At 73.6% G+C, this 57,450-nt stretch carries 48 protein-coding genes; 29 read left to right on the forward strand and 19 right to left on the reverse strand.

The annotated features are described in order from the left end of the window. Window positions 1–318: 318 nt before the first annotated feature. Window positions 319–1,485, reverse strand: a complete 1,167-nt coding sequence (locus ACIQGV_RS26135) for a thiolase C-terminal domain-containing protein (RefSeq protein ID WP_402498113.1) — start codon at window positions 1,483–1,485, stop codon at window positions 319–321. A 105-nt stretch (window positions 1,486–1,590) separates the two neighbouring features. Here ACIQGV_RS26135 and ACIQGV_RS26140 point away from each other — a divergent pair, with 105 nt between their 5' ends. Together ACIQGV_RS26140 and ACIQGV_RS26145 are read left to right on the forward strand one after the other, a co-directional pair. After that, a complete protein-coding gene (locus tag ACIQGV_RS26140; protein WP_402498114.1) occupies window positions 1,591–2,787 on the forward strand; it encodes an acyl-CoA dehydrogenase family protein in 1,197 nt (398 codons plus the stop codon). Then, a complete protein-coding gene (locus tag ACIQGV_RS26145) occupies window positions 2,784–3,269 on the forward strand; it encodes a nitroreductase family deazaflavin-dependent oxidoreductase (protein WP_402498117.1) in 486 nt (161 codons plus the stop codon). Before ACIQGV_RS26140 ends, ACIQGV_RS26145 begins: the two co-directional genes overlap by 4 nt. On the opposite strand, the gene ACIQGV_RS26150 is transcribed toward ACIQGV_RS26145, so the two are convergent. Then, window positions 3,264–3,881: a LysE family translocator gene (locus ACIQGV_RS26150; RefSeq protein ID WP_402498119.1), complete on the reverse strand. Its 618-nt coding sequence runs from the start codon at window positions 3,879–3,881 to the stop codon at window positions 3,264–3,266. The two genes, ACIQGV_RS26145 and ACIQGV_RS26150, sit on opposite strands and share 6 nt — an antisense overlap. 82 nt (window positions 3,882–3,963) lie before the next feature. Here ACIQGV_RS26150 and ACIQGV_RS26155 point away from each other — a divergent pair, with 82 nt between their 5' ends. Further along, on the forward strand, window positions 3,964–4,416 hold the full coding sequence (locus tag ACIQGV_RS26155) for an Lrp/AsnC family transcriptional regulator (RefSeq protein ID WP_402498121.1): 453 nt from the start codon (window positions 3,964–3,966) through the stop codon (window positions 4,414–4,416). A 108-nt stretch (window positions 4,417–4,524) separates the two neighbouring features. Here ACIQGV_RS26155 and ACIQGV_RS26160 read toward each other — a convergent pair whose 3' ends face one another. Then, window positions 4,525–5,160 (reverse strand): TetR family transcriptional regulator, encoded by a 636-nt coding sequence (locus ACIQGV_RS26160; RefSeq protein WP_402498245.1) that lies wholly within the window; start codon window positions 5,158–5,160, stop codon window positions 4,525–4,527. Between the two features lie 133 nt (window positions 5,161–5,293). Here ACIQGV_RS26160 and ACIQGV_RS26165 point away from each other — a divergent pair, with 133 nt between their 5' ends. Beyond that, window positions 5,294–6,016 carry a VOC family protein gene (locus ACIQGV_RS26165; RefSeq protein WP_402498123.1) on the forward strand — a complete coding sequence of 241 codons (723 nt, stop codon included), beginning with the start codon at window positions 5,294–5,296 and terminating at the stop codon, window positions 6,014–6,016. 199 nt (window positions 6,017–6,215) lie between these two features. Beyond that, window positions 6,216–8,555 (forward strand): PQQ-binding-like beta-propeller repeat protein, encoded by a 2,340-nt coding sequence (locus tag ACIQGV_RS26170; protein ID WP_402498125.1) that lies wholly within the window; start codon window positions 6,216–6,218, stop codon window positions 8,553–8,555. A 342-nt stretch (window positions 8,556–8,897) separates the two neighbouring features. Here the strand turns inward: ACIQGV_RS26170 and ACIQGV_RS26175 are convergent, their stop codons facing one another. Genes ACIQGV_RS26175 through ACIQGV_RS26185 form a run of 3 tightly spaced genes read right to left on the reverse strand, consistent with a single transcriptional unit; the run spans window position 8,898 to window position 11,231 of the window. Further along, window positions 8,898–9,671 carry an enoyl-CoA hydratase/isomerase family protein gene (locus tag ACIQGV_RS26175; protein ID WP_402498127.1) on the reverse strand — a complete coding sequence of 258 codons (774 nt, stop codon included), beginning with the start codon at window positions 9,669–9,671 and terminating at the stop codon, window positions 8,898–8,900. Continuing rightward, the gene (locus ACIQGV_RS26180; protein ID WP_402498129.1) at window positions 9,668–10,075 is read right to left on the reverse strand and encodes a Zn-ribbon domain-containing OB-fold protein; all 408 of its coding nucleotides are present in this window, start codon (window positions 10,073–10,075) and stop codon (window positions 9,668–9,670) included. The genes ACIQGV_RS26175 and ACIQGV_RS26180 overlap by 4 nt, the downstream gene beginning before the upstream one ends. A gap of 7 nt (window positions 10,076–10,082) precedes the next feature. Next, window positions 10,083–11,231 carry a lipid-transfer protein gene (locus ACIQGV_RS26185; protein WP_402498132.1) on the reverse strand — a complete coding sequence of 383 codons (1,149 nt, stop codon included), beginning with the start codon at window positions 11,229–11,231 and terminating at the stop codon, window positions 10,083–10,085. Window positions 11,232–11,323: 92 nt separating this feature from the next. Between ACIQGV_RS26185 and ACIQGV_RS26190 the strand changes: the two genes are divergently transcribed. Beyond that, window positions 11,324–12,916, forward strand: coding sequence for a FadD3 family acyl-CoA ligase (locus tag ACIQGV_RS26190; RefSeq protein WP_402498134.1), 1,593 nt, complete (start codon window positions 11,324–11,326; stop codon window positions 12,914–12,916). A gap of 72 nt (window positions 12,917–12,988) precedes the next feature. Here ACIQGV_RS26190 and ACIQGV_RS26195 read toward each other — a convergent pair whose 3' ends face one another. Next, window positions 12,989–13,180, reverse strand: a complete 192-nt coding sequence (locus ACIQGV_RS26195) for a sigma-like protein (RefSeq protein WP_402498136.1) — start codon at window positions 13,178–13,180, stop codon at window positions 12,989–12,991. 203 nt (window positions 13,181–13,383) lie between these two features. Then, a complete protein-coding gene (locus ACIQGV_RS26200) occupies window positions 13,384–16,329 on the reverse strand; it encodes a BTAD domain-containing putative transcriptional regulator (protein WP_402498138.1) in 2,946 nt (981 codons plus the stop codon). 187 nt (window positions 16,330–16,516) lie between these two features. Here ACIQGV_RS26200 and ACIQGV_RS26205 point away from each other — a divergent pair, with 187 nt between their 5' ends. The 9 genes from ACIQGV_RS26205 to ACIQGV_RS26245 all read left to right on the forward strand — a co-directional run bounded on the left by ACIQGV_RS26205 (window position 16,517) and on the right by ACIQGV_RS26245 (window position 28,406). After that, window positions 16,517–17,746, forward strand: coding sequence for an amidohydrolase family protein (locus tag ACIQGV_RS26205; protein ID WP_402498141.1), 1,230 nt, complete (start codon window positions 16,517–16,519; stop codon window positions 17,744–17,746). Further along, the gene (locus ACIQGV_RS26210; RefSeq protein ID WP_402498144.1) at window positions 17,743–18,657 is read left to right on the forward strand and encodes a TIGR03619 family F420-dependent LLM class oxidoreductase; all 915 of its coding nucleotides are present in this window, start codon (window positions 17,743–17,745) and stop codon (window positions 18,655–18,657) included. Before ACIQGV_RS26205 ends, ACIQGV_RS26210 begins: the two co-directional genes overlap by 4 nt. A 10-nt stretch (window positions 18,658–18,667) precedes the next feature. Beyond that, the gene (locus tag ACIQGV_RS26215) at window positions 18,668–19,429 is read left to right on the forward strand and encodes an SDR family NAD(P)-dependent oxidoreductase (protein WP_402498146.1); all 762 of its coding nucleotides are present in this window, start codon (window positions 18,668–18,670) and stop codon (window positions 19,427–19,429) included. Between the two features lie 105 nt (window positions 19,430–19,534). Beyond that, window positions 19,535–20,653 (forward strand): LLM class flavin-dependent oxidoreductase, encoded by a 1,119-nt coding sequence (locus ACIQGV_RS26220; protein ID WP_402498148.1) that lies wholly within the window; start codon window positions 19,535–19,537, stop codon window positions 20,651–20,653. A gap of 114 nt (window positions 20,654–20,767) precedes the next feature. After that, window positions 20,768–22,498, forward strand: a complete 1,731-nt coding sequence (locus ACIQGV_RS26225; protein WP_402498151.1) for an amidohydrolase family protein — start codon at window positions 20,768–20,770, stop codon at window positions 22,496–22,498. Further along, on the forward strand, window positions 22,495–23,946 hold the full coding sequence (locus ACIQGV_RS26230) for an aldehyde dehydrogenase family protein (protein ID WP_402498153.1): 1,452 nt from the start codon (window positions 22,495–22,497) through the stop codon (window positions 23,944–23,946). The genes ACIQGV_RS26225 and ACIQGV_RS26230 overlap by 4 nt, the downstream gene beginning before the upstream one ends. Window positions 23,947–24,274: 328 nt before the next feature. Continuing rightward, window positions 24,275–25,123: an LLM class F420-dependent oxidoreductase gene (locus tag ACIQGV_RS26235; RefSeq protein WP_402498156.1), complete on the forward strand. Its 849-nt coding sequence runs from the start codon at window positions 24,275–24,277 to the stop codon at window positions 25,121–25,123. Between the two features lie 48 nt (window positions 25,124–25,171). Next, complete coding sequence (locus ACIQGV_RS26240; protein WP_402498158.1) at window positions 25,172–27,757, forward strand: bifunctional FO biosynthesis protein CofGH; 2,586 nt, start codon at window positions 25,172–25,174, stop codon at window positions 27,755–27,757. Between the two features lie 85 nt (window positions 27,758–27,842). Then, window positions 27,843–28,406, forward strand: a complete 564-nt coding sequence (locus ACIQGV_RS26245; RefSeq protein WP_402498161.1) for a hypothetical protein — start codon at window positions 27,843–27,845, stop codon at window positions 28,404–28,406. Here ACIQGV_RS26245 and ACIQGV_RS26250 read toward each other — a convergent pair. After that, window positions 28,399–28,917, reverse strand: coding sequence for a DUF2165 domain-containing protein (locus ACIQGV_RS26250; protein WP_402498163.1), 519 nt, complete (start codon window positions 28,915–28,917; stop codon window positions 28,399–28,401). The two genes, ACIQGV_RS26245 and ACIQGV_RS26250, sit on opposite strands and share 8 nt — an antisense overlap. Window positions 28,918–29,252: 335 nt before the next feature. Here ACIQGV_RS26250 and ACIQGV_RS26255 point away from each other — a divergent pair, with 335 nt between their 5' ends. Further along, the gene (locus tag ACIQGV_RS26255; protein ID WP_402498166.1) at window positions 29,253–30,377 is read left to right on the forward strand and encodes an ADP-ribosylglycohydrolase family protein; all 1,125 of its coding nucleotides are present in this window, start codon (window positions 29,253–29,255) and stop codon (window positions 30,375–30,377) included. Window positions 30,378–30,387: 10 nt separating this feature from the next. On the opposite strand, the gene ACIQGV_RS26260 is transcribed toward ACIQGV_RS26255, so the two are convergent. Both ACIQGV_RS26260 and ACIQGV_RS26265 read right to left on the reverse strand, forming a co-directional pair. Continuing rightward, window positions 30,388–31,962, reverse strand: coding sequence for a sodium:solute symporter family protein (locus tag ACIQGV_RS26260; protein ID WP_402498168.1), 1,575 nt, complete (start codon window positions 31,960–31,962; stop codon window positions 30,388–30,390). A gap of 125 nt (window positions 31,963–32,087) precedes the next feature. Then, window positions 32,088–32,873 (reverse strand): SDR family oxidoreductase, encoded by a 786-nt coding sequence (locus tag ACIQGV_RS26265; RefSeq protein ID WP_402498171.1) that lies wholly within the window; start codon window positions 32,871–32,873, stop codon window positions 32,088–32,090. A gap of 76 nt (window positions 32,874–32,949) precedes the next feature. Between ACIQGV_RS26265 and ACIQGV_RS26270 the strand changes: the two genes are divergently transcribed. Next, window positions 32,950–33,789, forward strand: coding sequence for a hypothetical protein (locus ACIQGV_RS26270; protein WP_402498174.1), 840 nt, complete (start codon window positions 32,950–32,952; stop codon window positions 33,787–33,789). Here ACIQGV_RS26270 and ACIQGV_RS26275 read toward each other — a convergent pair whose 3' ends face one another. Both ACIQGV_RS26275 and ACIQGV_RS26280 read right to left on the reverse strand, forming a co-directional pair. Beyond that, window positions 33,790–35,619, reverse strand: a complete 1,830-nt coding sequence (locus tag ACIQGV_RS26275; RefSeq protein WP_402498176.1) for an MFS transporter — start codon at window positions 35,617–35,619, stop codon at window positions 33,790–33,792. Window positions 35,620–35,789: 170 nt separating this feature from the next. Then, entirely contained in the window at window positions 35,790–38,147 is a 2,358-nt protein-coding gene (locus tag ACIQGV_RS26280) for a D-alanyl-D-alanine carboxypeptidase (RefSeq protein WP_402498178.1), read from the reverse strand. A gap of 235 nt (window positions 38,148–38,382) precedes the next feature. Between ACIQGV_RS26280 and ACIQGV_RS26285 the strand changes: the two genes are divergently transcribed. The 3 genes from ACIQGV_RS26285 (at window position 38,383) to ACIQGV_RS26295 (ending at window position 40,674) form a co-directional block, all read left to right on the forward strand. Continuing rightward, window positions 38,383–39,132 (forward strand): GPP34 family phosphoprotein, encoded by a 750-nt coding sequence (locus tag ACIQGV_RS26285; protein ID WP_402498181.1) that lies wholly within the window; start codon window positions 38,383–38,385, stop codon window positions 39,130–39,132. Between the two features lie 289 nt (window positions 39,133–39,421). Continuing rightward, entirely contained in the window at window positions 39,422–40,279 is an 858-nt protein-coding gene (locus ACIQGV_RS26290) for a helix-turn-helix domain-containing protein (protein WP_402498184.1), read from the forward strand. Window positions 40,280–40,482: 203 nt separating this feature from the next. Continuing rightward, window positions 40,483–40,674, forward strand: coding sequence for a DUF397 domain-containing protein (locus ACIQGV_RS26295; protein ID WP_402498187.1), 192 nt, complete (start codon window positions 40,483–40,485; stop codon window positions 40,672–40,674). 155 nt (window positions 40,675–40,829) lie between these two features. On the opposite strand, the gene ACIQGV_RS26300 is transcribed toward ACIQGV_RS26295, so the two are convergent. The 3 genes from ACIQGV_RS26300 to ACIQGV_RS26310 form a co-directional block, all read right to left on the reverse strand. Continuing rightward, a complete protein-coding gene (locus tag ACIQGV_RS26300; protein WP_402498190.1) occupies window positions 40,830–41,693 on the reverse strand; it encodes a MerR family transcriptional regulator in 864 nt (287 codons plus the stop codon). Between the two features lie 91 nt (window positions 41,694–41,784). Then, window positions 41,785–42,291: a glutathione peroxidase gene (locus ACIQGV_RS26305; protein ID WP_402498193.1), complete on the reverse strand. Its 507-nt coding sequence runs from the start codon at window positions 42,289–42,291 to the stop codon at window positions 41,785–41,787. A 196-nt stretch (window positions 42,292–42,487) separates the two neighbouring features. Continuing rightward, on the reverse strand, window positions 42,488–43,456 hold the full coding sequence (locus tag ACIQGV_RS26310; RefSeq protein ID WP_402498196.1) for an ArsR/SmtB family transcription factor: 969 nt from the start codon (window positions 43,454–43,456) through the stop codon (window positions 42,488–42,490). Window positions 43,457–43,536: 80 nt separating this feature from the next. Between ACIQGV_RS26310 and ACIQGV_RS26315 the strand changes: the two genes are divergently transcribed. Continuing rightward, entirely contained in the window at window positions 43,537–44,703 is a 1,167-nt protein-coding gene (locus tag ACIQGV_RS26315) for an MFS transporter (protein WP_402498199.1), read from the forward strand. A 127-nt stretch (window positions 44,704–44,830) separates the two neighbouring features. Here ACIQGV_RS26315 and ACIQGV_RS26320 read toward each other — a convergent pair whose 3' ends face one another. Continuing rightward, a complete protein-coding gene (locus ACIQGV_RS26320; RefSeq protein ID WP_402498248.1) occupies window positions 44,831–45,265 on the reverse strand; it encodes a MarR family winged helix-turn-helix transcriptional regulator in 435 nt (144 codons plus the stop codon). A 491-nt stretch (window positions 45,266–45,756) separates the two neighbouring features. On the opposite strand from ACIQGV_RS26320, the gene ACIQGV_RS26325 reads away from it, so the two are divergent. The 4 genes from ACIQGV_RS26325 (at window position 45,757) to ACIQGV_RS26340 (ending at window position 49,756) form a co-directional block, all read left to right on the forward strand. Continuing rightward, window positions 45,757–45,948, forward strand: coding sequence for a hypothetical protein (locus ACIQGV_RS26325; RefSeq protein WP_402498202.1), 192 nt, complete (start codon window positions 45,757–45,759; stop codon window positions 45,946–45,948). 57 nt (window positions 45,949–46,005) lie between these two features. Further along, window positions 46,006–47,244 carry an MFS transporter gene (locus ACIQGV_RS26330; protein ID WP_402498205.1) on the forward strand — a complete coding sequence of 413 codons (1,239 nt, stop codon included), beginning with the start codon at window positions 46,006–46,008 and terminating at the stop codon, window positions 47,242–47,244. 188 nt (window positions 47,245–47,432) lie between these two features. Next, entirely contained in the window at window positions 47,433–48,569 is a 1,137-nt protein-coding gene (locus ACIQGV_RS26335) for a GNAT family N-acetyltransferase (RefSeq protein ID WP_402498207.1), read from the forward strand. Continuing rightward, a complete protein-coding gene (locus ACIQGV_RS26340; RefSeq protein WP_402498210.1) occupies window positions 48,566–49,756 on the forward strand; it encodes a DegT/DnrJ/EryC1/StrS family aminotransferase in 1,191 nt (396 codons plus the stop codon). Before ACIQGV_RS26335 ends, ACIQGV_RS26340 begins: the two co-directional genes overlap by 4 nt. Window positions 49,757–49,808: 52 nt before the next feature. Here ACIQGV_RS26340 and ACIQGV_RS26345 read toward each other — a convergent pair whose 3' ends face one another. Next, a complete protein-coding gene (locus ACIQGV_RS26345; protein WP_402498213.1) occupies window positions 49,809–50,504 on the reverse strand; it encodes a DUF4232 domain-containing protein in 696 nt (231 codons plus the stop codon). A gap of 260 nt (window positions 50,505–50,764) precedes the next feature. Between ACIQGV_RS26345 and ACIQGV_RS26350 the strand changes: the two genes are divergently transcribed. The 3 genes from ACIQGV_RS26350 (at window position 50,765) to ACIQGV_RS26360 (ending at window position 55,156) form a co-directional block, all read left to right on the forward strand. Then, complete coding sequence (locus ACIQGV_RS26350; protein ID WP_402498250.1) at window positions 50,765–52,417, forward strand: alkaline phosphatase D family protein; 1,653 nt, start codon at window positions 50,765–50,767, stop codon at window positions 52,415–52,417. A gap of 15 nt (window positions 52,418–52,432) precedes the next feature. Next, window positions 52,433–54,091, forward strand: a complete 1,659-nt coding sequence (locus ACIQGV_RS26355) for an FG-GAP repeat domain-containing protein (RefSeq protein ID WP_402498215.1) — start codon at window positions 52,433–52,435, stop codon at window positions 54,089–54,091. Window positions 54,092–54,394: 303 nt separating this feature from the next. Further along, entirely contained in the window at window positions 54,395–55,156 is a 762-nt protein-coding gene (locus ACIQGV_RS26360; RefSeq protein ID WP_402498217.1) for a maleylpyruvate isomerase family mycothiol-dependent enzyme, read from the forward strand. A gap of 37 nt (window positions 55,157–55,193) precedes the next feature. Here the strand turns inward: ACIQGV_RS26360 and ACIQGV_RS26365 are convergent, their stop codons facing one another. After that, entirely contained in the window at window positions 55,194–55,652 is a 459-nt protein-coding gene (locus ACIQGV_RS26365) for a hypothetical protein (RefSeq protein WP_402498219.1), read from the reverse strand. 321 nt (window positions 55,653–55,973) lie between these two features. Between ACIQGV_RS26365 and ACIQGV_RS26370 the strand changes: the two genes are divergently transcribed. After that, window positions 55,974–57,380, forward strand: a complete 1,407-nt coding sequence (locus tag ACIQGV_RS26370) for a helix-turn-helix domain-containing protein (RefSeq protein WP_402498221.1) — start codon at window positions 55,974–55,976, stop codon at window positions 57,378–57,380. Window positions 57,381–57,450: the final 70 nt, after the last annotated feature.

The following is a 57,450-nucleotide window of genomic DNA, read 5'->3' on the forward strand; positions in this document are numbered from 1 at the left end:
AGCGGCGTGCTCTTCCCCGGGCCCGGCCGGGTCCGCCCCCGGCGTGCTCCTCCGTCACGGGTGCAGTTCTTCTCCGCCGGGTCGCCGGGTCGCCGGGTCGCCGGGTCGCCGGGTCGCCGGGTCGCCGGGTCGCCGGGTCGCCGGGTCGCCGGGTCGTCGGGTCGCCGGGCCGCCGGGTCGCCAAGCCGTCGGGCTGACGGTTCGCCGGGCCGCCAAGCCGCCGGGTCGTCGGTTCGCCGGGCCGTCGGGCTGACGGTTCGCCGGGCCGTCGGGTCGTCGGGATCTTCGCTGTGGCCCGGTGGCGGTCGTGGGGACGGCTCATCCGCGGCCCAGCACCACCGTGCCCGACGAGCAGAACCAGCCTCCCGTCCCCGAGGCGACCGCCAGCTGCGGCGGGGATCCGTCCGGGCGCCGCACCTGGCGGCCCTCCGCCTCGCCGCGCAGTTGCCGTACGGCCTCGACCAGCAGGAACAGTCCGCGCATCCCGGGATGCTGGGCGGACAGGCCGCCGCCGTCGGTGTTCACCGGCAGTGCCCCGCCGGCCACCTTCAGCCGCCCCTTCGCCACGAAGTCCCCGCCCTCGCCCTTGGCGCAGAAGCCCAGGTCCTCCAGGGTCACCAGGGTCATGTAGGTGAAGGCGTCGTAGATCTCCGCCAGATCGATGTCCGAGGGGCGCACCCCGGCCCGGGCGAAGGCCAGGGGCCCGCTGACGGCGGCGGGGGACACCGTGAAGTCGGGCCACGAGCCGAGCGCCGAGTGCGAGACGTGCTCGCCGGTGCCGAGGATCCACACCGGGCGCGTGCGGCAGTCGCGGACGTACTCCCGGGAGGCCAGCAGCACGGCCGCGCCGCCGTCGGAACGCAGACAGCAGTGCGGCCGGGTGAAGGGGTCGGCGACCATCGGCGCGGACAGCACGTCGTCGACCGTCAGCGGGCTGCGGAACAGGGCGTCCGGGTTCAGGGCGGCGTTCTCCCGGGCCTGGACGGCCACCTCGGCGAGCTGCTCGATCGTCGTGCCGTACTCGGTCATGTGGCGGCGGGCGGCCATCGCGTACCTGGCGACGAGCGTCAGCCCGTACGGCGTCTCGAACTGCGCGGGACCGTGGCCGCCGAACGACAGGTCGCCGGTGCGGCGGCCCGCGCGGATGTCGGCTCGGGCGGTGGAGCCGTAGACCAGCAGGACCGCCCGCGCATGACCGGCGGCGATGGCGTCGGCGGCGTGGGCCGCCATCACCTCCCAGGTCGAGCCGCCCACGGAGGTGGAATCGACCCAGGTGGGGCGCAGGCCCAGATGGTCGGCGACCTCGACGGGCGCGAGCAGCCCCGTCCCGGCGGAGGCGAGCCCGTCGACGACGGAGCGGTCGAGCCCGGAGTCGGCCAGCGCCCGGCGGGCCGCCTCGGCGTGCAGGGCGTACGGGCCGGTGTCGTCCACCCGGCCGCAGGAGGAGAGGGCGACCCCCACGATCGCCGCGTCACGGTGACCCATGAGAACTGACGGTACGTCAGATCCGGCGGGCGGTCGAGGGTCCGTACCTCTTCGCATCGCCGCCCGGACACCCTAATATGACGCTCCGTCAGATCGGAGGTCGTCATGGACGCCGGCTTCACACCCGAGCAGGACGAGATCCGCCGCGCCCTGAGGGACCTGCTCCGCCGCCGCGGCGGACCGCACCGGACGAGGTCCGCCGCCGACACCCCCGCCGGCCACGACACCGGCCTGTGGACGGCCCTCGCCGGGCGGCTCGGACTCCCCGGCCTCGCCCTCCCCGAGACCTACGGCGGCATCGGCGCCACCTCCACCGAACTCGCCCTCGCCGCCGAGGAGACCGGCCGCTGCCTCACCCCCTCCCCGCTGCTCGCCACCTCCGTCCTGGCCGCCCCGGCGCTGCTCGCCCTCGGCACCGGGAGCCAGCGCGAACGGCTGCTCCCGCGGATCGCCGACGGCACCCTCACCGCGGCCCTCGCCGCACCCGGCACCGCCCTCGCCACCGCGCTCGCGCTCACCGGCGGCAACCGGGGGCCCTGGTCGGGCGGCGGCCGCGCGGGCGGTGTGCAGGCACGGCGCCGGCGCGGCGGATGGCAGCTGTACGGCGAGACCGGCCAGGTCCTCGACGGGCACAGCGCCGGGCTGCTGCTGGTCCCCGCGCACACCGGCGGGTACGCCCGCTCCCGCACCCTGCTCTTCCTCGTCCCCGGCGACGCGCCGGGCCTGACCCGCGTACGGCAGACCGCGCTGGACGCGACCCGGCCCCGGGCACGGCTGCAACTGCGCGAGACGGAGGGCGAACTGCTGGGCGGCGACGACGAGGCGGACGTGTGCGCCGCGCTCGCCGAGGTCGGCCGGGGGGCCGCCGCCTTCCTCGCCTGCGAGGCCGTCGGGGCCGCAGCGCGGGCACTGGAGCTCACCGTCGGACACGTGGGCCGCCGCGAGCAGTTCGGCCGCCCCATCGGCTCCTTCCAGGCCCTCCAGCACCGGCTGGCCGACGTCCATGTCGAGGTGGAGGCGGCCCGCTCGGCGGCGTACTGCGCGGCGTGGGCCTGCGCGCGGACCCCGTACGAGGACGGTGTGGGCCCGCTCGCCCTCGCGCAGGCCCTCCAGGCGCTGCGGTCCGCCGCCGCCGAGGCGATCCAGCTGCACGGCGGCATCGGCTTCACGTGGGAGCACGACGCCCACCTCTACTTCAAGCGCGCGGCCGGGGACGAGCTGCTCCTCGGTCCGGTCCATCTGCTGCGGGCCCGTGCCGCCGAGACGGCCGGGCTCCTCACCCGCGAGGAGGTGCCGGTGTGAGCGGCCTCGGTGTCCGTCTGGTGCAGAAGGTGTCCTCGACCCGGGGGTTCGCCCGGGCCGCCCCGCACGTCATTCCCGCCCTGGACCGTGCCGTGCACCGGCTGACCCGGGGGAAGGTGCTGCTCAGCGCCCAGCTGCTGCCAGGGGTCGTGCTCCTGTCCACCGGCGCCCGCAGCGGGCTGCCCCGGCGTACGCCGCTGGCCTGCATGCCGGAGGAGGACGGCCGCTCCTGGCTGCTCGTCGGCTCCAACTTCGGCCGCAGCGGACATCCCGCCTGGACGGCGAACCTCATGGCCCGCCCGGACGCCGAGATCAGCTGGAAGGGCCACGACATCCCCGTCACGGCCCGGCTGCTGGCCGGCCAGGAGCGGGCCGCGGCCTGGCGGGCGGTGCTGGCGTTCTGGCCGCCGTACGCCACGTACCAGGCGCGGGTGGAGCGCGAGATCCGGATCTTCAGGATCGTACGGAGGCGGCCGTCATAGCGCGTGCTGGACCAGCAGGAACGTGCCGATGCCCAGCATCGCCGCCCCCGAGGTGCGGGTGACCGCGCGGGCGGCCGCCGGACGGGCGCGCAGGACCGCGCGGGCCGCGACGCCGACGGTGAGATAGACGGCCGCGCAGCACGCCATGTGCAGCAGGCCGAGCGCGGCGGTCTGGGCCGGCACCGGCAGGTGTCCGCCGTCGGTCCGGAGGAACTGGGGCAGGACGGAGAGGTAGAGCAGCAGGCCCTTGGGGTTCAGGCCGCTGATCGTGGCCCCGCGCAGGAAGACGCCCGCGGCGCCGCTCCGCTCCGGCTCCTCGTCGGCGCCCGGCACGCCCGGGCGGCGCAGCACGCCCCAGCCGAGCCACACCAGGTAGCAGGCGCCCGCGACCGTGAGCGCGGTGAGCAGCACCGGGGAGCCCGCGACCAGCACCGCGAGGCCCGCCGCCGCGAGCAGCGTGTGCAGCGCGTAGCCCGCGACGAGGCCGCCGACCGCGGCGCCGACCGAGCGGCCGCGCAGTCCGGCGGCGATGGCGTACGCCCAGTCGGCGCCCGGCACGCACACCAGCAGCAGGTCGATCGCGAGGAAGGAAAGGAGGGCTCCGCTGTCCATGACGGGAACGCTATGCGCGAATGGCCCGAAAGTGTTCCCGAAATTTGCCCGCCCTCTCGCACAGTGAGGGAAGATCTACCTCATGGATGACGTGGACCGGAAAATTCTTGCCGAGCTCCAGCAGGACGGGCGGCTGACCGTGACCGAGCTGGCCGGGCGGGTGCGGCTGAGTGTCTCGCCGTGCCATCGGCGGCTGCGGGAGCTGGAGCGGTCGGGGGCGATCAGCGGATACCGCGCGGTGGTGGAGCCTGCGGCCGTCGGGCTGACCTTCGAGGCGCTGGTCTTCGTCTCGATGCGGCAGGAGGACCGGGAGACGGTCGTCGAGTTCGAGCGGGCCCTGACCGAGGTGGAGCACGTCCTGGAGGCGCAGCGGCTGTTCGGCGACCCGGACTATCTGCTGCGGGTGGCCACCGCCGATCTCGCGGCGTTCCAGCGGCTGTACGACGAGCGGCTGGCCACGCTGCCGGGGGTGCAGCGGCTGACGTCGACCCTGGTGATGAAGCATGTGGTGCGGGACCGGCCCCTGCCCGCCTGAGCGGTCGTCGCCGTCCTCGCCGGCCGTCGCTCCTCGCGCAGGTCCCCGCGCCCGCAGGTCCCCGCGCCCCTTTCGGGGCGCTGACAAGACGGTGGGGAGATCCTCGGGCTACTTCGTGGGCTTCTTGCCCGTGATGCCGAGGTGGACCAACAGGGAGAGACTGGGCCTCAGTTCGGCCTGCTTGACGCCCCAGGAGGTGAAGCCCTTCTGGTGCGAGGCCACGGCGGCGAGCATGGCGACGATCGAGCCCGCGATCGCGGCCGGGTTGACGTCCTTGTCGACCTTGCCCTTGGACTGGAGTTCGGTGACAGCTTCGACCAGGGAGTTGTTCACGGAGTTCAGGATCTTCATGCGGATCTTGTAGAAGCGCTTGTCGCCCTCGGCGGCCCCGAGGTCGATCACCCGCAGGATCGCGTCGTTCTTGCGCCAGAACTCCAGGAACCCGTCGACGAGTTCCTGCGCGGTCTGCCAGCCGGCCTTGCCGACCCAGCTGCGGCCCTCGACCAGCTCGGTCAACCCGGCGCCCTCGGCGGCCATTTGGTCGGCGATCTCCAGGACGGCGCCCTCGACGTCCGGGAAGTACTGGTAGAACGTCGCGGGCGAAGTGCCCGCCTTCCGGGCGACATCGATGACCTTGACGTCCCGGTACGGAGAGGAGCTGAGCATCTCGCTGAGGCAGTCCAGCAGCTTCTGCCGCGTCGCCTGCCCGCGCCGACCGGCCACGCGGCCGTCGACGGTACGCACTTGTCCTGTCATGCCGTCAGCTTACCGAGGGGTGATGGGAGCGCGATTCGGCCGACTGCAAATGGGGTGCTCGGGGGGCCGGGCGCCGCTGTGCTGGTCTGCGCGCTGCGTGAGCGGCCGTTACTTTTCTTGTATGGCCGAAAACAGGGCATCACGGTGCACGGAGGGCGTTCCCTGCTGGGTGGACGCCCAGCTTCCGGACCTGGAGGCGGGGAAACGGTTCTACGGTGAGCTCTTCGGGTGGACCTTCGAGGAGTGGTACGGCGGCTCCGCGCTGGCCCTGAAGGGCGGCGAGCCGGTGGCCGCGCTGGCCCACAAGGCGGACGGCCGGATGCCCACCGTCTGGACCGTGTACTTCGCCACCCCGGACGCCGGGACGCTGGCCCGGCGGATCCGGGAGGCGGGCGGACAGGTCGTCGCGGTGCCGATGCCGTTCGGCGGGCTGGGCACGGTCGCCCTGGTCGCCGACCCCGACGGGGCCGTCTTCGGCCTGTGGGAGCCCGGCGGGCATCCCGGCTTCGGGGTGCGCGACGAGCCCGGCACCTTCGCCTGGGCCCAGCTCTACGCCCGGGACACCGCCGCCGCCAACGCCTTCTACGGCGGCCTCTTCCACGACGCCCTGTTCGGCCCGGAGGCCGCGCCCGACTTCGGGCGGGCGCCCGTCACCGACGTGTTCCCGGCCGAGATGCCGCCGCACTTCCTGGTCCATTTCCTGGTCGAGGACTGCGGGGCGGCCCTGGCCGAGGTGAACCGGCTCGGGGGCCGGGTCCAGGCGGGGCCCTTCCCGGCGTCGTACGGCACGGTCGGGGTGGTCAGCGACGATCAGGGGGCGTCGTTCGCGGTGCTGGAACGCTGACGAGAGCTTCGGCACAGCCCTGACCGGCTTCTTTGATCTGGTATATCCACTGACATCCCAATTCTCACCGGGTTCGCAACCTGTGGTCCGGACAGGAAGAATCGGGGTGCGTGCCGCCATGGCGGTGCGGTGGTGAGACGCTGCACGGGGTCGCGTACATACGTGGGTGACGCGGCCCGTACGGGGAGGTGGCAGGCAAGTGGTGGATCAGCTGACACAGCACGATCCGCGGCGGATCGGGCCGTTCGAGGTGCTGGGACGGCTGGGGGCCGGCGGCATGGGGCTGGTCTATCTGGCGCGCTCGGCGTCCGGCCGGCGGGTGGCGATCAAGACGGTCCGCACGGAGCTCGCCGAGGACCAGCTCTTCCGGGTCCGCTTCACGCGCGAGGTGGAGGCGGCCCGCGCGGTCTCCGGCTTCTACACGGCCGCCGTCGTCGACGCCGATCCCCGTGCCGCCGTGCCGTGGCTGGCCACCGCGTACGTGCCCGCGCCCTCCCTCGAGGAGATAGTGAACGAGTGCGGGCCGCTCCCGGCCCAGGCCGTGCGCTGGCTCGCGGCGGGTGTCGCCGAGGCACTGCAGTCCATCCACGGCGCCGGGCTGGTCCACCGCGACCTGAAGCCCTCCAACGTCCTCGTCGTGGAGGACGGCCCCCGGGTGATCGACTTCGGTATCGCCTCCGGCGTGTCGAACACGCGTCTGACGATGACCAACGTGGCCGTCGGCACCCCCGCCTACATGTCCCCCGAGCAGGCCAAGGACTCCCGCAGCGTCACCGGCGCCAGCGACGTCTTCTCGCTCGGCTCCACCCTCGTCTTCGCGGCCACCGGTCACCCGCCCTTCCACGGCGCCAACCCGGTCGAGACCGTCTTCATGCTGCTGCGCGAGGGCCCCGACCTGGAGGGCCTGCCCGACGAGCTGCGGCCCCTGATCGAGTCCTGCATGCAGATGGAGGCCACGGCCAGACCCACCCCGGCCGACCTCCAGTCGCAGCTCGCCCCGCATCTGTTCGGCTCCGGCTCCGACGACAGCGGCACCGCCTCCGCCTGGCTGCCCGAGAAGGCCGTCGCCCTCATCGAGACCCGCCGCGGCGGCCGCCTCGCCCCCAAGCCCGCCCCCGCGGGCGGCGGCCGCAGCACGGGCGGACGCCACCCGGGCCATCTTCCGCCGCCGCCGTCGCACGCGCCCGCCGTGCCGCAGGCCCCCGCCCACGCCCCCGACACCGGTCCGGTCCACCTGGCCGGGGCCGCCGTGCCCATCGGCCCGGGCCCGCGCGTCGCCGACGCCCGCGCCGCCGCGGTCAAGGCGCCGCCGCCCGAGGCGGGCCTCGTCGCCGCATGGTCCAAGCCCCGCCCCGGCCTCAACGGCACCGACCCCGTGCCGGTCCAGCCGCCCGCCCCGGACGCCCCCGGCGCCTGGCGCCCGTGGCGCTTCCGCATGTCCAACGACGTCTGGGGCACCCCGGCCGTCGCCGGCGACCTCGTGTACGTCACCTCCTTCGAGGTGCACGCCCTCGACGTCGCCACCGGCCGGCGCCGCTTCAAGACCCGTGACGTCGCCTGGTCCATGGCGGTCGCCGACGGCCGGATCCACGCCTCCGACGGACCCACGCTGTTCGCCCTCGACGCCCGCGAGGGCGCCGACCTGTGGCGTCTGCAGACCGACGCCTGGGTGTACTCCCTCAAGGCCGACCGCGGCACCGTCGTCACCGGCACCCGCGGCGGCGGCGTCCAGGCATGGGAGGCCGCCGGCGGCCAGAAGCTGTGGGAGATCACCGGCGCCCAGACCGACTTCGAGTCCCCCGAGGCCGGCCCCGCCGTCCACGACGGCACCGTCTACGTCTGGCAGGACGCCCGGCTGCGCGCCCTCGACGCCCGCACCGGCGAGGAGCGCTGGTCCTACCCCATCGGCGACGCGGCCTCCTGCGGCGGCGTCCCCGTCCGGCTCACCCCCGCCCCCGACGGCTACGTCTACGTCAGCGCCGGCACCCGCGTCCTCGCCATCGACATCGCCGCCGGGCACGTCAAGTGGCACTTCGAGGCCCCGGCCGTGTTCCTCTGTCCGCCCACCTACGCCCCCGGCCCCGCCGTCACCGGCGGCGGCGTCTACCTCGCCGACTACCTCGGCACCGTCTACGCCCTCGACGCCACCGACGGCCGCGACCGCTGGCGCATCGCGACCGAGAGCCGCGCCTCGATCGAGCCGGTGCTGGTGGCCGGCGGCCACGTCCACGTCGGCAGCGGCAACGGCCTCTACACGCTCGACGCCGTCACCGGCACGCCCAAGTGGCGCTTCCAGGCCGGCGGCGACATCGTCGGCGCCCCCTCCGTCGCCGAGGGCCGCATCCACTTCGGCTCCACCGACCACCTCCTCTACACCCTCAAGGCCGACGACGGGCGCCTGCGCTGGAAGCTCGCCACGGGCGGGGAGATCACCGGCTCGCCCGTCGTCCGGGACGGCATCGTGTACGCGTGCAGCAAGGACCGCTGCGTGTACGCGCTGGACGCGGAGAAGGGCACGGGAACGGCCCGCACGGCCTGACCGGCCCGCACGGCCTGACCGGCCCGCACGGCCTGACCGGCCCGCACGGCCTGACCGGATGCCCGGGGCGGGGACGCGCCGGACTACCGGGAAGGGCCGTCACCCCGGCGGCCGGGGAGGCCCCGCCACGGGACCGGCTGTCGCGCCGAGGACGGGCGGCCGGGCCGCGGGGCGGTCGGCCGGGCCGTGGGACGGCCGTCGTACCGGGGCACGGAAGGGGATCCGGACGGCGGCCGTCGTCCGGGGAGCGGAGGAGCCCTCCGGCCCCCGCCGCTCACACGGCAGACGCTACGCCCGGCGGGACCCGCCCGCCACACAGCTCGGAGGGCCCTCCGGCAGGCCCTACCGGGTGCGGTACTCCCCGGGCCGCCCCCGGAACAGCTCCGCCTGCGCCCCGGCGTCCAGGTTCCCGAGCGCGATCAGGTGGGGTGCCTGCGCGAACCCCCGCGCCAGCGCCCCCTCCCGGGCCGCCCACAGTGCCCGCACGGTCCCCTGGACGGCCTCGGCGGGAGACCCGGCGACGACCCGCGCACACGCCACGGCGGCCTCCAGCGCCCCGCCCTCGGGCACGAGCTGGGACACCAGCCCGACGGCGTGCGCCCGCTGCGCCCCGATCCGTTCCTTCACCCCCATCAGGGCCATCCGCGCGACCTCCCCGTACGGCATCCGCTGGGCCATCAGCAGCGACTCGTACGCGCTGACCATCCCGTACGAGGTGTGCGGGTCGAAGAAGGAGGCGCCCGCGCCCGCGACGAGGAACTCGCACTCCCCGAGCAGATAGAAGGCCCCGCCGCACGCCATGCCCTCCACGGCGGCGACGACCGGCTTCCACAGGTCGTTCGCCTTCGGTCCGGCCCGCAGCAGCGGATCGTCCTGCATGTACGGCGACGCGGGCTGCGGCACGACGACGTCCCGGTCGATCCCGGTGCAGAACGCCCGCCGCCCGGCGCCGGTGAGCACGACCGCCCGCACCGAGTCGTCGAACCGCAACGCCCTCCAGACACCGGTGAGTTCCTCCACGGCGGTCAGATCCAGCGCGTTGAGCCGCTCGGGCCGGTCCAGTGTGACGACGGCGACCCCGCTCTCCGCGTAGGCGTCGAGACGCACGGCGCTCACGCGAGCACCCACTGCGGAAGCCCGTCCGCGAAGACGGCCCGCACCCGGGCGCCGATCCGGATGCCGTGCGGGTCCAGGGAACCGAGAGGCGCGCCCGGCCCGGTGACCAGATTCCCGACGAGCCGGATCCGGGGATGCTCCTCCAGCTCGACGACGACCACGTTGTACGGCGCCTGCGCCGCGTAGTCGGGCAGCAGGGGCGGGTGCGCGACGACGTACGACCACACACGCCCGCGTCCCGACACCGGCCGCCACTCCTGCGCGAAGGACTGACAGCGCGGGCAGCAGGGCCGGGGCGGGAAGCGGGGCTCTGCGCAGGCGCCGCAGACCTGGACGCGCAGTTCGCCCCGGGCCGCGTGCTCCCAGAAAGGGGCGCCGTCGGTGTCGGTGAGAGGGGTCAGCATGCCGGGATCAGCTCCTCAGGAGAAGGGCGGAGGTCGGGACGCCCTCACCCGCCGTGACCAGGCAGGTGGCGGCGCCGGGGACCTGCGCGGTGCTGGTGCCGCGCAACTGCTTCACCCCTTCGTTGAGGAGGTTGAAGCCGTGCACGTACGCCTCGCTCAGCCCGCCCCCGCCGGTGTTGAGGGGCAGCCGCCCGCCGATCTCCAGGGCGCCCTGCTCGGTGAAGGCGCCCCCCTCGCCCCGGGCGCAGAAGCCGTAGCCCTCCAGAGAGAGGGGGATCAGGGGCGTGAACGCGTCGTAGATCTGCGCCACGTCCACGTCCTCGGGCGTGAGGTCCGCGTGCTTCCACAGATGCCGGGCGGCGGCCCAGGACGGGCCGGTGAGCGGGTCGTCGTTCCAGTAGTTGACCATGCCGTGGTGCTGGGCGGGCAGGCCCTGGGCGGCGGAGTGGACGTAGACGGGCCGCCGGCGGCAGTCCCGGGCACGCCCGGCGCCGGTGACCACGCAGGCCAGCGCCCCGTCCGTCTCCAGGCAGTTGTCGAAGAGGCACAGCGGCTCGCTGATCCACCGTGAGGACATGTACATCTCGCGGGTGAGCGGCCGCTCGTACATCATGGCGGCCGGGTTCTGGTTGGCCCGGTTGCGGCAGGCCAGGGCGACATTGAAGAGGTGGTCGCGGGTGGCGCCGTACTCGTGCATGTAGCGGCGGGCCAGCAGGGCGATCTCGTCGACGGGCCGCAGCAGCCCGAAGGGCCGGGTCCACTGGGCCGGGGTGGGCAGCCGGCCGGCCGTGTCCGTCCAGGGCCGCGGCCCGCTGCCCCGCTTCCTGGACCGCCAGGCGACCCCCACGGTGGCCTGGCCCGCGGCGATCGCGGCGGCGAGATGGGCGACGGTGGCGCACGACCCCCCGCCGCCGTAGGGGATCCGTCCGAAGAAGGCCAGATCCCCGAACCCGACGGCCTTCGCCAGCTCCACCTCGTCCGTCTCCTCCATGGTGTACGAGGCGACCGCGTCGACCTCGCCGGGCGCGATCCCGGCGTCGTCGAGAGCGGCGAGCACGGCCCGGCAGGCGAGGGTGCGTTCGTCGTCGGGCAGACGGCGCGCGAAGGGTGTCTGGCCGATGCCGACGATGGCGGTGGCGTCCTTAATCCCGGCCATGGGCCCTCCCCGCTGACAGCTGAGCTGACGGACCGTCAGGTTAGCTGTAACCTGACGAACTGTCAGCCACGGTGGACGGGAGGCGGGTTGCCGTGAAGGACGAGTGGCGGACCATACCCGAGCTGGTGCGGTCGGCGGCCGAGCGGTACGGGGACACCGAGGCGGTGGCCGACTGCGGCGGCCGCGTCCGGGTGACCTACGCCGAACTGGGCGCCCGCGTGGAGCGCGCGGCCGCGGCCTGCCTGGCGAGAGGGGTCGACGCGGGCGACCGGGTGGCCGTCTGGGCCCCGAACTCCCTGGACTGGATCGTGGCCGCGCTCGGCGCGGTCTCGGCCGGCGCGGTCCTGGTCCCGCTGAACACCCGTTTCAAGGGCGTCGAGGCGGCGGACGTGCTGCGCCGCAGCGGAGCCCGGCTGCTGTTCGTCACCGGCACCTTCCTGGGCACGTCCTACGCGACCTCGCTGAGACGCGCGGCCGGGCAGGGACCGGGCGGCGGCCCGCTGCCGGGGCTGCCCGCCCTGGACACGGCGGTGGTGCTGTCGGAGGACGCGCCGCCGGGCTTCCTGACCTGGAAGGACTTCCTCGCGGCGGGGGAGGGGACAGCGGGCGAGGACGTCCGCTCGGTCCCGCTGGACGGCCGGTGCCTGTCCGACATCGTCTTCACCTCGGGCACGACCGGCCGGCCCAAGGGCGCCGCGATCACCCACGAGCAGTCGCTTCGGGCCTACGCGGCCTGGTCCGGCCTGGCGGGCCTGCGCCACGGCGACCGCTATCTGATCGTGAACCCCTTCTTCCACACCTTCGGCTACAAGGCGGGCGTCCTGGCCTGTCTGATGCGCGGCGCGACGATGATCCCCCAGCCGGTCTTCGGGGCGGAGACGGCCCTGGCGAACGTGGCGGCGGAACGGGTGACGGTCCTGCCCGGCCCGCCGGCCCTCTTCCGGTCCCTGCTGGACCATCCCGCACGGCGCACCTACGACCTCTCCTCCCTGCGCCTGGTGGTGACGGGCGCGGCGGTCGTCCCGCTGCGCCTGGTCGAGCGGCTGCGCTCCGACCTGGGTGTCTCGACGGTCCTGACGGCGTACGGCCTGTCGGAGGCGAGCGGCGTGGTCACGATGTGCCGCCGGGGCGACCCGCCCGAGGTGGTCGCGGCGACGTCCGGCCGGGCGATCCCGGGCGTGGAGGTGCGGGTGGTCTCCGGCGACGGGTCCGGCCTCCCGGCCGGCTCCCCGGGCGAGGTCCTCGTCCGCGGCTATGTGGTGATGCGGGGCTACCACGAGGACCCGCGGGCCACGTCCGAGGCCGTCGATGCGGCCGGCTGGCTGCACACCGGCGACGTGGGCGTCCTGGACGAGGCGGGCAACCTGCGGATCACGGACCGGCTGAAGGACATGTACGTCGTCGGCGGCTTCAACGCGTACCCGGCGGAGATCGAGCGGGTCCTGGCCCTGCACCCCGAGGTGGCGGACGTGGCGGTGATCGGCGTCCCCGACGACCGTCTGGGCGAGGTCGGCAAGGCGTACGTGGTCCGCCGCCCGGACTCCGCCCTCACGTCCGACGCCCTGATCTCCTGGTCCCGCCGCGAGATGGCGAACTACAAGGTGCCGCGGTGGGTGGAGTTCGTGCCGGGACTGCCGCGCAACGCGAGCGGCAAGGTGCGCAAGACCGACCTGCGCGGCTCCTGAAACGCCTCGGCCGCGACGGCACCCCCTCCGCGCCGCCGCGGCCGATCCCCGTCGGGACGGAAGTCCTGCGCCCTACTTCTTGCCGCCGAGGTCCAGGGCGGGCGGGGCGGGAGCGTGGTTGTCCAGGGTGACGACGGCCTCGTCCGCGGGCGGGACGGGCGCGTGGTTGTCCTTGGCGACGACGGGGCCGTCGGCGGGCGGAGCGGGTGCGTGGTTGTCCAGGGTGACGATCTCTTCGCCCTGGTTCTTCTTGGCGTCGCTCATGGGTGCGAACTCTCCCCGTTTCGAAGGTGTACTTGGCCGCCCTTGCCCGGCAACTCCCCCGAGGGCTGCCGGACAAGGGCTTCGCGAGGCTTCACCCTAAGAGGCGACTGCCTCGTGGCCGCCTGCCCCCCGACGCGACGGCCACTGCGTCGAGCATCGCAGTGGGGCATAAACAATCGATGAACGGCCCGGAGCGCAGGTCCTCAGGCTGCCGAGGCCAGTCCGAGGAGTGCGCGCACACCGGCCGCTTCCGGAGAGTCGACCTGCTCGAAGAAGGCCAGGGACTCGCGCCAGCACGCGCGAGCGCGGTCCACCTGCCCCAGCGCGTCGAGCGACCGCCCGAGGGTGGTGAGGACGTTGGCACGGATGCGGTCGCCGCCGATGCAACCGATGGCAAGAGCCTGTTCCGCATGCTGCGCGGCCCTCGCGGGCTGTTGCGCGACGAAATATGCCTGTGCGATCCGGAAGTGGGTCGTTCCCTCCCACAGGCGCTGCCGGTTCGTCCCGAACACGCGCAAAGCCTCGATCAGTTCCTCCAGGGCGTCCGAAGGACGACCGGCTTCCGTGAGAGCGAGACCGAGGGCGTAGCGGGCGTTCGCCAGACGCATGGTCAGGCCCAGCCGGTCGTAGAGGTCGATGCCTTCCTGCGCGAGCGTGATCGCGTGGACCGTGTGCCCCATGGCCAGGTGCACCCGGGAGAGGTTGCACAGTGCGCTGGCCTCAAGAGGCTGGTTGCCATCGGCCCGGGACCCTTCGATGGCGGACAGCAGATGCTGCTCGGCGTCCTTGTTGCGGCCCTGGATGAGGGCGACGATGCCCCGGTCGTTGCTCGCCCAGTACAGCGGGATCAGATCGCCGGTGGACTCGGCGAGCAGTACGGCCCGGAACGCCTCACCCTCCGCCTCGTCGTAACGCCCCGCCACCAGATGGACATTGGTCAGCGCCGTGCGGGCACGCCCTTCGGCCCGCTTGTCACCCGCTTCGGCTGCCGCGTCCCGGGCCGCCAGCGCGGCGGACTCGTACTGCTTGGAGTTGGCCCCCGACTCGCCCAGGTCCTTCGCGGCCCAGAGAAGGTCGACGCCCCGGCGCAGACGGCCGTCGCCGAACGCCTGCCGCGCGCAGGCCAGAAGACAGTTGGCCTCCGAGTAGAGCCAGTCCAGGGCCACTTGCCGGTCGTCGAAAGACAGCCCCGGATACTCGGTCGGCTCCAGATGCTCCACCAGCCGGTCCCCCGGCCGTTCGATCGCGTAGACCCTCGCCGCCGTCGCCAGATAGAAGTCCAGCAGCCGCGACAGCGCCGCGTCCCGCTCCTCGGGGGGCTGTTCGTCGCGCTCGGCGCAGGCGCGGGCGTACAGGCGGACCAGGTCGTGGAAGCGGTAGCGGCCGGGAGCCGCGGACTCCAGGAGGGACGTGTCGACCAGGGACTCCAGCAGGTCCTCGGTGTCGTCCACGCCGAGGTCCAGGACCGCCGCCGCCGCGGCCAGCGAGACGTCCGGCCCGTCGGCCAGGCCCAGCAGCCGGAACGCGCGGGCCTGCGCGGGCTCCAGCGCGCCGTAGCCCAGCTCGAAGGTCGCCTTCACCGCCAGGTCGCCCGCCTGGAGCTCGTCCAGCCGGCGGCGTTCGTCGGCCAGCTTCGCCGCGAGGACCGACACCGTCCAGGTGCGGCGCGCGGACAGCCGGGACGCGGCGATGCGGATGGCCAGCGGCAGGAACCCGCACGCCGCCACCACGTCCAGAGCGGCCTCGCGCTCGGAGCGCACCCGCTCCTCGCCCACGACCCTCGTGAACAGGGCCAGCGCCTCGTCCGGCGACATCACGTCCAGGTCGACCAGGTGGGCCCCGGCCAGGTCCACCATCCGCACCCGGGACGTCACCAGGGCCGCGCACCCGTCGGTCCCCGGCAGCAGCGGCCGCACCTGGGCCGCGTCACGGGCGTTGTCCAGCAGCACCAGCACCCGCCGGCCGTCCAGCACCGAGCGGTACAGGGCCGCCCGCTCCTCCAGGGTGTCGGGGATCGCCGAGTCGGCGGTGCCGAGCGCGCGCAGGAACGCGCCCAGCACGGTCTCCGGCTCCGCCGCCCGGGGCCCCGCGCCCTGGAGGTCCACGTACAGCTGGCCGTCGGGGAACGCCGGCCGCGCCTGATGGGCGACGTGCACCGCGAGCGTCGTCTTGCCGACGCCTCCGATGCCGGCCAGCGCCGAGACCGCCATCACGCGGCCCTCCGCCGCCGTGAGGACCGCGCCGAGCTCGGAGACGAAGGAGGTCCGGCCCGTGAAGTCGGGGACCGTCGCCGGAAGCTGCGCGGGGCGCACGGCGGCCGCGGCCGGTTCCGCGGCCGGTGCCGGCGGTTCCGCGAGCCCGGGATCGGCCCGCAGGATCCGCTCCTGGAGTTCCCGCAGTCCCGGCCCCGGGTCCACGCCCAGCTCGTCGGCGAGCAGCCGGCGTGTGTCGGCGTGCACGGCCAGGGCCTCGGCCTGCCGTCCGCTGCGGTAGAGGGCGAGCATCAGCAGCTCGCGCAGCCGCTCCCGCAGGGGGTGCGCGGCGGTGAGCGCGGTCAGCTCCGAGACGGCCTCCGCGTGGCAGCCCTGCTCCAGGTCCAGGTCCAGGCGCGCTTCGAGCAGGCCCAGCCGCCACTCCTCCAGGCGGACCCGCTGGGCCTCCGCGTACGGCCCGGGGACCCCCGCCAGGGGCTCCCCGTCCCACAGGGCGAGCGCGCGCCCGAGGAGCGACCGCGCCTCGCCGAGGTCGCCGGCCTGCCGGGCCTTCTCCGCCTCGCCGGCCAGGTCCTGGGCGACGGCGGCGTCGAGGGCGCCGTCGTCCAGGCCGCGGACCGCGTAGCCGCCGGACTCGCTGACCAGGACGCCCGCGCCCAGCGCCTTGCGCAGCCGGGAGGCGTAGGTCCGTACGGCCGCGAGGGCCTGGGAGGGCGGTTCCCCGGCCCACAGGGCGTCGATCAGCTCGGCGGCGGTGGCCGTACGGCCCTCGCGCAGCAGCAGTGCGGCGAGCAGGGCGCGCTGCTGGGGGGAGCCGGTGGCGACCGGCTCCTCGTCGTGCCAGGCGCGCACGGGTCCGAGCACGGCGAAGCGCAGCGGCGCGGGCTCGTCCGAGCCCCGACGGCGCTGCTCCGGCACTCGCGGTACCCCGTCCATCGACGTCCCCCTAGACATCCCGAACAACTCCGTCAGTTTGCCTTGTTCGCGGCGGATGCGTCAGCCGTGCGAGACGCCGATCACAGGGCGACTCGCGCCAGTACACAAAGCCCTCACATCCGGCCCGTCCGAACGTGGCCCGGCCGCGTAGCTGACGGTCCGTCAGATCAGCGCTACGGTGGCCGACATGGAGACCAACCCCGACTTTCCGCGCATCATTTCCGTCGACGACCACACCGTCGAGCCGCCGGGCGTCTGGCAGGACCGGCTCCCGAAGAAGTGCCTGGACAGCGGACCGAGGATCGTCCGGGCGCCGCTGAAGGAGATGACCTTCCTCGGCGGGCGCTTCAAGCCCGTGATGGGTGAGCCCGGAGCGACGGACGGGCCGCTCGGCGACTGGTGGGTCTACGAGGACCTGTGCCGGCCCCTGACCCGGCTCGACACCGCCGTCGGCCACGACCGCGACGAGATCCGGCTGGAGGTCATCACCTACGAGCAGATGCGGCCGGGTTCGTACGACGTGCCGGCACGGCTCGCCGACATGGACGTCAACCACGTCCAGTCCGCCCTGTGCTTCCCCACCTTCCCGCGGTTCTGCGGCCAGACCTTCACCGAGGCCGCGGACCGTGAGCTCGCCCTGCTCTGCGTGCGCGCCTACAACGACTGGATGGTGGAGGAGTGGTGCGGGCCGGACGCCCGGGGGCGGCTGATACCCCTCACCCTGATCCCCCTGTGGGACGCGCGGCTCGCCGCCGAGGAGGTCCGGCGCAACGCCGCCCGCGGGGTCCGGGCCGTCGCCTTCTCCGAGATCCCGCCGCATCTGGGCCTGCCGTCCGTGCACACCGACGACTGGGACCCCTTCCTCGCCGCCTGCGACGAGACCGGCACCGTCGTCGCCATGCACATCGGCTCCAGCAGCCGGATGCCCTCCACGTCCGCCGACGCGCCGCCCGCCGTCGGATCCGCCATCACCTTCGCCAACTGCTGCTTCTCGATGGTCGACTGGCTGATGAGCGGCAAGTTCGAACGCTTCCCCGGCCTGCGGGTGATGTACGCGGAGGGCCAGATCGGGTGGATCCCCTACATCCTGGAGCGCGCCGACGTGGTGTGGCGGGAGAACCGGGGCTGGGCGGGCGTGGCCGACAAGGTGCGCCGGCCGCCGTCGGAGACCTTCGCCGGGCACGTGTACGGCTGCTTCTTCGACGACGCCTTCGGGCTGCGCAACCTGGACGCGATCGGTGTCGGCAACGTCCTGTACGAGACCGACTACCCGCACTCCGACTCCACCTGGCCCAGGTCCAGGGAGGTCGGCGAGGCCCAGATGGCCCATCTGGACCCGGAGACGGTCACCCGGATCGTCCGCGGCAACGCCATCGACCTGCTCGGGCTCACCCCGGAAGGGCTCTGGCGGCCGTGAGGTACGGCATCCAGCTCCCCGTCCAGTCGCAGAGCACCCTCTACACCGAGCCCTGGGAGACCACGGCCGGCCCCGGGGACCTCGTCGCCGTCGCACGCGCCGCCGACGCCGCCGGGTTCGCGTACGTCGCCGTCTGCGACCATGTCGCCGTCCCGCGCCGGCTCGCGGCCGCGATGAGCACGGTCTGGTACGACCCCGTGGCCACGCTGGCCTTCCTGGCCGCGCACACGCGGACCGTACGGCTGCTGTCGCACGTGGCCGTCGTCGGGCTCCGCCACCCCCTGCTCACCGCCAAGCAGTACGCCACCCTCGACCGTCTGGCGGGCGGCCGGCTGGTCCTCGGGGTCGGGGCCGGGCACGTCAGGGAGGAGTTCGAGGCGCTCGGGGTCGACTTCGCGCGGCGCGGGGCCGTGCTGGACGAGACGATCGACGCCCTGCGCGCCGCCCTCGGTCCCGAGGAGTTCCCCGAGCACCACGGCAAGCTGTACGACTTCGGCGGCCTCGGCCAGCGGCCCCGGCCGGTCCAGCCCCGCGTCCCCCTCTGGGTCGGCGGCTCCTCGGACGCCGCCGTGCGCCGGGCCGCGCTGCGGGGCGACGGGTGGCTGCCGCAGGGCGATCCGCGGGAGCGGCTGGCCGAGCGGATCACCCGGATACGGCGGCTGCGCGAGGAGGCCGGCATCGGGGAGCCCTTCACGTTCGGCGCCATCGCCGAGCCGCTGCACATCGGCAGGCCCGCCTGGGACGTCGGGCGGCGCACCCTCGCCGGGGACCCGGAGGTGCTCGCGGAGTCCCTGCGCGCCTACCGGGCGATGGGCGTGGACCGCCTCCAGGTGCGCTTCCGCAGCCGTGGCCGCGCCGAACTCATGGACCAGATCGCCGCGTTCGCCGCAGAGGTGGCGCCACGGCTGTAGAGGAGGACCGATGGGCAAGCTGGACGGCCGGGTCGTGATCGTCACGGGCGCGGCCCGCGGGCAGGGGGAGCAGGAGGCGCGGCTCTTCCGGGAGGAGGGCGCCGAGGTCGTCGTCGCCGATGTGCTGGACGAGCAGGGGGAGGCGCTGGCCAAGGAGATCGGGGCGCTGTACGTCCATCTCGACGTGGGCACGGAGAGCGGCTGGCGGGACGCCGTGGCGGCGGCGACGCGGGCGTACGGGCGGATCGACGGGCTGGTCAACAACGCGGGCATCCTGCGCTTCAACGCCCTCGTCGACACCCCGCTGGAGGAGTTCATGCAGGTCGTGCAGGTCAACCAGGTGGGCTGCTTCCTGGGGATGAGGACCGTGGCGCCCGAGATGGCCGACGGCGGCACCATCGTCAACACCGCCTCGTGCACCGCGCTCACCGGCATGGCCGCCGTGGGCACCTACGCCGCCACCAAGCACGCCGTGCTCGGGCTGACCCGGGTGGCCGCGCTGGAGCTGGCGGCCCGGCGGATCCGGGTGAACGCCATCTGCCCCGGCGCCGTCGACACCCCGATGTCCCGGCCGGACCCGCAGGCCGGCCCGCAGGGGACGAGCCGGGCGCTGGACGGGCTGTACCGCAGGCTCGTGCCGCTGGGCCGGGTCGGGCGGCCGGAGGAGGTGGCCCGGCTGGCACTCTTCCTGACCTCGCAGGACTCCTCGTACATCACCGGTCAGCCGTTCGTGATCGACGGCGGCTGGCTGGCGGGCGTCACCGTCGTCTGAGCGGCCGCCGCCCCTTGACCATCCAGGGCGGCGGTGCCAGAGTCACGAATCTGACGGACCGTCAGAAAGAGAGAGCGGAACCTCGAACCGGGACGGTGAACCTCCGTGGAATTCGGGCTCTTTGTACAGGGATACGTCGGCAAGCGCGCCGAGACCGACCCGCTCGCCGAGCACAAGGCGCTGATGGAGGAGACCGAGTACGTCATCCAGGCGGACCGCTCCGGGTTCAAGTACGCCTGGGCCTCCGAGCACCACTTCCTGGAGGAGTACTCGCACCTGTCCGCCAACGACGTGTTCCTCGGCTACCTCGCACACGCCACCGAGCGCATCCACCTCGGCTCCGGGATCTTCAACCCCCTCGCCCAGGTCAACCACCCCGTGAAGGTCGCCGAGAAGGTCGCCATGCTCGACCACCTCTCCGAGGGGCGCTTCGAGTTCGGCAGCGGGCGGGGGGCCGGCTCGCACGAGATCCTCGGCTTCCTGCCCGGCATCACCGACATGAACCACACCAAGGAGATCTGGGAGGAGACGATCGCCGAGTTCCCCAGGATGTGGCTCCAGGACGAGTACCCCGGCTTCCGGGGCAAGCACTGGTCGCTGCCGCCGCGCAAGATCCTGCCCAAGCCGTACGGGGCCTCGCACCCGGCGATGTGGTACGCCGCCGGGTCCCCGCCCTCGTACGCCATGGCCGCGCGCAAGGGCCTCGGGGTGCTCGGGTTCAGCATCCAGAAGGTGTCCGACATGGAGTGGGTGCTGGACCGGTACAAGACGGCGATCGTGGACGCGGAACCGGTCGGGGACTTCGTCAACGACAACGTGATGGTGACGACCACGGCGATCTGCGCGCCCACGCACGCCGAGGCGATCGACATCGCGGTCGCCGGGGGGCTGCACTACCTGCCCTCCCTGGTCTTCCGCTACCACGACACCTTCCCGCGGCCCGAGGGCTTCCCCGTCTGGCCCGAGACGCTGCCCCCCTACACCCCGGAGTTCGTCGAGGTGCTCATCGAGGAGGAGCTGCTGATCTGCGGCGACCCGGACGAGGTGCGGCGCCAGTGCGAGCGGTGGGAGCGGGCGGGGGCGGACCAGCTGAGCTTCGGGCTGCCGGTGGGGGTGCCGAAGGAAGCGACGCTCCAGACCATCCGGCTGATCGGTGAGCACGTGATCCCGAAGATCGACACGGATCCCGTGCACCGCACCACACGGTTCCGCCGCGGGGCCTGAGCGGTCGTCGGAGGGTGCGGGTGATCCGTGGCCGCCCGCGCCCGCGTGGCGGCAGCCGCATGCCGGGCAGAGCCCCGCGCCCCTGGGCAGGCACATCCGAGGGAGTGAAGATCCATGCTCGATCACGTCATCTCCGGCGTCACCGTCGTCGACGGGACCGGGGCACCCGCCTTCACCGCCGACGTCGGCCTTCTCGACGGGCGTGTCGCCAGGGTCGGGAGGATCACCGAGGAGGCCCGCGGCCGGGAGGACGCCTCCGGGCTGGTCCTCGCGCCCGGGTTCGTCGATCCGCACACGCACTACGACGCCCAGCTGTTCTGGGACCCGTACGCCACCCCCTCCCTCCACCACGGCGTGACCACCGTCGTTGCCGGGAACTGCGGGTTCACCCTGGCCCCGCTGGACCCCGCCCGCCCCGAGGACGCCGCCTACACCCGGCGGATGATGGCCAAGGTGGAGGGGATGTCCCTGGTCGCCCTGGAGGAGGGGGCACCCTGGACCTGGCACACCTTCGGGGAGTACCTGGACGCCCTCGAAGGCCGGATCGCCGTCAACGCCGGTTTCATGGCCGGGCACTGCGCGCTGCGGCGGCACGCCATGGGCCCGGACGCGACCGGCGGGCAGCCCTCCGCCGGACAGCTGGAGGCCATGGTCCGGCTGCTCCACGAGGCCATGGAGGCCGGCGCCTGGGGCCTGTCCACCACCCAGTCCGCCACGCACTCCGACGGCGACGGCCGGCCGGTCGCCTCCCGCCACGCCCGGCCCGGGGAACTGCTCGCCCTGGCACGGGCGGTCGGCGAGCACGAGGGCACACAGATCGAGGCGATCGTGGCCGGCTGTCTGGACAGGTTCAGCGACGCGGAGATCGACCTGCTCGCGGAGATGAGCGCGGCCGCCGGCCGGCCGCTCAACTGGAACGTGCTGACCGTGGACGCGGCCGTCCCCGATCGCGTGCCCCGCCAGCTCCTCGCGAGCGAGCGGGCGCGCAAGGCGGGCGGCCGGGTCGTCGCCCTGACCATGCCGATCCTCACGCCGATGAACATGTCGCTGGGCACCTTCTGCGCGCTGAACCTGATCCCCGGGTGGGGACCGGTCCTCGGGCTGCCGGTGCCCGAGCGCATCCGGCGGCTGGGCGACCCCGCCGTACGACGGGAACTGCTGCGGCACGCCCGCTCCGAGGAGGCCGGCGTCTTCCGGCGGCTCACCGACTTCGGGCGGTACGTCGTCGGCGACACCTACAGCGACCGCAACGCCGGACTGACGGGCCGGGTCGTGGGCGACATCGCCGAGGAGCGCGGACAGGACCCCTTCTCCTGCCTGGTGGAGATCTGCGCCGCCGACGGACTGCGCACGGTGCTGTGGCCGATGCCCACCGACAACGACCCCGCCTCCTGGGCGCTGCGCGCCGAGACCTGGCGGCACGAGGACGTGCTGCTCGGCGGGTCCGACGCGGGCGCGCACCTGGACCGGATGTGCGGGGCGCCGTACACCACCCGGTTCCTCGGCGACTGTCTGCGCGGCCGGCGGCTGACCGGGCTGGAGGAGGCGGTGCGGATGCTGACCGACGAGCCGGCCCGGCTGTTCGGGCTGCGGGAGCGGGGCCGGATCCGGGAGGGCTTCCATGCCGACCTCGTGCTCTTCGACCCGGAGCGGATCGACGCGGGCCCGGCCACCCTGGTGCACGACCTGCCGGGTGACAGCCCGCGGCTGGACTCCCGGGCGCTCGGGGTGCGGGCCGTGTGGGTCAACGGGGTCGAGGCGGTCCGGGAGGACCGGGTGACCGGGGCGGTGCCGGGGAAGGTGCTGCGGTCGGGCCGGGACACCAGGACGGTGGCGACCAGGTGAGCGAGGAGCAGCGGCTGTTCGTCGGCGGTGCGTGGGTGGAACCGGACGGCGGGCACTACGAGGTCGTCGACCCGGCGACCGAGGAGACCGTCGGACGGGCGCCGGAGGCGTCCCGGGCGCAGGTGCACGCGGCCTGCGCCGCGGCCCGCGAGGCCCTCGGGCCGTGGTCGCGCACGCCGGCGCAGGAGCGGGCGGCGGTGCTGGCCCGGGCCGCGGACCTCGTGCGGGACCGGGCCGCGGACCACACGCGTCTGGCCCGGGCCGAGACCGGGGCGACCACCGCGACGGCCCGGGCCATGCAGGTCGGGGTGGCCGTGGCCCGGCTGCGCCGGTACGCCCGGGTGGAGCCCGCCGAGTGGGCGATCCCGCCCCAGGTCAACGAGGCCGGGCCGATGGGGAGGGCGGCCGTCTTGGGGGCCCTGGCGATACGGCAGCCCGTGGGGGTCGTCACCTGCGTCACCTCGTACAACAACCCCTGGGCGAACGCGGCGGGGAAGGTCGCGCCCGCGCTCGCCATGGGCAACACGGTGGTGGTGAAGCCCGCCCCGCAGGACCCGCTGTCGGTGTACCGGATGGCCGAGGCGCTCCAGGCGGCGGGTGTCCCGCCGGGCGTGGTGAACGTGGTCTCCGGGCGGGCCGTGGCCGTCGGCGAGGCGGCCGTGGACTCGCCGGACGTCGACATGGTCAGCTTCACCGGCTCCACGGCCGTGGGGCGGCGGATCGCCGAGGTGTGCGGCCGCGGCATGAAACGGCAGCTGATGGAGCTGGGCGGCAAGGGCGCGGCTCTCGTGTTCGACGACGCCGATCTCGGCGCGGCGGTGACCGGCATCGGCACGACGTTCTCCTTCTACAGCGGGCAGATCTGCACCGCGCCCACGCGGGTGCTGGCGCAGCGCGGGGTGTACGAGCGGCTGGTCGAGCAACTGGCGTCCTACGCGGGCAGGCTGACGGTCGGGGACCCCGGGGATCCGGGCACCGTCGTCGGGCCGGTGATCTCCGCCGCGCACCGGGACCGGGTCGAGGCGTACGTCGCGCTGGGGCGCAAGGAGGGGGCCGTGGTCGTCGCCGGCGGCGGACGCCCGGCGTCCGAGCGGGGGTTCTACGTCGCCCCGACCCTGCTCGCCGACTGCGCCCACGACATGCGGGTGGTCCGCGAGGAGATCTTCGGGCCGGTGGTCGTGGTCGTCCCCTTCGACGACGAGGACGAGGGTGTCGCCCTCGCGAACGACTCGGACTACGGACTGATCGACTACGTCTGGTCCGCGGACGTGGCGCGGGCCTTCCGGGTGGCCCGCCGGCTGCGCGCGGGCGGGGTCGGGGTGAACACCGTCGGCCGCAACATGGAGGCCCCGTTCGGCGGGTTCCGGCTGAGCGGCGTCGGCCGTGACTGCGGCTCGTACGCCCTGCACGCCTACAGCGAGGTGCAGTCGGTGGTGTGGCCGGGATGACGCGGGGGCCGGGGCGGGGAGCGGAGCCGGGCCGGGGGCCGGCGCGGGGACGGGCGCCGGCGCGGGGACGGGCGCAGGCGTCGGGGTCCGTGCCGGGGTCCGTGCCGGGGCCGGGACGCGTGCCGGGGTCCGTGCCGGGGCCGGGACGCGTGCCGGGGTCCGTGCCGGGGGCCGGGACGCGTGCCGGGGTCCGTGCCGGGGTCCGTGCCGGGGTCCGCGCCGGGGCCGGGATCCGTGCCGGGGCGCGTCCCGGGGTCCGTGCCGGGATCGCACAAGATGCCGACTGGTCGGTATGGACAGATGGGGCGCGGCCCGGTAGAGATGGGACATGCGTATCGCCGTCACCATCTTCCTCACCGACGAGACGATCACCCCGGCCCGGCTCGCCCGTGAGCTGGAGCAGCGGGGCTTCGCCGGGCTGTATCTGCCCGAGCACACCCACATCCCCGTCGAGCGGACCACCCCCTATCCCGCGGGCGGGGAGCTGCCGCGCGAGTACGGCCGCACCCTCGACCCGTTCGTCGCGCTCGGCCAGGCGGCGGCGGTGACCGAGCGGCTCGGGCTGGGCACCGGCATCACCCTGGTCGCCCAGCACGACCCGATCGTCCTCGCCAAGCAGGTCGCCACGCTGGACCATCTGTCCGGCGGCCGCTTCACCCTGGGGCTGGGATTCGGCTGGAACGTGGAGGAGGCCGCCGACCACGGAGTCGCCTGGCGCACCCGGCGTGACCTGGTCCGCGACCGGATGCGGCTGATGCAGGCCCTGTGGGCGGACGAACCGACCGGCTACGACGGCGAGTTCGGCGGGGTGCGGCCGAGCCACGCGCACCCCAAGCCGGCGCAGAAGCCGCGCGGCCGGATCACCGGCCCGCGCACCCTGGTCGGCGGGGCGGCCGGACCGAAACTGTTCGGCCACATCTGCGAGTACGCCGACGGCTGGCTGCCCATCGGCGGGCGCGGCCTGACGGAGTCGATGCCGGTGCTGCGCTCCCTCTGGGCCGACGCGGGCCGTGACCCGGACGCCCTGCAGGTGGTGCCGTACGCCGTCCACCCCTCGGCGGGCAAGCTCGCGCACTACGCCGAACTCGGCATCGAGGAGGTCGTGGTGCAGCTTCCGCCCGCCGGGGAGGCCGAGACGCTGCGTGTCCTGGACGGGTTCTCGGACTTCCTGAACTGACCCGGGCCGAGCAGTCTGCGCTGATCAACGCGACCGTATTCTCGAAGGATGACGACTTCCGCGACCTCCGGAACCGGACCGACCGAGAACTCCCTGCGTCGCGCCCTCAGACGCGCCCGTGACGGCGTCGCCCTGGACGTCTCCGAGGCGGCCGTCCTGCTCCAGGCCCGCGGCGAGGCCCTCGACGACCTCACCGCGTCCGCCGCGCGGGTGCGCGACGCGGGCCTGGCGGCGGCCGGCCGCCCCAGCGTCATCACCTACTCGAAGAGCGTCTTCATACCCCTGACCCGGCTGTGCCGGGACAAGTGCCACTACTGCACGTTCGTCACCGTCCCCGGCAAGCTGCGGCGTGCCGGGCACGGGATGTTCATGTCGCCGGACGAGGTCCTCGACATCGCCCGCAAGGGCGCGGCCCTCGGCTGCAAGGAAGCCCTGATCACCCTCGGCGACAAGCCGGAGGACCGCTGGCCCGAGGCGCGCGAGTGGCTCGACGCGCACGGCTACGACGACACCATCGCCTACGTCCGCGCCATATCCGTCCGCATCCTGGAGGAGACGGGGCTGCTGCCCCACCTCAACCCGGGCGTCATGAGCTGGACCGACTTCCAGCGGCTCAAGCCCGTCGCGCCCTCCATGGGCATGATGCTGGAGACCACCGCGACCCGGCTGTGGTCCGAGCCGGGCGGCCCGCACCACGGCTCCCCGGACAAGGAACCGGCCGTGCGGCTGCGGGTGCTGGAGGACGCGGGCCGCTCCTCGGTGCCCTTCACCTCAGGGATTCTGATCGGCATCGGCGAGACCTTCGAGGAGCGCGCGGAGTCCCTCTTCGCGCTGCGCAGGATCGCCCGCGCCCATCACGGCGTCCAGGAGCTGATCATCCAGAACTTCCGCGCCAAGCCGGACACGGCGATGCGCGGGATGCCGGACGCCGAACTCGACGAACTGGTCGCCACGGTGGCCGTCGCCCGGCACGTCATGGGCCCCTCCGCGTGCCTCCAGGCCCCGCCGAACCTCGTCGACGCCGAGTACGAGCGGCTGATCGGCGCCGGCATCGACGACTGGGGCGGGGTGTCGCCCCTGACCATCGACCACGTCAACCCCGAGCGCCCCTGGCCGCAGATCGAGGAGCTCGCCGAGCGCTCCCGGGCCGCCGGGTTCGAGCTGCAAGAACGCCTGTGCGTGTACCCGGAGTTCGTGCGGCGCGGCGAGCCCTGGCTGGATCCGCGGCTGCGCCCGCACGTGGCCGCGCTGGCCGACCCTGAGACCGGGCTCGCACGGCCCGGCGCGCTGCCCGTGGGGCTGCCGTGGCAGGAGCCGGAGGAGGCGTTCGTGCCCTCCGGCCGCACCGACCTGCACGCCACGATCGACACCGAGGGCCGCACCTTCGACCGCCGTGAAGACTTCGACGAGGTCTACGGCGACTGGGACGCCCTGCGCGAGGCGGCCGCGCCCGGCATGGTCCCCGAGCGCATCGACACCGACGTGCGGCAGGCGCTGCGCACGGCGGCCGACGACCCCACCCGGCTGACCGACGCCGAGGCCCTCGCCCTGCTGCACGCGGACGGGCCCGCGCTGGACGCGCTGTGCCGCATCGCGGACGACGTGCGCAGGTCGGTGGCCGGGGACGAGGTGACGTACATCGTCACGCGGAACATCAACTTCACCAATGTCTGCTACACCGGCTGCCGGTTCTGCGCCTTCGCGCAGCGGCGCACCGACGCCGACGCCTACACCCTGTCCCTGGAGCAGGTCGCCGACCGCGCGCAGCAGGCGTGGGACGTGGGCGCGGTCGAGGTGTGCATGCAGGGCGGCATCCATCCGGACCTGCCGGGCACGGCGTACTTCGACATCGCGCGGGCGGTGAAGGAGCGGGTGCCGGGCATGCATGTGCACGCCTTCTCCCCGATGGAGGTCGTCAACGGCGCCTCGCGCACCGGTCTGTCGATCCGCGAGTGGCTGACCGCCGCCAGGGAGGCGGGCCTGGACTCGATCCCGGGCACGGCGGCGGAGATCCTCGACGACGAGGTCCGCTGGGTGCTGACCAAGGGCAAGCTGCCGGCCGCCACCTGGATCGAGGTGATCACCACCGCGCACGAGCTGGGCATCCGCTCCTCGTCGACGATGATGTACGGCCACGTCGACCAGCCCCGCCACTGGCTGGGGCATCTGCGCACCCTCGCGGGGATCCAGCGGGAGACGGGCGGCTTCACGGAGTTCGTGACGCTGCCGTTCATCCACACCAACGCGCCGGTGTACCTGGCGGGCATCGCGCGGCCGGGGCCGACGATGCGGGACAACCGGGCGGTCACGGCGATGGCCCGCCTCCTGCTGCACCCGTGGATCCCCAACATCCAGACGAGCTGGGTCAAACTCGGCGCCGAGGGCGCGGCCGAGATGCTGCGCTCCGGGGCGAACGACCTGGGCGGCACCCTGATGGAGGAGACGATCTCCCGCATGGCGGGCTCCTCCTACGGCTCCTACAAGTCGGTCAAGGACCTGGTCGCGGTCGCCGGGGCCGCAGGCCGTCCGGCCCGCCCCCGCACCACGCTGTACGGCGAGGTCCCGCAGGAGCGGCAGGCGGCCGCGGCCGCCTCGGACGGGCATCTGCCGGAGCTGCTGCCGGTGCTGGACTGAGCAGCCTTAACCTGTCAGTACGATGATCCGACCCGGCGGCCCTGGTGAGCCGCCGTGGCTGCCCGAGCGACTGAGGAGAGCGCCCGTGTCTGCCCGACTGCCTTCATGGGTCTGGGTCACCGGACTGACCGCGGGCGCGGTCGCCGCCGTCGTCGTCCTCGGGGTGCGGGCCGACGAGGGCCCGCGCCCCGAGCCGACGGCGGCCCGGCCGAGCGCCTCGGTGTCCGCGAGTGCCTCGCCCCGGCCGAGCGCCTCGGTGCCGGCCCCGCCCGCCGCGCCGGCCGACTCCGGCACCGGGCGCCGGATCGTGTACTCGCTCGACCAGCGCCGGGTCTGGCTGGTGGACGCGAGCGACGCGGTGCGCACGTCCTTCACGGTCTGGCCGGGCACGGTCGCCCCCGATCCCGGCCGCTACACCGTCGGCACCCGCACCGAGACCACCACCGGCTCCGACGGGGTGCCCGTCGAGCACGTGGTCTACTTCGCCGACCAGGGGGGCATCAGCATCGGCTTCTCCAACGCGCTCGACGGGTCCTCCCCGCCGCCCGCGCAGGGCCGGCGGACGGGCGGCATCCGTGTGGCCAAGGAGGCGGGGGACGCGCTGTGGGCGTTCGCGACGGCGGGGACGGCCGTGCGCGTGGTCAGCTAGACGCCCCGCCCTCGTCCTCGACGGCGACCAGCTGGACCAGGAGCAGGACGACACCGCTCATCAGGAACACCCGGGTCGCCGCGTCCAGCCCGTTCCAGTCCTCCGACTGCCACATCGCGAACCACTCGCCGCCGATCCCGATGAACCCGGCGCCGAACAGCAGCATGAGCATCAGCAGCCCGTAGGTCGACAGCCGCCGGGCGAGCCCGTGCCGCCGGCGGACCCACAGCCAGGTCGCCGCGATCAGCACCAGCGCGGAGACCGTCTCCCAGGCGATGATCCCGACGTACGCGGCATCCTGGAGCGCCGTGCCGGTCACGGCTCTCCCCATCAGATCCTCGTCCTTGAACGTCGTGTCCATGGCCAGCACATGACGCACGAACTGCTGGTTGGAGTCGAAGTCGGTGATGTTCCCCAGCGCCACGAGGGCGATGTAGAGCGCGACCGTAGCGGTCAACACCCCTGCCGCCAGGGGCATTGCGCGGGGGTGAGGGGTTGTGTTTATGGACATGACAGCATCTTCCCCGATGCGGAGTTGTCCCTACCGGTCATAGACAGCCGAAGAGTTGACCGAACAGGCCCCTTGTCCCGCCGAAGAAGCGGGAGATCAGCCCGGTGATGCCGGCGTCCCTCGTCGGCCTCCGGCCGCTCGAGTGATCAACGGGCTCGTGGAGGGGCCCGCAGGGGAGAGGACCGACGGCCGGACGGCGGGTGGGACGAGCACCTGCACGGCCCCGTCGGCGAAGTGTTCACGCAGCTGACCGATTTGTCCCCTGAACCGACCGTTCCCGGTCGATTACAGTGCTGAGCTGTCGTGCATACGGACGGTGCCCCGGGGAGGTCTGGGTGGGTGCGGCAGCCGGGGGCGTGTGGGGTCGGGCCGAGCAGCAGGACTTCCGCAGCAGGGTGCGGGGGACGCTGCTGGGTGCCGCCGTGGGTGACGCGCTGGGCGCGCCCGTGGACGGGGCGGACCTGGACGGGATACGCGGGGAGCACGGACCCGACGGGGTGGTGGACCTGGTGCCCGCCCACGGGCGGCGCGGGGCGGTCACGCACCTCACCCAGCTCGGGCTGTTCACCGTCGACGGGCTGATACGGGCCCAGGTGCGGCGGGACACCGGGGCCTGGCATCCGCCGACCGATGTGCACCGGGCGTATCTGCGCTGGGCGGCCACCCAGCGCGACTGGGGACCCGACGAGCGCCGCAAGGACGACGGCTGGCTCGCCCGCGAGGAGTGGCTGTACACACGCCGCGGTCCGGCCCGCGCGCTGCTGCTCGGGCTCGGCGACGAGGTCATGGGGACCCTGGAGGCGCCGAAGAATCCGGCCGAGGCCGGGCCCGAGGCGGCCGCGCGTTCGGCCGGATTCGGACTGCTGGTCGGCTGGGAGCCGCAGCTCGTCCTCCAGCTCGCCCTGGAGTGCGCGGCCCAGACCCACGGACACCCCGCCGCCGGACTCGCCGCGGGCGCGTACGCCGTGATCGTGCACGCCCTCGCCCGCGGCGACAGCCTCGACGGAGCCGTGCAGCGCGCCATGGGGCTGCTCGCCGCCCGCCCGGGCCACGAGCAGGTCGACGAGGCGCTCCAGCGGGCGCTCGGCACGGTGCGCCAGGGCCTCCCGGGCCCGGCCCGGGTGGAGGAACTCGCCGGCGCGGGCACGGCCGAGCGGGTGCTGTCGGCCGCCGTCTACTGCGCCCTGGTCGCCGAGGACGTCCGTCACGGACTGCGCCTCGCGGTCAACCACGGCGGCCCCTCGGCCGCCACCTCCTGCCTCACCGGGGGGCTGCTCGGCGCCCTCCACGGCGAGACGGCCCTCCCGCCGGCCTGGCTGGCCGAACTGGAGGGCCGTCCCACCGTCCTGGAACTCGCGGACGACTTCGCGATGGAGATGACCCAGGGCCCCGCCCTGCACGGCCCCTCCGGCTCCTCGCCGGGCTGGCTGGCGAGATACCCCAGAGGCGGCCACGCCTAGGCGCCCTGTCTCACACGCCCTGTGACGGGCCCTTCGCCGGGTCGGTGACCGGGCCGCCCGCCTGGGCCGGGACGGCCGCCGCGCTGTCGCCGTCGGTGTTGACGCGCTCGATGACGGCGAGCCGCTCGGGGCTGTCCTCCGGCTTGACGAAGCCGATGACGATGTAGAGGACCAGCGACACCGCCAGCGGGATCGAGACCTGGTACTGGAGCGGGACCCCGCCGTCGATGTTCCAGCTGATCGGGTAGTTGACCAGCCAGAAGGCCAGCAGCCCCGCCGCCCAGCTGGTGAGCGCCGCCGTCGGTCCGGAGCGGCGGAAGGGCCGCAGCAGGCCGAGCATCATCGGGATCGCGATCGGTCCCATCAGGCCGGCCACCCACTTGATGACGACGGTGATGATGTCCTTGAACGCGGGCGAGTTGACCTGGGTGGCCACCGCCATCGACAGCGCCAGGAACACCACCGTCGTCAGCCGGGCCGCGATCAGCCCGCTGCGCTCGTTCCAGGCACGCGCCTTCGCGGACACCACCGGAGCCACGTCCCGGGTGAACACCGCGGCGATGGCGTTGGCGTCGGAGGAGCACATCGCCATGGTGTGCGAGAAGAACCCGACGATCACCAGGCCCAGCAGCCCGTGCGGCAGGAGCTGTTCGGTCATCAGGCCGTAGGAGTCCGAACCGTCCGGCTTCTGCGCCTCGACCAGCAGCGGTGACATCCACATGGGGAAGAACAGCACCAGCGGCCACACCAGCCACAGCACCGCCGACAGCCGCGCCGACCGCTCGGCCTCGCGCGGCGACGGGGTCGCCATGTAGCGCTGGGCCTGGTTGAGCATGCCGCCGTTGTACTCGAACAGCTTGATGAAGAGGAAGGCGAGCAGGAACACGGTCCCGTACGGTCCGACCAGCGGCTCGCCGTGTCCCTTCAGGGCGGGCTCGTCCCAGGCGCCGAAGAACCCGATGCCCTTGTCGTTCAGCTCCATGACCACCGCGACGAACATCGCGACACCGGCCAGCAGCTGGATGACGAACTGGCCCAGCTCGGTGAGCGCGTCGGCCCACAGGCCGCCGATCGTGCAGTAGACGCCGGTGATCACGCCGGTGATCAGGATGCCCTGGTTCAGGCTGACGCCCGTGAAGACCGACAGCAGCGTGGCGATCGCCGCCCACTTCGCCCCGACGTCCACGATCTTCAGCAGCATGCCCGACCAGGCCAGCGCCTGCTGGGTCCTGAGGTCGTAGCGGTTCTTCAGGTACTCCAGCGGGGAGGCCACATGGAGCCGGGAGCGCAGCCGGTTGATGCGCGGCGCGAACAGCTTCGACCCGACGGCGATGCCGAGGGCGATCGGGAAGGACCAGGTCACGAAGGACGTGACGCCGTAGGTGTAGGCGATGCCCGCGTAGCCGGTGAACATCACCGCGCTGTAGCCCGACATGTGGTGCGAGATGCCCGAGAGCCACCACGGCATCTTCCCGCCGGCGGTGAAGAAGTCGCTGACGTTGTCCACCCGCTTGTGCGACCAGACGCCGATGGCCACCATCACGCCGAAATAGCCGATGAGCACGGCCCAGTCCAGCCCGTTCATGCGTGTCCTCCCAGGGGTCGACCGGCGCTCATCGTGGGCGCTGCCGCGTGAGCACGACAAGTGAGCGTGAGGTCAAAGGGAGGTAAAATCATTCGTGATGATGGCTTCAGTTCATGGATGTGAACTCATCGCATCAGCTCCCCGGCGTTGACCAGCAATGACTGTCCGGTGATCGCACGGGCCCTGTCCGACGCCAGGAACACCGCCGCGTCGGCCACGTCCCCGTCCGTCGCCAGTTCCGGCAGTGCCATCCGTGAGGCCAGCCGCCCCAGCACCTCCTCCTCCGGCACGCCCTCCGTGTGCGCCGTGAACCGCACGTACGCCTGCACCGGCGGCCCCCACATCCACCCCGGCAGCACGGTGTTGACCCGGACCCGGTCCGGCCCCAGCTCCCTGGCCAGCGAGTACATCGCACTGGTCAGCGCCCCCTTCGACGCCGCGTACGCCGCCTGCCGCACCTGTGAGGGCGCGGCCACGGCCGACTGCGTCCCGATGATCACCACCGAGCCGCCGCGCGCCCGCAGCAGCGGCAGACAGGCCCGGGTCATCCGCAGCGTCCCCAGCAGATTGACGTCGATCACCTTCTGCCAGGTCGTGAAGTCCGCGTCCGCGAGCCCGCCGAAGTGGCCGTCCCAGGCGGCCACGTGGACCACCGCGTCGATCCGCCCGAACCGTGCCCGCGCCAGCTCGGCCAGCGCCTCGCACTGCCCCTCGTCGGTGATGTCCGTCGCCCGGTACGCCGTGCGCGCCCCGTCCGGGTCGACCTCGGCGGCGCAGGCCGCGAGGTTCGCCTCCGTCCGCGCCCCCAGCACGGCGTTCCCGCCGTCCCGCACCACCGCCGCCGCGACCTGGTGCCCGAGCCCGGCCCCGACCCCCGAGACGACGACGGTCCTGCCCGTGAGCAGCGGCATGAGAGCCCTCCCTCGCTCTGGCGCATCACCTGACGGTCCGTCAGAGTATGGGCGACCGAAGGAAAGGGGAACGGGCATGAGCGACGACACCCGCAGCGATCTCTACGCCGAACTGGCCTCCGCCGGCCCCTACGGCGTCCGCCCCGGCCACGCCCTGATCACCATGGTCGAGCCGCACCCGGGCCACGAGTACGCCTACAACCGCTGGTACGAGGACGACCACTACTACGCCGGAGCCATGGCCATGCCCTGGATGTACGCGGGGCGCCGCTGGGTCGCCACCCGGGACCTCCAGCTCCTGCGCTACCCGGAGCGGTCGGCGGTGGCCCGCCCGGTCACCGCCGGCTGCTACCTCTCCACGTACTGGATCACCGCGGGCCGCTACGACGACCACATGCGCTGGACCGTCGCGATCAACAAGCGCCTCAACCGCGACGCCCGCGTCTACCGCGACCGCACCCACGTCTTCACCGCGTTCCAGGACCACGAGGCGACCGTCTACCGCGACGGCGCCGCGGGCCCCCGGGACCTCCACGCACTGGACCACCCCTACGAGGGACTGGTCCTCCAGGTGACCGACGCCGTGACGGCCGAGGCCCGCCCCGAACTGCTGCGGCTGCTGACCGCCCGTGGTCTGCCCCGGCGTCTCGCGGGCTCACCCGCCGCCATGGTCACCGTCTTCCGGCCCACCCCGCTGCCCGGCGACCGCATGACCTACGTGAAGCAGGTCGAGGGCACGGACACCCGGCTGACCCTGCTGTGGTTCCTCCAGGCCGATCCGCGGGCCTGCTGGAAGGAGCACTTCACCGGCCTGGACGAGGAGATCGCCGCGACCGGGCTCGGGCGGGTGGAACTGGTCGCCCCGTTCGTGCCGACCGTGCCCGGCACCGACACCCATGTCGACCGGCTCCGCTGATCAGCGCAGCTCCTCCGGGCAGGGCGTGCCGCGTGGCAGCTCGTAGGGCGAGGCCAGGCGGTAGGTGCCCGCCCGCGGCGCCAGCAGCTCGGTCCACTTGACGCCGAGCTCGTCCTCCTCGGTGTCCATCAGACAGCCGGCGACGTTCTCGTACGTCTTCGGCGTGCCCTCGGCCCGGTCCTCGGAGGCCCCCGTCTCCCGGGGCGGCTCCACCCCCTTGCCGTCGGCGTCGACCAGCTTCAGCCAGGGCGAGTAGGGGACCCGGATGAGGATCCGGCCCGGCTCCGACACCTTCAGCGTCATCTCGCCCTGGTCGGCCCGCTCCACCGTGGCCGGCGGGTCCGCGAGCGGAGTCGGGTCGGTCACCACGAACAGCTGCCAGTTGGCGTCGCCCCACACCTGCCGCAGATACGGCAGCCCCCGCTGCACCAGCTCCCGCTCCCGCTCGGCGCCCGGTCCGTCCGGATCGTCCTTGGGCAGCACCACGTAGTGCACCGCCCAGCGGCCCAGCCACTCGTGGTAGTTCGCCGAGTTCAGGGTGTCGTCGTAGAAGAGCGGGTTGCGCTCCATGTCGGCCTGGCGGTTCCAGCCGCGGGCCAGGTTCACGTACGGCGCGAGCGCGGACGCCTCGCGGTGCGAGCGGGCCGGGACGACCTCCACCCGGCCCTGGTCGGCACCGACCTCCTGGAGCTCGTTGACCAGCGGCGCCAGCTCGCGCGCCCAGGACGCGGCCGGGGTGGTGTGGATGATGTCGTCGACCGTCTTGAAGCCGATCCACCCGGTGAACCCGGCGAACGCGACGACGATCACGTACCACTTGCGCGAGCGCGGCACCGCGAACGGCAGGGCCGCGACCAGGGCCACCCCCGCGAACAGCATCGCCAGACGCGTGACGTTGGAGCCGATCTGCGAGCTGATCAGCCACACCAGCAGCACCGCGGTCCCGTACACCGCCGCCGTGATCCGTACGGTCTTCCAGTCGCGGGGGACGACCACGAGGACGACGACCGCGAACAGCAGCGGCAGGACGGCCGAGGCGAACGACATCGGCTGGGTGCCGGAGAACGGGAACGCCCACGCGGACACCGCCACCACCGCGGTCGGCCCGAGCCCCAGCGCCCAGGCGCCCGGCAGCCGCTTCTGGAGGAACAGCGCCGCCGCGATCAGCCCCACGAACAGTCCCGCGACCGGCGAGGACATCGTGGCGAGCGCCGCCAGCGGGGCCGCGCACAGCGCCTTCGCCCATCGCTTGTAGCGCCACTTGTACGGCCAGCAGAACACCACCGCGACCGCGCCGAGCGCGAACATCGTGCCCAGGCCGAAGGTGACCCGGCCCGAGATCGCGTTGCACAGGAGGGCGAACACGCCCGCGAGGGAGGCCCACAGGGGATTGCGGACCGCGCGGCTGCGCATCAGCAGCAGCGTCAGCAGACCCGCCGACACCGTCCCGGCGATCATCATCGTCGTCCGGACGCCGAGCACCGACATCAGATACGGCGACACCACGCTGTACGACACCGGGTGCATACCGCCGTACCAGGCGAGGTTGTACGCCGAGGCGGGGTGGCGGCCGACGAACTCCGTCCAGGCGTCCTGCGCCGCGAGGTCGCCGCCGCTGTTCGCGAAGGTGAAGAACCACACGATGTGCAGGACGCCCGCGAGGGCCGTGAAGGCGAGGACAGGGTGACGCAGGAAGACCTCACGGGCGGCGAACACGGCCCGCCGGAGGCCGGAGCCCTCGGACCCCTCAGACGCGGACAGCGGTATTCGCGGGCCGGTGTCCGGGTCCGTACCCGTGTCGTCGGCGCGTGTCGGCTCCGCAGTGACCACCTGAAGGCACTCCCCGTGTCCTGTCTTCTGCTGTCGGCCGCGAGTTCCCGCGGGCTTCACGGCCATGTCCTCATGACCGGCGACCTTGTCCCGTTTCGGGACGCTAGCACGCGGCCCGCCGACGTCACCCGGGGCGGGTGCCGAGGCGGGCCGCGGTGAGCGGGCGCGGATCAGGAGATACGCGTCAGCTTGTCCGTCCAGGCCGGTTCGGCCAGGTCGCCCTGCAGGGCGACCGGCACCTTGACGGCCCCGGCCGTGCCGCCGTCGCCGACCGTGAGCGTGCCGACCCTGGTGCCGGCCTTCGCGGTGTGCGGCACCTCGTCGGCGGCGAAGTCCAGCTCCACCTTCAGGCCGGCCCAGCCGACCGCGGTGACGTCCTTCGTCACGACGACCGGGGTGCGGCCGCCGAGGCCGTCGTCCACGTAGCCGACGACGTCGCCCTTCTTCAGGATCGCCGCCGACCTCAGACGCTCCTGCGCGGCCCGGATCAGCTTGTCGCCCGCGGACAGCGCGCCCTGCAGGATGGTGTTGTCGAAGCCGCCCGGGGGCTGCCGCACGACGGCGCCGACGATGGTCCGCGTCTCGCCGTCGATCTCCTTCTTCGCGGCGAAGACCAGGTTGCCGAGCGCCGAGGTGGTGGTGCCGGTCTTGATGCCGACGACGTCGTTCCTGCCGACCAGCTGGTTCCAGTTGGGGTGCTTGTCGCCCTTGTAGTCGATGTACTCCATCATCGCCGCGACCTCGCGGAAGGCGGGCTCCTTCATCGCGGCCTTGGCGAGCTTCACCTGGTCCACGGCCGTGGAGACGGTGGTGTCGTTCAGCCCCGAGGGGTCGGTGTACGTCGTGTTCGTCATGCCGAGGTCCTCGGCGGCGGCGTTCATCTTCGCCACGAACGCCTTCTCCGAGCCGGCGTCCCAGCGGGCGAGCAGCCGGGCCACGTTGTTCGCCGAGGCGATCAGGATGCCCTCCAGGGCCTCGCGCTGGGAGATCGAGTCGCCGGCCGTCACCTTCACGGTCGACTCCTGACCCGCCACCGACTGGTCCTCGGCGGCCTGGTCGATCTCGATCATCGGGCCCTCGGCGCCGCTCTTCAGCGGGTGGTCGCGCAGGACCAGGTACGCCGTCATGACCTTGGCGACGCTGGCGATCGGCACGGGCTTCTGCTCACCGGAGGAGCCGAAGGAGCCGATGCCCTGGACGTCCAGCGCGGCCTGGCCGTCCTCGGGCCAGGGCATGTCGGCGAGGTCGCCGTCGAAGGTGAAGCTGTCCTTCGCGGTCAGCGTCAGCTCGGGGGCCGGGAGCGGACGCAGCGACTGTGCGACCGCGAAGGCGACGATGAGGAGGAGGACCAGGGGGGTCCAGATCTTCACGCGCCGGGCCGCCGTGCGCAGAGGGGTCTGCGGGGGCGGCGGCGTGTTCGTCAGCTCGGCGAGGAGGTCGAGCGGGGGCTTGGGCGGAAGGGGCTGCTGGGTGGTGCGCTCCAGGGGGACGAACTTGCTGGGGCGCTCCGCTGCGGGTGCGGGTGCGGGTGCGGGTGCGGGGGTGGAGGGTGCGGGCTCGGGCTCGGGCTTGGGCTCGGGGGCCTTGGTCGCCCCGGCCCCACCCAGCTTGAGCATGGTGGTGGGCTGGTCGACGGCCGGCTTGGGCCGGGGAGCCTTGAAGACGGCGGTGGGCTGGTCGACGCCCGTGCCTCCGGCGGGCTGCGGCTCGTCGTCGTCGGCCTCGGCTTCGCCTCCGGCCTTCGTCTTCCCGTCCGCACCACCCGTGCTGCTCTCGTCGTCGGCTGCGGGTGGCCCCTGCGGGTCGTCCTCGCCGTCGGCGTCCGCGGCGTCCGCGGCGTCCGCGGCGTCCGCGGCGTCCGCGGCGTCCGCGGCGTCCGCGGCGTCCGCGGCGTCCGACTCCGCCTCGGCTTCGCCGTCGGTGTCCTCGGCCTCCGACTCCGTCTCGGCCTCCGCCTCCGCCTCCGACTCCGACTCCGACTCCGTCTCGGCCTCCGCCTCCGACTCCGACTCCGACTCCGTGTCGGCTTCGGCTTCCGTCTCGCCTTCGGCGTCCGGGGTGTCGGCCTCGGGGGCCTCCTCGGGCTCCGTGGTCGCCTCAGGGTGCTCCTCGGGCTCCTCGGCGGCCTCGGGCCCGTCCGGGGCCCCGGTGGCCGCCTCGGGCTCCTCAGGGGCCTCAGGGGCCTCAGAGGGCTCGGCGGCCTCTTCCGCCGGCTCCTCGGCCGGCTTCTCGCCCTTGGTCACCCAGGCGGCGACCGCGGCCCGCAGACGGGCGTCGTCGTCCCGCTTGCCGCCGGCGTCGGAGCCGGTCTCCTCCTCCGGGGCCGCCTCGGCGGACTTCTTCGGGACGGAGAAGACCTTCGTCGCCGTGTCGGAGCCGGGTCCGGAGCCGGAGCCGCCTCCGCGGGCGACCGCCAGACGGGGATCCCGGGACTCGCTCCGGGCTTCGGGAACCGGACCCGCGCTCCCCGACGTCGGTTCTGCCGACGACTCGCGCTGCTTCGACCTGTCGGGGGACTCGCCCGCCACCGATGCCTCCTCCGTGCCGCACGCACTCCGTGCGTCCTGCTGAACCGTGAACCGCCGCCCGGACCCTTGTCCACACCGCTGTCCGAACCATGTACCAGTGTCCTGTGTGCGGGCCTGACCGACGTGGTAGACGAGAACGACATACCTGCCGGTTCCCTCACAAACAGGTCACGCACCCTCGACAGACCAATGTGAGAGGGGTCACCCTGTCATTCATCCACGCGGGGAGGCATGGATGGGCAGGAGCCGCAGAACAATTCCGGAGGAGCTTCTGCTGCTGGCACTGGACCCGGCCACGGGTACCACTGCACAGCCGCAGTCGCTCGACCTCGGTCTGGCCGGAGCGCAGCTAGTGGAGCTGGCGCTGGCCGGACGGATAGCCCCAGACGGGGATCGTATCGCCGTGGTGTCCCCACGGCCGACTGGAGATCCGACACTGGACTGCGCGCTGGAGCTGCTGCGAAGGCGCGGCGCTCCGGTTCGGGCCGTCCACTGGATCGGCGGGCCGCGTCTCGGGCTCCGCCAGACCTACCTCTCGCATCTGGAGCGGTGCGGCATGGTGCATGCCGTGGCGGGCCAGATGTGCGGAGTGCTGCCGACGACTCGCTACCAGGCGACGGACACGGCGATCAGCCGGGAGATCAGGGCCCGGCTGGACTCCGCGATCCGCACCGGCGTTCCGCCGGACCCGCGGACCGCGGCGCTCGCCGCCCTGGCCCACGCGGTCGGGCTCGGCAAGCACCTGTATCCGGGCAACGAGGGCCGTTCCTCGCGCTCCCGGCTGCGGGATCTGATCCGGCACGACCCCATGGGCGGACTCGTGGCGCACGCCGTCATGGACGTCCAGAACGGCGTAGGCGCACAACCGCGCCGCAATCCGGCCCAGGCCGGCCGCCAGCCCGCCGGACCCAGGGCGGCGGAACCCGCCCACGGTGTTCCGGTGCAGCCGCGCCACAGCCCCATGGCGCGTGCCGTGGCCCACTGAGCCGCAGTTCCACGGCAGTACGGCGACCCGGTGTCGCCGTGCGCCGCGTCCGCACCGCCGCACGACCCCGAAGCCCGGTCACGGGAGCCGCTGTTCGAGCGGGGTGGCACGACCGCACGGTCGTGCCACCCCGCTCGACCGTGTCCGGATCGCGCTGTCCGGCGTTCACCGGCGTGCACCTGGCGCATATCCCCCGTTTCCCAGCGGTAGTAAGCACCTTGGTGGCAGTCTGCTGAACAGCAGATACGCAAAGTGTCGGATACAGGCATCAGCCGGAGGTGCACGTCCCGTGGCGTCCAATGTCAATCCCACCGTCAGACGGCGCCGACTGGGCCAGGAGCTGCGCCGCCTCCGTGAGCTCAAGGGCATGACGGCCGAAGAGGTGGCCGAGCGGCTGCTGGTGTCGCAGTCGAAGATCAGCCGTCTGGAGAACGGCCGGCGCAGTATCAGCCAGCGCGACGTCCGCGATCTGTGCGGGGTCTACGAGGTCGAGGACCAGCGCGTCGTCGACTCGCTGATGCAGATGGCCAAGGACTCGCGCCAGCAGGGCTGGTGGCACGCCTTCGGTGACGTCCCCTACAGCGTCTACATCGGCCTGGAGACCGACGCGGCGAGCCTGCGCGTGTACGACCCGCAGGTCGTGCCCGGCCTGCTGCAGACCCGCAGTTACGCCGAGGCCCTGATCGCGGGTGCGCTGCCGGAGGCCGCACCGGCCGACATCGAGCGGCGCGTCCAGGTGCGCATGCGCAGGCAGGAACGTATTTCCGCGGTCGAGAACCCGCTCAGGCTGTGGGCCGTGATCGACGAGGCGGTGCTGCGCCGCGAGGTCGGCAACCGGCAGGTGATGATCGAGCAGCTGGAGCATCTGCTGGAGATGGTGCAACTGCCGCACGTCACCGTGCAGGTGATCCCTTTCTCCATGGGTGCCCATCCGGGCGTGAGCGGCCAGTACGCCGTCCTGGAGTTCCCCGACGCGGCCGACTCGACGGTGGTCTACATCGAGGGCGTCACCAGCGACCTGTACCTGGAGAAGGCGCAGGACGTGTCCAAGTACAGCGTGATGTACGAGCACTTGAGGGCGCAGGCGCTGAACGTCGAGCAGACGCGGGAGTTCATCGCGAAGGCCGCCAAGGACTACGCGAGCTGAGGCCCTGCCGAGCCCCCTCTGGACGTGAAGGGCCGGACAGTACACCGGCGCACGACCGATAGGGAAGTCCCTCTGGAATATGTCATCCGGTCGGGTGAATGCTTGCTCCGGACGATGGAGTTGGCGAGTAGCGTCGATCACGCCAATCAAGCACGAAGGTTGGCGCGAATTCAGCAACTCAGCAACTGGCTACCGGAGCGAAAATGGCAATCAAGCAGGGTGCGACGGACATGTGGGTCAAGTCGTCCTACTCCCAGGGCAACGGCGCGTGCGTCGAGGTCAAGTCCCCCGTCCCGTCCGCGCTGGCCGTGCGTGACTCCAAGGTCACCGACGGGCCGACCCTCGACTTCCCCGCCGCCGCGTGGCAGGCGTTCGTGACGTCGGTCAAGGCGTGAGGGGAGGACCTTCCTGATCCTCGGCCGATGCCGCCCACACAACTCGACAAGCACCAGTGAAGAGCCCTCTCGACCAGCTCGCCGTCCTTGCCGAGGGGGCTCGGCTTGTGCCCGGCGCCGCACGGATCCGCTCCGTCCGGCGCCGGGCGTCTGTCTCAGCCCGTCTGCGCCCGCACCGGGAACGCCACGTCGCACACGGGGTCCTCGGGTCCGGCCGCGTCCCAGTCGGCGAAGTAGATCTCGCGGCACGGACCGTCGTACGTCAGGCCCTCCCGCTCCAGCCACTCCTCCACGGCCTCGAAGGCCGCCAGGATCTGCGGGAACGCCACCTGCGCCTTGGCGACGCGGGTGAAGGCCAGACGCCGGGCGGGCTCCACCCGCACCTGCATCTGCCGCTCCCGGCCGTGGGCCGCAGCCCACGCCCGGGCGGCGGCCTCGTCGGCGACCGGCACGCACGCCTCCACCGGGCCGTCGCTCTCCGTGGACACCTCGGAGTGGTAGACGACGAAGGGCGCGCCAGGCACGCCTCCGCAGGTCCCGGCGGCCTCCTCCAGCCGGGCCAGCGACGCCGCGATCCAGGCGGGCAGTTCCTCGCTCAGCACATGCCGGGACTCGGTGATCACCAGCTGGGCCGGCACCTCGACCGTCTCGACCGTGAACTTTCCGTACATCTCGGAGCTCCTCCCCGAAAGCCGTCCACGGAGGAAGCCGACCAGCGTCCGCTGCGCGGCCAGCCGCGCCTCCACGTCCGCCCAGTACGCGTCGAGCAGCCCGGCGGCCTCGTCGCCGTGCGCGTCGGCGATCCCGGCGATCCGCGCGAGCGGCATGTCCAGCCGGCGCAGCAGCACCACCAGCCGGGCCCGCTCCACCTGGTCCGCCCGGTAGTGGCGGTAGCCGGTCGCGGGGTCCACGTGCGCGGGGGACAGCAGCCCCAGCCGGTCGTACAGCCGCAGCGCCTTGGCCGACAGCCGGGCGCGGGCGGCGAACGCGCCGATGGTCAGAGTCGCGTCGTCGTCCATCTCACGCAGCCTCGTCCTCCGTCACCGGACGGCCTGTTCCGCCCGGCGACCAGGACGCTCCGCCCTGCCCCAGGGGCAAGGTCAAGGGGCCTCAGCCGAGCGCCTTCTCCACGGCGGCGACGACGTCGGCCGACTCCGGCTCGGTCTGCGGGGAGAACCGGGCGACGACCTGGCCGTCCCGCCCGATCAGGAACTTCTCGAAGTTCCAGCGGATGTCGCCGGTGTGGCCCTCGGCGTCGGCGAACCCGACCAGCCGCTCGTACAGCGGGTGCCGTCCCTCCCCGTTGACCTCGACCTTCTCGGTCATCGGGAACGTCACCCCGTACGTCGCCGAGCAGAACTCGGCGATCTCCTCCGCCGAACCCGGCTCCTGGCCGAGGAACTGGTTGCAGGGCACGCCGAGCACGGTGAAGCCCTGTGCCGCGTACCGCTCCTGAAGCCGCTCCAGCCCGCTGTACTGCGGGGTCAGCCCGCACTTGGACGCCACGTTCACGACGAGGACGGCCCGGCCGGTGTAGGAGGCCAGATCCGCGGAGCCGCCGGCGAGGGCCCCTATCTCGACGCCGAGGGGGGAGGTGCCGTTGAGGTCAGTAGTCATGGTGCGGATGCTAACGCCGCGAGATGAATCGCCCCTTTCAGGGGGTGCGGGGCCGTATCGCGGCATGCGGCCCCGCCGCGCGGGCGCGAGGAGCGACGGCGGCCCGCGGACGGCGACGGACGGCGACGGAAGGTGACGGGTGGCGACGGACGGCGACGGAAGGTGACGGGTGGCGACGGACGGCGACGTACGGTGACTACGCCCCGCCGGCCCCGCGCACCAGCACGTCCCCCACCGCCGTACGCGAGTACAGCACCGACCTCCCCGCCCGGCGCCGCTCCACCAGACCGGAGCCGAGCAGCACCCGAAGATGCCGCCCCACCGACCCCAGCCCCTGCCCCGTCACGGCGACCAGTTGCGTCGTCGACAGCGGAGACGCCAGCAGCACGAGCACGGCCGCCCGGGAGGACCCCAGCAGCGCGCCCAGTCCCGCGGGCACGGGCACCCGGCCGCCGTCCCCGGCGAGGACACCCGAGGCCGGGTAGACGACGGCGTACCGTGACCGCTCCTCCCAGGAGACCCAGCCCGCGCGCGGGGTCACCGGTACGAACACCAGCTCGGCCCCGGCGATCGCGCGCGGCGGATACTCGTGCCCGTTGACCTGGAGCCGGCTGTCGCCGAGCCAGCGCGTGCCGGGCCGCAGGGCGTCCAGCACGGCCGCCCAGCCGCCCCGGCTCACCTGGGCGGTCCGGGCCACCACGTCGGCCTCCAGCACCCGTCTGCGCCGCTCCCAGTCGGGGCGTACGGTCTCGTGCCACACGTACTCCAGGAGTTCGGCGGCCCGCTGCGGCAGGTCGTCGCGCTCCAGCGCGGCGGGCAGCGGCCCGGCGAGGGCCGTGCGCAGATGGGCACGGGCGTCCCCGGGGCGGGCCGCCCGTACGCGCGCCACCTCCGCCTCGAAGGGCTCGCCGCCCCTCGGCGTCGGCGTGAGGAAGTCGGCGATCCACTCCCGGCCGAGCCCGGAGCGCACCAGCAGCGCGGAGACGGGGTCGGCCGCGAGCCGGGCGCGGTAGCCCGGGAGACGGCGGCGCAGCCACTCCCGCTCACCCGGATGCGAGGCCGTGCCCGCGTGGAGCAGCTTCAGGCCCGCGAAGGTCTCGGCGAGCGGCGAGAGCACGAAGCGGCTGCCCGCGAGCGTGTCGGCGTCGACCTGCCACCAGCCCATCGGACCCCCCTCCGGCACGGACGTTTCGCGGCACCGCGAAACAGTAACGGCGGCCGCACGGCCCGCACAGACTCCCGGCCATGCGCTACCGGGACCTCTTCCGCACTCCGCAGTTCACGCCTCTCTTCCTGTCCTCCGCCGCGCAGGTGGCCGCCCAGACCGTCGCCGGGCTCGCCCTGGGCACGCTGGTGCACCGGGCGACCGGCTCGCCGCTGCTGTCGGCGCTGAGCATGTTCGGCCCGTCGCTGGCCCAGGTGCTGGGGGCGACGCTGCTGCTGTCGGGCGCCGACCGGCTGCCCCCGCGGGCCGCGCTGAGCGGCGTCTGTCTGGCCTTCGCGGCCGGTACGGCCGTCCTGGCGCTGCCCGGTCTGCCCCTGGCGGCCGTGTTCGCGGTCGTCCTTCTCCAGGGCCTGGTCGCGGCGCTGGGCGGGGGAGTGCGCTGGGGGCTGCTGTCCGAGATCCTGCCCGCGGGCGCCTACCTGCCCGGACGCGCCGTGTTCAACATGACCAACGGGCTCCTCCAGATCGCCGGGTTCGCCACGGGCGGCGTGCTCGTCACGCTCCTGTCGCCGCACGCCGTGCTGCTGCTCGCCGCCCTGCTGTACGCGGCGGCCGCGCTGACCGCCCGGCTCGGGCTGACCCGCCGCCCGCCCCGTGCGCAGGGCCGTCCGTCGGTCGCGGCGACCTGGCGCGGCAACGCCCTGCTGTGGTCCTCGCGTGCACGCCGCCTGGTGTTCCTGGGGCTGTGGGTGCCCAACGGCCTGGTGGTGGGCTGCGAGGCGCTGTTCGTGCCGTACGACCCGGAGGGGGCGGGCACGCTGTTCGCCTGCGCGGCGCTGGGGATGCTGGCGGGGGACGTGGCCGTGGGCAGGCTGCTGCCCGCCCGGCTCGGGCGCCGGGCGGCGACGCCGCTGCTGCTTCTGCTGGCCGGCCCCTATCTGCTGTTCCTCCTGCGGCCGTCGCTCCCGGTGGCCGCCGCTCTGGCGGCCCTCGCCTCGATCGGGTTCGGCGCGTCGCTGGTCCAGCAGGAGCGCCTGGTCTCGCTGACGCCCGAGGGCCTGACGGGCCACGCGCTCGGGCTGCACTCCGCGGGGATGCTCACCGGCCAGGGCGTGAGCGCCGTGCTCGCCGGAACGGTGGCCCAACTGACCTCCGCGGCAACGGCGATGACGGTGACGGCGGGAGCGTCCCTCGTGGCGACCGTGACGCTGGCCCTCCTCGACCGCCCCTCCGGGAAACCCCGTTGAAGAGGGGGCGGACCTGTTCGTGGGCATGTTCCACGAGCTGTTCGGCACGCAGGCGCCCGAGGCGCGGCCGTGACCCCGCCCGGCGCCGCCCGCGGTGCCGGGCGGCACCGCCCCGGCCCCGGACGGCTCAGCCCTGCGGGTCGATGAACACCTCGGGCACCTTGTTGTCCTCCACCACCCGGGCCAGGAGCGCGGCCAGCCGGTCGCGCTCCTGCGGGTTCAGGCCCGAGGGCAGCTCGTCGATCCGGCGGCACGTCTCGTCGTAGAACTCCTCGGCCAGCCGGGCGCCGTCCTCCGTCAGCGCCACCCGCACCGCCCGCCCGTCGCGGGGATCCGCCTCACGGCGTACCAGTCCGCGCTGCGCCGTGCGGTCCACCAGTCCCGTCAGGCTCGACTTCGCCAGCCCCAGCATCTCGCCCAGCTCCCGCATCCCGTAGGGCTGGGGCATCAGCACGCACAGCAGCTTCCCCTGCTGCGGGGTCAGCCCGTACGCGTGGCTCGCATCGGCGTACACGGCATTCACCAGGTACGAGGACCGCACCAGCGCGGTCACCACGCTCATCTGTTCGCCACCGGCCTTTGCCATGGAGGAAGCGTAACGGCCGTCAGCCGTCCGTCCCCCCTTGCGCAGTTCCTCGGCCGACTCCGTGAACGCCTCCGCCGCGCGGCCGAAGCAGTCGAAGAGAACCCGCAGTTCGTCGGGCGAGCAGCCACGGACGATGTCGCCGACGCGTCTGCGCGCCGGGGCCATGGCGTGGTCGAGGCCGGCCGGTTCGGCGACCGGCTCGACGATGATCCTGCGCCGGTCGCCCGGGTCGGTGTGCGGCGGACGTAGCCGGCCTGTTCGAGGCGGTCGATCAGCCGGGTCGTCGGGCCGGTGGTGAGTCCGGTGCGGGTGCCCGGCTCGCCCGGGGGCATCGGGCCGGACAGGCCGAGGATGTTCAGTGCGTACAGGTCGGCCGCGCCCACCAGGACCTGTTCGACAGCTTCCTCAAGGGCACCACCCTGACCCTGGAGATCGTCGACCTGCGGCTGCCGGGCCGGGACACGACCGTGGTCCTCACGCGCGGCGGCGTCCGCAGGGGCCGGCGCCCCGTGCGGCTCGACAAGCGCGCCACCCACACGGTCGTACGGGACTCCGGGGACGGCCGCCGGCGGATCGCCGCCGTGCAGAAGACCGCGCACCGGCGTCCGGCGGAGGCCGTCTCCTTCCGGATGCGGCCCGCGACCAGGCCGCGCGCGTGACACCGTGCGGCCCGCTCCGGGATGCGGACCCCCGCGGGCCGCCCGATCATCGGAGGCGTGTCCACGACCGGCCGACGCCCCAGCGAGAAGCCCGAGAGGCCCGCCGCCGAGAAGAGCGGTGACGCGCCGCCCGCCGCCGCGTGGCGGAACCTGGTGACGGCCACCGTCGGCTTCACCCTCACCTTCTGGGCCTGGAACCTCATCGCCCCGCTCGCCGCCGACCTCGACGAGCGGCTCCACATGAGCTCCTTCGCCCAGTCCCTGCTGGTCGCCGTCCCCGTCCTGATCGGCTCCCTGGGCCGCGTCCCGGTCGGCGCCCTCACCGACCGCTACGGCGCCCGGCTGATGTTCCCGCTGGTCAGCGCCTTGACGATCGTGCCGGTGCTGCTGCTGATCCCGGCCAAGAACTCCTACGGCGCGCTCATCGCCGTCGGGTTCGTCCTCGGCCTCGGCGGCACGACCTTCGCGATCGGGGTCCCGCTGGTCAACTCCTGGTTCCCGCCCGCCCGGCGCGGCGCGGCCATCGGCGTCTTCGGGATGGGCATGGGCGGCGTGGCCCTGTCCGGCTACTTCACCCCGCGGATGTACCGGCAGAGCGAGAACCTGCCGTTCACCGTCCTGGCGCTCGCCCTCGCGGTGTTCGCGGTCGCCGCGTACTTCCTGATCGAGGATCACCCCGGCCGACCCGTTCCCAGCGCTCCGCTGACCACCCGGCTGGCCCGGGCCGGCCGCCTGCGTGTCACCTGGGAGCTGTCCGCCCTGTACGCCATCGGCTTCGGCGGCATCGTGGCCTTCGGCGTCTACCTGCCCACGTACCTCAGGACCTGGTACGGCCTGAGCGCCACCGAGGCCGGCACCAAGGCCGCGGGCTTCGCCCTGGTCGCCGTCGTCTTCCGGCCGATCGGGGGCTGGATCGCCGACCGGGTGCACCCGGCGGTCGTCACCTCCTGGGCGCTGGGCACGGTCGCCCTGCTGGCGATGGTCCAGTCCTTCGACCCGGAGCTGAACCCCGGCGCCACCGTCGCCCTGCTGCTGACGGCCGCCGGCCTCGGCACCGCCAGCGGCTCCGTCTTCGCGCTCGTCGCCCGCGTCACGCCGCAGCCCCAGGTCGGCAGCGTCACCGGCATCGTCGGCGCCGTGGGCGGCCTCGGCGGCTTCGTCCCGCCCCTGGTCATGGGCGCCGTCTACAGCGCCAAGGGGTCCTACTCCATCGGCTTCATGCTGCTGTCCGACCTGGCGCTCGCCGGGTGCGTGTACGCGTACGGGCGGATGCGGGAGGCCGGCCGCCCGGTGTGACACCGCCGCCTGTTGTCGGCCCTCTTGACAGGATGCGTGCAGTTTCGCGACGTTTGACCCTCGACGCGTCATGGGGGAACCGGGGGGAGCGGTCGGCCATGCGATCCGTACGGTCCACGAACAGATCCACGAACAGTTCCACGAACAGTTCCACGAACAGTTCCAGGAACAGCGCCCCGAGCAGTTCCGTGAACAGGGACATCACGATCCACCGCCCCCAGGAGCTGAGCACCCCGCTCCGCAGGGCCTGGCACCGCGCGATGGACGAGTCGCCGGGCTTCGCCAACCCCTTCCTGTCCCCCGAGTTCGCCGCCGCCGTGGGCCTCACCCGCGGCGGAGCCCATGTGGCCGTGCTCCACGAGGACGGCGAACCCGTCGGCTTCCTCCCGTACGAGAAGGGCGCACTCGGCGTCGGCCGGGCCATCGGACTCGGTCTGTCCGACTGCCAGGCCCTCGTGCACCGGCCCGGAGTCACCTGGGACACCGGTGAACTCCTGCGCGCCTGCGGACTGTCCGTCTTCGAGTTCGACCATCTCGTCGGGGAGCAGAAGCCGTTCGACGCCGCCGTCACCGGACGGTTCGCCTCCCCGGTCCTCGACCTGGAGCCCGGCGGCGGCGAGTACCCGCAGTGGCTGCGCGCCACCTACCCCGGCCTCGCCAGGACGACCCTGAAGAAGGAGCGCCGGCTGGACCGGCAGGTCGGCGCGTTCCGGTTCGTCCTCGACGAGCGCGACCCGCGCATGCTGCGCACCCTCATGCGCTGGAAGTCCGCCCAGTACCGCAGGACCGGCCGGACGGACCGGTTCTCCCGGCCGTGGATCGTCGCGCTCGCCGAGCACCTCTTCGACGTCCGAGAGGAGCACTTCACCGGCCTGCTGTCGGTCGTGTACGCCGGGGACCGGCCCGTCGCCGCCCACTTCGGCCCCCGCTCCCGCACGGTGCTCGCGGCCTGGTTCACCGCCTACGACCCCGAGTTCGCCTACTACTCGCCCGGCCTGATGATGCACCTGCGCATGGCCGAGGCGGCCGGCCGGGACGGCGTCACCCTCATGGACATGGGGCGCGGCGACAAGGAGTACAAGGACTGGCTCAAGACCCGCGAACTGCGCGTCGGCGAGGGGTTCGCGACCCGGCCGCACCCCGTCGCCGCCGCCCACCGCATGTGGCGCCGGCCGGTCCGCGGACTGCGCAACACCGTCCTCGCCCACCCCGGCCTGCGCGCCCCGGCGGACCGGCTGCTGCGGGCGGCGGGGGCGCTGCGCACCTCGGTCCGCACCCGCCCGCCCGGTCCCGCCGCCCGCGCCCGGCGCACGGAAGAGGGGTGACCGTGCCGTACGGAACCCGGCTCGCCGCCCGGATGACGCGACGGCTCGGCCGCGCGTGCGTCTACACGCCCTCGGCCAGACTGGCCCTGTACCTGGCCCTGCGGCGCTGGTGCCGGCCCGGCGGACGGGTGCTGATGTCGCCGGTCAACGACGACGTCATCCTGTTCGTCGTCCTGGCCGCCGGACTGCGCCCCGTCCAGGCACCCGTCTCCGTGTGGGACGGCAACATCGACCCCGACGCCGTCCCCGAGTCCACCTGGCGCGGCCTGGACGCGGTGCTGACCACCAACCTGTACGGCATGCCGGACCGGGTCGTGGAGATCCGCCGCCGCTGCGACCAGCTGGGCATCCCCCTCATCGAGGACGCCGCGCACGCCATCGGCACCCATGTCGACGGGCGGCCGGTCGGCACCTTCGGCGAGGCGGCCGCGTTCAGCCTGTCCAAGCACACGGCCGGCATGGCGGGCGGCTTCCTCGCGGTGGACGACCCCCGCGACCGCCGTGAGCTGGAGGCCCTGCGCGACGACCTCCTGGTCCCGGGCAGACTGCGCGCGGACCTGGAGACGGCCCTGCGCCCGCTGGCCCGTTCCGCGGTACGGCGCCTGGGCCTCGTCCGCCCGGTGTGGCGGACCCTCCAGCGCCTGGGCCTGCTGGAGCGCGACGGCTACCGCATGGACCTGCATGCCGCCCGGCTGGCGGCCGGCGCGCACAAGGCGCCGAGCCTCACCGCGTACGAGCCCTGGGTCCGCGTCGATCTGCACACCTACCGCGCCCGGCAGGGCCCGCTGGTCCGGGGGCAGCTGGGCGTCCGGCTCGCGGCGCTGGACCGCACCCTCACCCGCTGCCGGGCCGGTGTCACCCGGCTGTCGGACAGCGTGTGGGCCACGCCCCTCCTGCGTGAGAGGGCCCACGACGGCGTGCTGCCCCTCTTCCGCGTGCCCCTGCTCGTCCAGGACCGCGACACGCTGGTGGACCGTCTGGTCACCCATGGCGTGGTCGCGGGCTACCTCTACGATCCGCCGCTCGACGACTACGCGGGGGAGGAGTTCGCCGACCCGTCCCCCGCCCCCGGGCCGGCCCGCTGGTTCGCCTCCCACGTCCTGCCCGCCGACCCGCTCCAGGCCGGCCGGATCTTACGGGCCCTGCACCGGGAGGGCACGGGCCCGGCCAGGCCGCCCGGCCGGTAGGGCGCCGGCGCGTCGCTGCTTCGGCGTGTCTATGCGTCGTCGCCCCGGCGCTTCAGTGTTCCGGCGTGAACGCCTGCACGCGGACACCGGTGTCGCAGATACGGACCTCGGTCCTGTCGCCGCCGGGCGTGGTGAAGGCGGGGTCCAGCGGCCGGGACTCGCCGGGCGGCACCACGTCGAGACGGGCGAGGGGCTCGCACTCGTCGAGGCTGGTGAAGGTGAGTTCGGCCGAGGCGGAGGCGCCGGGGGAGAGATCGACCTCCGGCGCGTCCTCGGCGGATCCCGCCCAGTCGACGGGAAGTTCGGTGCGGCCGGCCTCGCCGACGAACAGCAGGGAGGGGAAGCCGCGGACCGTGCAGGAACCGTCGCCCCGGTTGGTGAGGACGACCGAGACGCGCCCCCGGCCGGTGCTGCGGGCCGCGGCCGTCAGATCCCCGGTGCGGCAGCGGTCGGCGGCGGGCGTGGGCAGCCGGTCGGCACCGAACAGCACGCCGGGGGGCGGCGAGGAGGGGGCCGTGGCCTCGCCGTCGGCCGTGCCGTCGCCGTCGTCGCTGCTGTCGCTGTCGCCCGTGGTGGCCGGGCCGTCGCCGCCCGGTGTGCCGCCGGTCTCCGGTCCCTCCCCGGCCGTGGTGCCGGCCGACGCCGGGCCCGGGGCCTTCCCCGGCGTGTCGTCGGAGCCGGACGAGGAGCAGCCCGCGGCCCCGGAGAGCAGCAGCACCACGGCTGCGGAGATCAACGGTCGGCGCATGGCTCCCACTGCCTCGTCGGACCTGACGGACTGCCCCGTCCCATGGAACCGAGGGTATTAGAATCCCGCCGATCAGTTCACCGGTGCTGCCCAGCGCACCGCCCAGGGAAGGGCACGCGTCCGTGAACCCGAGCGCCGAGACCGGTACCGCCGAGACCGGCACCGCCGAGACCGGTACCGCCGAGACCGGTACCGCCGAGACCGGTACCGCCGACGCAGGTACCTACGGCACCGGCACCGCCGGCCCGGGTGACGACCGCATACGCCGCAGGCGGTTCCTCGGCGCGGGAGCCGTCACCCTGGGCGCCGCGGGCGCACTGGCGGCCGGGCAGTTCCTGCCGGGCGACGCCTCGGCCTCGGTGGGCGGCCCGGACGCCCCGGCCGGTCCCGGCGCGGCGGTGAGCGGCACGGTGTTCAAGCTGGGCGTCGCCTCCGGCGACCCGCTGCCCACCGCGATCGTGCTGTGGACCAGGCTCACCCCCTCCACCGCGGGCAGCTCCGGCATCCTCCCGCCCTCGGTCCCCGTGACCTGGGAACTGGCCTCCGACAGCGGCTTCACGAAGATCGTCAAAAGCGGTACGGCGACCGCGAGCGGCAGCCTCGGCCACAGCGTCCACGTCGACGCGGGGGGCCTGACCCCGGCCACCGCCTACTGGTACCGGTTCAAGGCACTCGGCCGTACCTCCCCCACCGGCCGCACCCGCACCGCCCCCGCCGCCGGCAGCACCCCCGACCGGCTGCGCATCGCGCTCGCCTCCTGCCAGAACTGGCAGCACGGATACTTCACCGCCTACCGCGACATGCGGGAACAGGACCCCGACCTGGTGCTGTTCGTCGGCGACTACATCTACGAGTCCTCCGCCTACTCCTACCGCGTACGCCGCCACGAGGGCGGGGGAGCGCCCGTCACCCTCGCGCAGTACCGGGCCCGCCACGAGCAGTACGGCACCGACCCGGACCTGCGGGCGATGCGCGCCGCCGCACCGTTCGTGGCCGTGTTCGACGACCACGAGGTGGAGCAGGACTGGGCCGGTGACCAGGCGAACGACCCCGCGGCCTGGCCCCGGGAGAAGTTCCTGGCCCGCCGCGCGGCCGCCTTCCAGGCGTTCTACGAGCACATGCCGATCCGCACCGCGCAGAAGCCCGGCGGCTCCGGCGCGCTGATGTACCGCTCGCTCGACTTCGGCACGCTGGCACGGCTGCACGTCCTGGACACCCGGCAGTACCGCGACGACCAGGCGGCCACCGCCGCGGGCGCGCAGCAGACCGGCCGCGTCATCATGGGCGACACCCAGCGGAACTGGCTGGTGAACAGCATGCGCGGCTCCGGGGCGCGCTGGAACCTCGTCGCCTCCCAGGTGATGATGGCCGAGACCGACTTCCTCGCCGGCACCGGCAAGGAGTGGTCCTACGACGCCTGGGACGGCTACCAGAAGGAACGCGCCGCGCTGCTGCGGGAGTTCCGGTCCGTGCGCAACCCCGTGGTGCTGTCCGGCGACCGCCACCGCACCATCGTCAGCGACCTCAAGCTGGACTTCGCCGACCCCGGATCGGCCGTGGTCGGCGCGGAGTTCGTCGGCACCTCCATCTCCAGCAGCGGCGACGAGGACCTCCAGGCGTTCGCCGCCGAGTGGGCGCCCAAACTGGCGGACAACCCCCACTGGAAGACCGTCGACGCCCGGCGCGGCTATCTGCTCCTCGACTTCACCGCGGACGGCGCCGAGGCCCGGCTGAGGGCGGTCTCCACCGTGGTGACCCGGAACGGCACCACCACCACGGCCGCGGCCTTCCGGGTGGACGACGGCGTGCCGGGCGTGCGCCGGACCGACGTCCCGGCCGGCTCCCCGGGAGAGCCCGGGAGCGGGTCCCCGGCCGCCGGGGCCGGCTCCGCACAGCCCGCCACCGCCCCCTGACCCCCGGGAGAGAACGTGTTCACCACCCGATCCCGGCGGCGCGGCGGACCCCGCGGACACCGCCGCCCCCTGGCCGTGAAGACCTCGGTGCTGGCCGCCGCGGCCGCGGTGCTCGCGGCCGGCGTCTTCGTGGCGCTGCCCGGCGACGCCGACGCGGTCACCCCCGCGCGGGCCGACTTCGACGGCGACGGCACGTCGGACCTCGTCTACCGCAACCTGGAGGGCCGGCTGTACGTCAACACCGGCACGGCCGAGACGATGGCCCTGGACGCGGACGTGGCCCGGGTCAAGGACGTGCTGACGCCCGGCGACCTCGACTCCGACGGTGTCCAGGACGTGCTGACCCTCAGCGCCGGCGGAGCGCTGCGCGTCCACCCGGGCCTCTACGCCCGTACGCCCGGCGGCCTCGGCTCGTACCGCACGGTCGCGACCGGCTGGCAGATCTACAACAAGATCGCCGCTCCCGGGGACCTGAACCGCGACGGCCGTGCCGACCTGGTGGCCCGCACCCCGGCCGGCACCCTCTACTTCTATCCGGGCAAGGGCACGGGCGCGTTCGGCGGCCGGGTGCAGATCGGCACCGGCTGGCAGCAGTACGACGAGCTGATCGGCGCCGGCGACCTGGACGGCGACGGTGACGGCGACCTGCTCGCCCGCACCCCGGCCGGCGTCCTCTACCGCTGCACGGGCCGCGGCGGCGGCACCTTCGACGCCCGCGCCAAGGACCCGAGGACCGACTGGGCGTCGTACAGCCAGATCATCGGCGGCGGCGACTGGGACGGAAACGGCACGACCGACCTGCTGGCCAGGGACTTCTCCGGCGCGCTGTGGTTCCACCCCGGCGACGGCAAGGGCACCTTCGGCACCCGCTCGGCCCGCAGCAGGGGCTGGGGCCAGGTCACGCAGTTCGCGGGCGCCGGGAACAACCCGCACTTCGGCAAGTACGGGATCATGGCCCGCACGTCCGCCGGGTCGGTCTACGGCTACCGGGTGACCGGCACCGGCACGCTGACCGGCAAGGAGCTCGTCGGCCCGGCGGCCTGGCCCCCGTCGACGACGCGGCTCGCGTACGCGTCCTCCCTGCGGGACGTGGGCCTGGCCGACCTGGTCGTCCACTCCGTCTCCACCGGCCGGCTGTCGAATCCGGCGTACTACGCCCTGTCCGACCCCGAGATCGCCGGCGGCTCCACGTCGTACGGCCGGATCCTCGGCCCCGGCGACCTGACCGGCGACGGCAAGGGCGACCTGCTGTCCGTGACGACCTCCGGCACGGTGTACCTCAACGCGGGCAACGGCTCCGGCACCTCGGTCGCCGCGCGCGTCCAGGTCGCCACCGGCTGGCAGGCGTACGACGCCCTCGTCTCCGGCGGGGACTTCACCGGTGACGGCCGCCCGGACGTGCTGGCCCGTGACACCTCCGGCACCCTGTGGCGGCTGACGGGCACCGGCTCGGCGTCCGCGCCGTTCTCGGCCCGGGTGAGGATCGGCACCGGCTGGCAGCAGTACCGCAGGCTGTTCTCGCCGGGCGACGCGAACGGCGACGGCCACGCCGACCTGATGGCCACGTCCTCCTCCGGCGCCCTGTACCTCTTCGCGGCGACCGGCACCGGCACCTTCAAGCCCCGTGCCACGAAGGCCACGACGGGCTGGAGCGTGTGGACGGACCTGCTCTGAGCGGAAGGAAAGCCCTCCCGCGCCGCGGAACGCGTGATCCCATGGACGCACGGCGACGGAGACGAGCGCGTCCTCGGGGCCGACCCTGACGAGGCAGGTCGCCGAAGCCGGCCGGGCCGGCCTCCTCGGCGCCCCCGGCCGGCCGGGCCGCACGGTCGCCCGGCCGGTACCCCGACGGCCCCGAGGACGGCGGGACATGAGGGAAGCGGTGACGCGGGCGGCGGAGGCGGAGACGGCGGCGCAGCCCTGCGGCGCCCGTGAAATTCACATGCAGACGGCGACGCACGGTGATAGACAGCCGCAGTGGAAGAGACTCTCGAGTTCCCTGCCCTGCTGCGGCTGATCGACGAACGGTCGACCGCGTTCCGTGCCGCGATAGCCGCCGCGCCCGACCTCGACGCACAGGTGCCGACCTGCCCCGAGTGGACGCTGTTCGATCTGGCGCAGCACCTGGGCGAGGGGCGCAGAGCCTGGGCCGCGACCGTCGCGGAGGGGCCCGGCGCCTCGGCCAGGTCGGCCCCGGAGGGCCCGGCAGCGCCCCGGGAGCGCGAGGCCCTGCTGGACTGGCTGGCCGCGTCGGCGCAGCACCTGCTCGACGCGCTGCGGGAGGCCGGCCCGGACCGCGGCTGCTGGACGTGGTGGGGTGCCTCGCAGTCGCCGCAGACCTGCGCGGCCGTCGCCCGGCACCAGCTCCAGGAGGTCGCGGTCCACACCTACGACGCCCAGCTCGCCGCGGGCGTCCCGCAGCCGCTGCCGGCCGAGGTGGCGCTGGACGGCGCCGAGGACTTCCTCCTCACCTGCGTCGCCACGACCAGCCCCTGGCCGCACAAGCCCGCCACCGTCGACTTCCACGCCGCCGAGGGCCGCTCCTGGCGCCTGAGCCTGTCCGCCGAAGGCGCCCGGACCACCCGCGTCACCGACGCGACCCCCTCCGACGCCTCCGCCCGGGGCACGGCCGCCGACCTGGTCATGGTCCTCTACGGCCGCGCCGCCCTGCACTCCCTGGAACTCGACGGCGACCCCCACGTCTTCGCCCTGCTGGCGGCCTGGGAACCGGAGGACTGACCGGCCGGACCGGCCCGGAACCGCACGGGGCCGGCGGCTACCTGCCTGCCGCGCCCTTGTCGCCGATGCGGACGATCTTGTGGCTGGTGCGGTTCATGCCGACGACCAGCTCGGTGGTGCCGCTGCCCCAGGTGAGGGTGATGACGGCCTCCCTGGAGGTGCCGACGGTGCCGTTGTCGGTGACCTTCCAGGCGAGCGGGACGTTCTGGGCGCGCAGGACGCCGTCGGCGTGCTCCCGGCTCTCCCAGGCCGTCAGCCGCTTCTGGAGGGCAGGGGTGAGGTAGTGGCCGCGCAGCGCCTTCTCGAGGCCGCGGCCGTCCTCGTCGGCCTTCGAGTCGACGTAGGCGCCGTAGAAGTCGGCGATGCGGCTGATGTCGTCGGACGGCTTGCCGCTGACACTGCGCGGGGCGCCGGCCGATGCCTGGGCGGTGATGCCGAGGCCGAGGGCCACGGCGAGGGCGCCAGCGGTCAGAACGGCGCGGGTCCTGCTGATCATGCGTGTTCTCCGTTGTCCGAGTGGTGCGGAAGCGCGCCGGTCGGCGCTGTCGGTGCGCGACGGGCTTCCTCCCCACCCCCGTGGCGGAGGGCGGCCCCGGTCGTGCGGCCGGTGCCTGCCCGGGCGGGCCCGGGCACGGCTGTCCCCATGGACGAATAGACGAACAAAGGGGTGTTGTCGCACACCGCCTGCCGTCGACCGGTCGGTCCGGCCCTGGTCGGTGCGACACCAAGAGCATCGGCCGTCACGGCGGCCCGGCGCAACGCCGGACGCCCTCGCGGCGGGGGTGGAACCATCCCAGCACATCTGACGTGCAGATATATGGACCGCCTGGGATACGGGAACGCAGGGGAGAGCGGGGTAACGGTGCCGACCGGGGACGATGTCGAACAGTTCGCGGCGCTGCTGCGCCGCCTGAAGGACCGCACGGACCGCAGCTACGGCTCCCTGGCCCGGCGCCTCAGCATGAACACCTCCACGCTGCACCGCTACTGCGCGGGCGAGGCGGTCCCGCAGGACTACGCACCGGTGGAGCGCCTGGCCGCCTTCTGCGGGGCGACGGCGGAGGAACGCCTCGAACTGCACCGTCTGTGGCTGCTCGCGATCGCGGCACGACAGCGGCCGAGAGCGGGTGAGGAGGAGGCGGAGCCGGCAGCAGCCGAGGGCGTGCGGACCGCGCGTCCGGACGACCGGACGGCGCAGGGCGCGGACGGCGACAAGGACGGCACCGACGGCGGCACCACGACCGGCGCGTCCCCGCACCCCGACGCGGGCGTACCCGGCACCGGCCCGCTCCCGCCCGGTGCACCCGGACCGGGCGGGAGCGGGCCGACGGCCGGGCGGGCCGCGGCCCGCCCGGCCGGACGGCCCTGGTACCGCCGGCGCCGCACCGCGGTCGGCGCCGCCGCGGCGGCCGCGCTGCTGGCGGCGCTGGGCAGCCTGCCGGCGCTGTCGGCCGACCGGTCCCACGACAACGTGGCGAAGGCCCCCGGCCGGTCCCGTACGACGGGAACCGGTGCACCGGACAGCCCCGGACCGAAGGGCGGACCGTCGGCGGACAAGAAGAACGGCACCTCGGCCGGCGCCTCCGTGCCGGCCGGGGTGCCGCTGGCCTGGACCGCCGACTCGCAGATCTGGGAGGGCGGTTGCGGACACGACTACGTCATCGGCAAGGAGCCGCCCCAGGTGCCCCCGCCGCCGGTGCAGCAGGACGCCGAGGCGTGGGCGGCGACGCAGGAGGCGGTGCCCGGCCGGCAGACGAGGGTGCAGGTCTCGGTGCAGGGGAAGTCGTCCACGGCCGTGGTCCTCCAGGCCCTCCGGGTCCGCGTCGTCAGCCGCGGGACCCCGGTCACCGGCAACGTGTACGCCATGGGCCAGGGCTGCGGCGGCGACCTGGCGCCCCGTGAGTTCTCCGTGAACCTGGACGCCGACCGTCCGATCGTCCGCGCACGCTCCGGCGGCGACACCGAAGTGCCCCTCCCCGTGGTGCGGTTCCCCTACCGCGTCTCCGCCGAGGACCCGGAGGTGCTGCTGGTCACCGCGACCACCGAGACCTACGACTGCATGTGGTACCTGGAACTCGACTGGTCCTCCCAGGGCCGCACCGGCACGGTCCGCATCGACGACCACGGCCGCCCGTTCCGCACCAGCGGCATCAAGGGCCTGCCCCACTACTGGTACGGCACCGACGACGACGGCCTGCGCCAGTGGGTCCCCCTCGACTCGTGACCGAGCCCGGCCGAGCCAGGGCCCGGCCCCGCGGCACCCGCCCGAGGGGGCACCGAATTCTTGCCGAGGT

Origin of the sequence: Streptomyces sp. NPDC093094 (genome assembly GCF_044754345.1) — a bacterium.
In the GTDB taxonomy this organism is placed as follows: Bacteria; Actinomycetota; Actinomycetes; order Streptomycetales; family Streptomycetaceae; genus Streptomyces.

Excerpts from the sequence above, each read along its gene's own strand:
- ACIQGV_RS26135 (WP_402498113.1), bottom strand. The coding sequence starts at position 1,485 with ATGGGTCACCGTGACGCGGCGATCGTGGGGGTCGCCCTCTCCTCCTGC.
- ACIQGV_RS26140 (WP_402498114.1), top strand. The coding sequence starts at position 1,591 with ATGGACGCCGGCTTCACACCCGAGCAGGACGAGATCCGCCGCGCCCTG.
- ACIQGV_RS26150 (WP_402498119.1), bottom strand. The coding sequence starts at position 3,881 with ATGGACAGCGGAGCCCTCCTTTCCTTCCTCGCGATCGACCTGCTGCTG.
- ACIQGV_RS26155 (WP_402498121.1), top strand. The coding sequence starts at position 3,964 with ATGGATGACGTGGACCGGAAAATTCTTGCCGAGCTCCAGCAGGACGGG.
- ACIQGV_RS26165 (WP_402498123.1), top strand. The coding sequence starts at position 5,294 with ATGGCCGAAAACAGGGCATCACGGTGCACGGAGGGCGTTCCCTGCTGG.
- ACIQGV_RS26180 (WP_402498129.1), bottom strand. The coding sequence starts at position 10,075 with ATGCTGACCCCTCTCACCGACACCGACGGCGCCCCTTTCTGGGAGCAC.
- ACIQGV_RS26185 (WP_402498132.1), bottom strand. The coding sequence starts at position 11,231 with ATGGCCGGGATTAAGGACGCCACCGCCATCGTCGGCATCGGCCAGACA.
- ACIQGV_RS26195 (WP_402498136.1), bottom strand. The coding sequence starts at position 13,180 with ATGAGCGACGCCAAGAAGAACCAGGGCGAAGAGATCGTCACCCTGGAC.
- ACIQGV_RS26200 (WP_402498138.1), bottom strand. The coding sequence starts at position 16,329 with ATGGACGGGGTACCGCGAGTGCCGGAGCAGCGCCGTCGGGGCTCGGAC.
- ACIQGV_RS26205 (WP_402498141.1), top strand. The coding sequence starts at position 16,517 with ATGGAGACCAACCCCGACTTTCCGCGCATCATTTCCGTCGACGACCAC.
- ACIQGV_RS26215 (WP_402498146.1), top strand. The coding sequence starts at position 18,668 with ATGGGCAAGCTGGACGGCCGGGTCGTGATCGTCACGGGCGCGGCCCGC.
- ACIQGV_RS26225 (WP_402498151.1), top strand. The coding sequence starts at position 20,768 with ATGCTCGATCACGTCATCTCCGGCGTCACCGTCGTCGACGGGACCGGG.
- ACIQGV_RS26235 (WP_402498156.1), top strand. The coding sequence starts at position 24,275 with ATGCGTATCGCCGTCACCATCTTCCTCACCGACGAGACGATCACCCCG.
- ACIQGV_RS26240 (WP_402498158.1), top strand. The coding sequence starts at position 25,172 with ATGACGACTTCCGCGACCTCCGGAACCGGACCGACCGAGAACTCCCTG.
- ACIQGV_RS26250 (WP_402498163.1), bottom strand. The coding sequence starts at position 28,917 with ATGTCCATAAACACAACCCCTCACCCCCGCGCAATGCCCCTGGCGGCA.
- ACIQGV_RS26260 (WP_402498168.1), bottom strand. The coding sequence starts at position 31,962 with ATGAACGGGCTGGACTGGGCCGTGCTCATCGGCTATTTCGGCGTGATG.
- ACIQGV_RS26265 (WP_402498171.1), bottom strand. The coding sequence starts at position 32,873 with ATGCCGCTGCTCACGGGCAGGACCGTCGTCGTCTCGGGGGTCGGGGCC.
- ACIQGV_RS26270 (WP_402498174.1), top strand. The coding sequence starts at position 32,950 with ATGAGCGACGACACCCGCAGCGATCTCTACGCCGAACTGGCCTCCGCC.
- ACIQGV_RS26285 (WP_402498181.1), top strand. The coding sequence starts at position 38,383 with ATGGGCAGGAGCCGCAGAACAATTCCGGAGGAGCTTCTGCTGCTGGCA.
- ACIQGV_RS26295 (WP_402498187.1), top strand. The coding sequence starts at position 40,483 with ATGGCAATCAAGCAGGGTGCGACGGACATGTGGGTCAAGTCGTCCTAC.
- ACIQGV_RS26300 (WP_402498190.1), bottom strand. The coding sequence starts at position 41,693 with ATGGACGACGACGCGACTCTGACCATCGGCGCGTTCGCCGCCCGCGCC.
- ACIQGV_RS26305 (WP_402498193.1), bottom strand. The coding sequence starts at position 42,291 with ATGACTACTGACCTCAACGGCACCTCCCCCCTCGGCGTCGAGATAGGG.
- ACIQGV_RS26310 (WP_402498196.1), bottom strand. The coding sequence starts at position 43,456 with ATGGGCTGGTGGCAGGTCGACGCCGACACGCTCGCGGGCAGCCGCTTC.
- ACIQGV_RS26315 (WP_402498199.1), top strand. The coding sequence starts at position 43,537 with ATGCGCTACCGGGACCTCTTCCGCACTCCGCAGTTCACGCCTCTCTTC.
- ACIQGV_RS26320 (WP_402498248.1), bottom strand. The coding sequence starts at position 45,265 with ATGAGCGTGGTGACCGCGCTGGTGCGGTCCTCGTACCTGGTGAATGCC.
- ACIQGV_RS26345 (WP_402498213.1), bottom strand. The coding sequence starts at position 50,504 with ATGCGCCGACCGTTGATCTCCGCAGCCGTGGTGCTGCTGCTCTCCGGG.
- ACIQGV_RS26365 (WP_402498219.1), bottom strand. The coding sequence starts at position 55,652 with ATGATCAGCAGGACCCGCGCCGTTCTGACCGCTGGCGCCCTCGCCGTG.
- ACIQGV_RS26370 (WP_402498221.1), top strand. The coding sequence starts at position 55,974 with ATGGACCGCCTGGGATACGGGAACGCAGGGGAGAGCGGGGTAACGGTG.